This is a genomic window from Martelella radicis, assembly GCF_014196625.1.
Lineage (GTDB): Bacteria > Pseudomonadota > Alphaproteobacteria > Rhizobiales > Rhizobiaceae > Martelella > Martelella radicis.
On the sequence record NZ_JACIDZ010000005.1, the window covers coordinates 230,687 to 277,987 of the forward strand.

General features: G+C 62.0%; 38 protein-coding genes (1 of these 38 running past the window's edge). 14 read left to right on the forward strand and 24 right to left on the reverse strand.

What is annotated here, in order from left to right; all coding sequences use genetic code 11:
• Window positions 1–978 carry the 5' portion of an NAD-dependent succinate-semialdehyde dehydrogenase gene (locus tag GGR30_RS09810; protein WP_183485580.1) on the reverse strand. The gene continues 459 nt to the left of window position 1, outside the view, so only the first 978 of its 1,437 coding nucleotides appear in the window; its start codon is at window positions 976–978; its stop codon lies off the left edge, out of view.
• 127 nt (window positions 979–1,105) lie between these two features.
• Between GGR30_RS09810 and GGR30_RS09815 the strand changes: the two genes are divergently transcribed.
• Both GGR30_RS09815 and GGR30_RS09820 read left to right on the forward strand, forming a co-directional pair.
• The gene (locus GGR30_RS09815) at window positions 1,106–1,666 is read left to right on the forward strand and encodes a MarR family winged helix-turn-helix transcriptional regulator (RefSeq protein WP_183485583.1); all 561 of its coding nucleotides are present in this window, start codon (window positions 1,106–1,108) and stop codon (window positions 1,664–1,666) included.
• 543 nt (window positions 1,667–2,209) lie between these two features.
• Window positions 2,210–3,091 (forward strand): DMT family transporter, encoded by an 882-nt coding sequence (locus GGR30_RS09820; protein ID WP_183485586.1) that lies wholly within the window; start codon window positions 2,210–2,212, stop codon window positions 3,089–3,091.
• A 70-nt stretch (window positions 3,092–3,161) separates the two neighbouring features.
• Here GGR30_RS09820 and GGR30_RS09825 read toward each other — a convergent pair whose 3' ends face one another.
• From GGR30_RS09825 to GGR30_RS09835, 3 genes are all read right to left on the reverse strand, one after another.
• Entirely contained in the window at window positions 3,162–4,106 is a 945-nt protein-coding gene (locus tag GGR30_RS09825) for a 4-hydroxyproline epimerase (RefSeq protein ID WP_183485589.1), read from the reverse strand.
• A gap of 28 nt (window positions 4,107–4,134) precedes the next feature.
• Window positions 4,135–5,067, reverse strand: a complete 933-nt coding sequence (locus tag GGR30_RS09830; RefSeq protein ID WP_183485593.1) for a dihydrodipicolinate synthase family protein — start codon at window positions 5,065–5,067, stop codon at window positions 4,135–4,137.
• A gap of 233 nt (window positions 5,068–5,300) precedes the next feature.
• Window positions 5,301–6,332 (reverse strand): substrate-binding domain-containing protein, encoded by a 1,032-nt coding sequence (locus GGR30_RS09835; protein ID WP_183485717.1) that lies wholly within the window; start codon window positions 6,330–6,332, stop codon window positions 5,301–5,303.
• 162 nt (window positions 6,333–6,494) lie between these two features.
• Between GGR30_RS09835 and GGR30_RS09840 the strand changes: the two genes are divergently transcribed.
• The 5 genes from GGR30_RS09840 to GGR30_RS09860 all read left to right on the forward strand — a co-directional run bounded on the left by GGR30_RS09840 (window position 6,495) and on the right by GGR30_RS09860 (window position 12,693).
• Window positions 6,495–7,739 carry an ABC transporter substrate-binding protein gene (locus tag GGR30_RS09840; protein WP_183485597.1) on the forward strand — a complete coding sequence of 415 codons (1,245 nt, stop codon included), beginning with the start codon at window positions 6,495–6,497 and terminating at the stop codon, window positions 7,737–7,739.
• 87 nt (window positions 7,740–7,826) lie between these two features.
• Entirely contained in the window at window positions 7,827–8,747 is a 921-nt protein-coding gene (locus GGR30_RS09845; RefSeq protein ID WP_183485600.1) for a carbohydrate ABC transporter permease, read from the forward strand.
• Window positions 8,748–8,764: 17 nt separating this feature from the next.
• Window positions 8,765–9,616, forward strand: a complete 852-nt coding sequence (locus GGR30_RS09850) for a carbohydrate ABC transporter permease (protein WP_183485721.1) — start codon at window positions 8,765–8,767, stop codon at window positions 9,614–9,616.
• 23 nt (window positions 9,617–9,639) lie between these two features.
• On the forward strand, window positions 9,640–11,583 hold the full coding sequence (locus tag GGR30_RS09855; protein WP_246413719.1) for a glycoside hydrolase family 127 protein: 1,944 nt from the start codon (window positions 9,640–9,642) through the stop codon (window positions 11,581–11,583).
• A 9-nt stretch (window positions 11,584–11,592) separates the two neighbouring features.
• Window positions 11,593–12,693: an ABC transporter ATP-binding protein gene (locus GGR30_RS09860; RefSeq protein ID WP_183485603.1), complete on the forward strand. Its 1,101-nt coding sequence runs from the start codon at window positions 11,593–11,595 to the stop codon at window positions 12,691–12,693.
• A gap of 56 nt (window positions 12,694–12,749) precedes the next feature.
• Here GGR30_RS09860 and GGR30_RS09865 read toward each other — a convergent pair whose 3' ends face one another.
• Together GGR30_RS09865 and GGR30_RS09870 are read right to left on the reverse strand one after the other, a co-directional pair.
• Window positions 12,750–14,279 (reverse strand): aldehyde dehydrogenase (NADP(+)), encoded by a 1,530-nt coding sequence (locus GGR30_RS09865; protein WP_183485606.1) that lies wholly within the window; start codon window positions 14,277–14,279, stop codon window positions 12,750–12,752.
• 116 nt (window positions 14,280–14,395) lie between these two features.
• Window positions 14,396–15,583: a M24 family metallopeptidase gene (locus GGR30_RS09870; RefSeq protein ID WP_183485609.1), complete on the reverse strand. Its 1,188-nt coding sequence runs from the start codon at window positions 15,581–15,583 to the stop codon at window positions 14,396–14,398.
• Window positions 15,584–15,713: 130 nt separating this feature from the next.
• On the opposite strand from GGR30_RS09870, the gene GGR30_RS09875 reads away from it, so the two are divergent.
• From GGR30_RS09875 to GGR30_RS09895, 5 genes are all read left to right on the forward strand, one after another.
• Window positions 15,714–17,456 (forward strand): ABC transporter substrate-binding protein, encoded by a 1,743-nt coding sequence (locus GGR30_RS09875; RefSeq protein WP_246413721.1) that lies wholly within the window; start codon window positions 15,714–15,716, stop codon window positions 17,454–17,456.
• A 93-nt stretch (window positions 17,457–17,549) separates the two neighbouring features.
• Window positions 17,550–19,415, forward strand: coding sequence for a dipeptide ABC transporter ATP-binding protein (locus GGR30_RS09880; RefSeq protein WP_183485612.1), 1,866 nt, complete (start codon window positions 17,550–17,552; stop codon window positions 19,413–19,415).
• A complete protein-coding gene (locus GGR30_RS09885) occupies window positions 19,412–20,386 on the forward strand; it encodes an ABC transporter permease (protein WP_183485616.1) in 975 nt (324 codons plus the stop codon). The genes GGR30_RS09880 and GGR30_RS09885 overlap by 4 nt, the downstream gene beginning before the upstream one ends.
• Window positions 20,383–21,342, forward strand: coding sequence for an ABC transporter permease (locus GGR30_RS09890; protein WP_183485620.1), 960 nt, complete (start codon window positions 20,383–20,385; stop codon window positions 21,340–21,342). Before GGR30_RS09885 ends, GGR30_RS09890 begins: the two co-directional genes overlap by 4 nt.
• A 16-nt stretch (window positions 21,343–21,358) precedes the next feature.
• A complete protein-coding gene (locus GGR30_RS09895) occupies window positions 21,359–23,155 on the forward strand; it encodes an aminopeptidase P family protein (protein WP_183485623.1) in 1,797 nt (598 codons plus the stop codon).
• Window positions 23,156–23,160: 5 nt separating this feature from the next.
• Here GGR30_RS09895 and GGR30_RS09900 read toward each other — a convergent pair whose 3' ends face one another.
• A complete protein-coding gene (locus tag GGR30_RS09900; protein WP_183485626.1) occupies window positions 23,161–24,420 on the reverse strand; it encodes an NAD(P)/FAD-dependent oxidoreductase in 1,260 nt (419 codons plus the stop codon).
• A 161-nt stretch (window positions 24,421–24,581) separates the two neighbouring features.
• Entirely contained in the window at window positions 24,582–25,298 is a 717-nt protein-coding gene (locus GGR30_RS09905) for a GntR family transcriptional regulator (RefSeq protein ID WP_183485629.1), read from the reverse strand.
• A gap of 123 nt (window positions 25,299–25,421) precedes the next feature.
• Here GGR30_RS09905 and GGR30_RS09910 point away from each other — a divergent pair, with 123 nt between their 5' ends.
• Window positions 25,422–26,657 carry a Gfo/Idh/MocA family protein gene (locus GGR30_RS09910; RefSeq protein WP_343066486.1) on the forward strand — a complete coding sequence of 412 codons (1,236 nt, stop codon included), beginning with the start codon at window positions 25,422–25,424 and terminating at the stop codon, window positions 26,655–26,657.
• Between the two features lie 551 nt (window positions 26,658–27,208).
• On the opposite strand, the gene cysG is transcribed toward GGR30_RS09910, so the two are convergent.
• The 9 genes from cysG to GGR30_RS09955 form a co-directional block, all read right to left on the reverse strand.
• Entirely contained in the window at window positions 27,209–28,690 is a 1,482-nt protein-coding gene (cysG, locus tag GGR30_RS09915) for a siroheme synthase CysG (protein WP_246413723.1), read from the reverse strand.
• A gap of 12 nt (window positions 28,691–28,702) precedes the next feature.
• The gene (gene nirD, locus GGR30_RS09920) at window positions 28,703–29,038 is read right to left on the reverse strand and encodes a nitrite reductase small subunit NirD (RefSeq protein ID WP_183485632.1); all 336 of its coding nucleotides are present in this window, start codon (window positions 29,036–29,038) and stop codon (window positions 28,703–28,705) included.
• 10 nt (window positions 29,039–29,048) lie between these two features.
• Window positions 29,049–31,496 (reverse strand): nitrite reductase large subunit NirB, encoded by a 2,448-nt coding sequence (nirB, locus tag GGR30_RS09925; protein ID WP_183485635.1) that lies wholly within the window; start codon window positions 31,494–31,496, stop codon window positions 29,049–29,051.
• 5 nt (window positions 31,497–31,501) lie between these two features.
• Window positions 31,502–33,268: an ABC transporter ATP-binding protein gene (locus GGR30_RS09930; protein ID WP_183485638.1), complete on the reverse strand. Its 1,767-nt coding sequence runs from the start codon at window positions 33,266–33,268 to the stop codon at window positions 31,502–31,504.
• A gap of 7 nt (window positions 33,269–33,275) precedes the next feature.
• The gene (locus tag GGR30_RS09935) at window positions 33,276–34,352 is read right to left on the reverse strand and encodes an ABC transporter permease (protein ID WP_183485641.1); all 1,077 of its coding nucleotides are present in this window, start codon (window positions 34,350–34,352) and stop codon (window positions 33,276–33,278) included.
• Window positions 34,353–34,385: 33 nt separating this feature from the next.
• Window positions 34,386–35,759: a CmpA/NrtA family ABC transporter substrate-binding protein gene (locus tag GGR30_RS09940; RefSeq protein WP_183485644.1), complete on the reverse strand. Its 1,374-nt coding sequence runs from the start codon at window positions 35,757–35,759 to the stop codon at window positions 34,386–34,388.
• 257 nt (window positions 35,760–36,016) lie between these two features.
• Window positions 36,017–37,237 (reverse strand): CmpA/NrtA family ABC transporter substrate-binding protein, encoded by a 1,221-nt coding sequence (locus tag GGR30_RS09945; RefSeq protein ID WP_183485648.1) that lies wholly within the window; start codon window positions 37,235–37,237, stop codon window positions 36,017–36,019.
• 2 nt (window positions 37,238–37,239) lie between these two features.
• Window positions 37,240–37,830: an ANTAR domain-containing response regulator gene (locus tag GGR30_RS09950; protein WP_183485651.1), complete on the reverse strand. Its 591-nt coding sequence runs from the start codon at window positions 37,828–37,830 to the stop codon at window positions 37,240–37,242.
• Window positions 37,831–37,860: 30 nt separating this feature from the next.
• Entirely contained in the window at window positions 37,861–41,856 is a 3,996-nt protein-coding gene (locus GGR30_RS09955; RefSeq protein ID WP_183485654.1) for a bifunctional nitrate reductase/sulfite reductase flavoprotein subunit alpha, read from the reverse strand.
• Between the two features lie 284 nt (window positions 41,857–42,140).
• On the opposite strand from GGR30_RS09955, the gene GGR30_RS23660 reads away from it, so the two are divergent.
• Window positions 42,141–42,668 (forward strand): DUF488 family protein, N3 subclade, encoded by a 528-nt coding sequence (locus tag GGR30_RS23660; RefSeq protein WP_183485657.1) that lies wholly within the window; start codon window positions 42,141–42,143, stop codon window positions 42,666–42,668.
• Between the two features lie 3 nt (window positions 42,669–42,671).
• Here GGR30_RS23660 and GGR30_RS09965 read toward each other — a convergent pair whose 3' ends face one another.
• The 7 genes from GGR30_RS09965 to narI are packed head-to-tail and all read right to left on the reverse strand — an operon-like array spanning window position 42,672 to window position 47,244.
• The gene (locus GGR30_RS09965; protein ID WP_183485660.1) at window positions 42,672–42,962 is read right to left on the reverse strand and encodes a DUF6522 family protein; all 291 of its coding nucleotides are present in this window, start codon (window positions 42,960–42,962) and stop codon (window positions 42,672–42,674) included.
• Window positions 42,959–43,462 carry a group III truncated hemoglobin gene (locus tag GGR30_RS09970; RefSeq protein WP_183485663.1) on the reverse strand — a complete coding sequence of 168 codons (504 nt, stop codon included), beginning with the start codon at window positions 43,460–43,462 and terminating at the stop codon, window positions 42,959–42,961. Before GGR30_RS09970 ends, GGR30_RS09965 begins: the two co-directional genes overlap by 4 nt.
• Before the next feature lie 29 nt (window positions 43,463–43,491).
• Complete coding sequence (gene mog / locus GGR30_RS09975; RefSeq protein ID WP_183485666.1) at window positions 43,492–44,013, reverse strand: molybdopterin adenylyltransferase; 522 nt, start codon at window positions 44,011–44,013, stop codon at window positions 43,492–43,494.
• Between the two features lies 1 nt (window position 44,014).
• A complete protein-coding gene (gene moaA, locus GGR30_RS09980) occupies window positions 44,015–45,043 on the reverse strand; it encodes a GTP 3',8-cyclase MoaA (RefSeq protein WP_183485669.1) in 1,029 nt (342 codons plus the stop codon).
• On the reverse strand, window positions 45,033–45,596 hold the full coding sequence (locus GGR30_RS09985; RefSeq protein WP_183485673.1) for a DUF2478 domain-containing protein: 564 nt from the start codon (window positions 45,594–45,596) through the stop codon (window positions 45,033–45,035). The genes moaA and GGR30_RS09985 overlap by 11 nt, the downstream gene beginning before the upstream one ends.
• A gap of 16 nt (window positions 45,597–45,612) precedes the next feature.
• Window positions 45,613–46,518 (reverse strand): peptidylprolyl isomerase, encoded by a 906-nt coding sequence (locus GGR30_RS09990; RefSeq protein WP_183485677.1) that lies wholly within the window; start codon window positions 46,516–46,518, stop codon window positions 45,613–45,615.
• A 6-nt stretch (window positions 46,519–46,524) separates the two neighbouring features.
• A complete protein-coding gene (narI, locus tag GGR30_RS09995; protein WP_183485680.1) occupies window positions 46,525–47,244 on the reverse strand; it encodes a respiratory nitrate reductase subunit gamma in 720 nt (239 codons plus the stop codon).
• Window positions 47,245–47,301 lie beyond the last annotated feature (57 nt).

Here is a 47,301-nt window from a genome sequence, read left to right on the forward strand (position 1 = left end):
GTTGGCCAGCGGTCCCATCTGCACGCCATCCGCGAAGCCCTCGCCCACCTTGAGCGCCTCCGCGCCCTTGACGAAGCCATCGACAAAGCGCTCGTAATGGCGCTCATGCACCATGAAGCGCGACGGAGAGGCGCAGACCTGACCGGCGTTGCGGAACTTCAGCCCGACGGCGAGCGCCAATGCGGCATCGACATTCGCATCCTCGGCTACGATGAAGGGCGAATGACCGCCAAGCTCGAGCGTGCAGCGCTTGACATGCCGCGCCGCCAGTTCGCCCAGATGCTTGCCGACCGGGATCGAGCCGGTAAAGGTGATCATGCGCACCGGCGCGGCGGGGATGAGATATTCCGAAATATCGGCAGGCACGCCGTAGACAAGGTTCACGACGCCCGCAGGCACCCCGGCATCGGCAAAGCAGCGCACCAGCTCGACGCAGGAGAACGGCGTTTCCTCGGGGCATTTGACAATGATCGGGCAGCCCGCGCCAAGCGCGCCGGCAATCTTGCGCACCGCCTGGCTGACCGGGAAATTCCACGGCGAAAACCCGGCGACGACGCCGAGCGGAACCCGGTGCGAAATCTGGCTGACATTGGGCGCCCTGGAGGGAATGACCCGTCCGTAGATGCGCCGTCCCTCCTCGGCCGCCCAGTCGATGTGATCCGCCGATCCCATGACCTCGCCCTTGGCTTCCGGAAAGGGCTTGCCCTGCTCGCTCGTCATCAGCCGGCCGATCGCCTCGGCGCGCGAACGCAAGAGATCGGCAGCCTTGCGCAGGATCGCGGAGCGCTCATAGGCAGAGACACGCGACCAGGTCACAAAGGCAGCGGCTGCGGCATCCAGCGCGCGATCCAGATCGGCGCGATCCGCCATGGCCACGGCGCCGATGACCGCGCCGGTCGCCGGGTTCAGAACGTCCGCCGTGCCGGCCCCTCCACCGCACCACTCCCCTGCGATCAACATTTGCGCACAATCGACCATCCGGATTCTCCTCAGCATTCAGATTGAATTCTGTATCAACTATATAGATCACTCTGTCAACCATTTTAGTTTCTATTGATATCATTTTGATGCGACTGTATGCTCACCGCATTTGCAGGAGACCTCGATGCTGGACCAGAACGACGACACGACTGCGCACCTTGATGGCATAGGGCCTGAGGACGGCGACATCCGCCACCTTTTTTCCTATAACCTTCAGAGACTTGCCGGCATGTCGTCGCGCATCGCCTCGCTCGCGTTGGAACGCGATTTCGGCGTAACGGTGCAAGAATGGCGCACGCTGGCAGTGCTCGATTTTCTCGATGCCGCGCCCCTGCACCTTCTGGCGCAGCGTGCCGGCGTCCAGAAAAGCCAGATGAGCCGGCTTATCAACGACCTCGAGGAGCGCGACATGGTGGCGCGCGAGCAGCATCCCCGCGACAAGCGCAGCGTCGTGTTGCAGCTCACTCCGGAGGCCAAGGACCTTGTGAAACGGATTTTGAAGAAATCACGCGAACGAAACGAACACATGCTGCGGGAGTTGTCGCAGGACGAGCGTCAATCTCTGATGCGCCTAATCGGCAAGATCACGACGGCAACGGCCGAAACGCTGGACCACTACAAGCAGGAAAGCGACGACTCCCTGCCTCGCAGCTACGCATCGGCCAGCCTCTACCTTCCGGAATAGAACAGCCGGCAATGGCAACTGAGCGTCCGATGCTGGCTCACCCCATGCTGCGCACAGCGTGAGCCACCCCTTCATTCCGTCCGTCTCCGTGTCGTGAGGGACCCTACGAGAAGCTGGAGGACGTTCAAGGGCTCAGGTCATGACGTCCTGGATGACGTGGCGGGGGTCTTTTCGGCTTGGGTTACAACAAGGAAGCCCCTTCGGCTTTTCTGCGTGAGCGGAGATCGCCAAGACGACAAAAGCCCCGCTGGTTTTCACCGAGCGGGGCTTTTGTATATCGGACAACTAAAGTTGGTTGCGGGGCAGGATCTGGACACTGTTTTGCTCGGAGACGCTGAAGGGCTTGTTCAACAATGTATCATTCGGCGTGATGCTCGAACCTCGCATACTCCATATCTTTCAAAGACTTACCGCGCCGATCGGCGTTGAACGCCCATGCTGAATGACAATGGCGAACCGCTGGCCGCCTTCGCGTACTTGCTTTGCAGATAACTGACCGGGCAATCTGGCCTTTCGCATGCGTAACATCAGGGGGAGATCGACATGCAGGCTGCACCGTCCGGCACACAGGGAAGTTACACAGGTGGCATCATCCTGATGAGCACAGGTGTAGCCTTCCTGAGTGCCAATGATGCGGTGGCCAAGGCATTGACCTCTCACTACTCGCCGCTTCAGATCCTGTTCTTGCGTAACGTGATCGCCTTGCCTTTCACTGTGCTGATTGCCCTCGTCATGGGCGGGCGGCCAGCGCTGAAGACATACCGGCCGATGGCGCATCTGTTGCGCGGCGTGCTGTGGGTCAGCGCCACAATGCTATTCTTCACCAGTTTCATATATCTCGGTCTTGCAGAGGCCACCGCGCTGATCTTCGTGGCCCCTGTCTTCATTACAGTCATTTCGGCGTTGTTTCTCGGGGAGAAGGTCCATACACGGCGATGGCTTGCCGTCCTTTTCGGTTTTATCGGCGTTCTCGTGGTCATCCGCCCGGGCGGCGCGACCTTTCAGGCCGCATCGCTGCTGCCCGTCGCCACGGCGCTCGTCTATGCATTGCTGATGCTGAGTGCCCGTTGGGTCGATGCGCGCGAAACTGTGTGGACGCTGCTGGTCTACCTGACGGGCACGGCAGCGCTGATCAGCACCTTCATCGTACCTCTTGTCTGGGTGCCGGTGCGCATCGAAGACTTCTGGCTTTTTGCAGCCATCGCCGTGCTTGGCACGGGTGGCATGACGATGATGACCCAGGCCTTTCGGCTGGCCCCGGCCGTGATTGTCGCCCCTTTGGACTATACCGGTCTCATCTGGGCCACGCTGCTTGGCTGGCTAATCTGGCGGGAAAGCCCGGACGCCATGACCGTCTTCGGCGCAGCGATCATCATCGCCAGCGGCGTGTTCACGATCTTCCGTCAAAAAGGAAAAGCGTCGTGAACGCCAGGTGGCACGCCGGCCCGAGTTGCCGACAAGGGCGACGACTATCCGCTGGCAGACGCCGCCGAGATCACCGAGGAGAGCTGACAACGATGCCGTTGCGGAAGGGGTCCTTGGCATGGAACATCAGTTCGGCCACGGACATGACATAGGCCTGGCCCGTGATCGATGGGATCACGCCACCGTGCTTGCCCGCCATGTAGGATAAGCGATAGGTGGAGCCGATGATGCTCTCCTGCAGGATTTCCTGCCCTTCGGCCAGTTGTCCGGAGGCTGCAAGGCATGCGAGCCGTGCTGAGCTGCCTGTCCCGCAGGGAGAACGGTCATAGGCATCGTCAGGGCAGAGCACGAAGTTTCGACTGTGCGCCGCCTCGTCGGCGGCCGGACCGTAGAAGATGATGTGGTCCACCGGCTCCCCGTTCTCGCCGCCGATCTTGCGCGCATTGAGCGTGGTTCGCGTGGCGACCGCCAGATCGGTCAGCGCACGGATATTGTCCGGCATCACCGGGAGGGGAGCCGGATCAACGAGAAAGAACCAGTTGCCGCCATAGGCAATGTCACCGGTTATCGTGCCAAAGCCTGGCACGTCCACCGCCAAGCCCGCAGCCACCCGCCGGCTTTCGATATTGGTGACGGTGACCGTGCTTTCGTCCTGCACATCAACGGTGACGACGCCGGCAGGCGTCTCGATACGGTGCAAACCCGTACCGATACGGCCCATGTGATAAAGCGTGACGGCCAGACCGATCGTGCCGTGACCGCACATGCCAAGGACTGCCCCGACATCGAAATAGATGACTCCGGTGACGCAGGACGGGTCGACCGGAGGCACCAGAAGCGCTCCGACCATGGCGACCTGCCCGCGCGGCTCAAGCACCACGGCGCGATAGTCGTCGTAAAAACGGGTCGCAAGGCGCTCGGCGCGCTCGGAAAGCGGGCCGGAGCCGAGATCGGGAAAGCCATCGAGGATGACCCGCGTCGGCTCGCCTGCGGTATGGCTGTCGATCACATGCATTCTCTGCTCCCCGCCCCGGCTTCGCGCTTCAGGCTGCCCAGTTCGCGTACCAGGCCTTGAACTGCTTGTACTGATCTTCGGCAAAAGCCTTTTGCGACGCCGTCAGGGCGTCGGTTTCGTTGAAATGCAGGCTATATTCCGCGTCACCATTCAGCACCATGAGATATTTGTAGAACAGCACGAGATCGGCGCCCTCATCGAACTTCGAAAGCACCATCAGCGCCTCCTCGAGTTCGCGCGCCTTGACGCGGGCTTCACTGTCGCCATCGGCAGCGGCCCTGCAGAGCGAGACGAGATGCAGGACTTCCTTGGGAAGGGCGTTACCGATGCCGGTAATCGCACCGGTGGCGCCGCATTTCACGAACCCATGGAAGACCTGGGTATCGACGCCAACCATCAATGTCAGGTCATCATCACCTGAGGTGATATTTTCCGCAGCATAGGATAGATCGGCCGCGCCGCCAAATTCCTTGAAGCCGATCAGGTTGGGATGGTCGGCACGCAGATCGAAGAACAGGTCCGCACGGGTTGCAAAGCCGTAATAGGGGCTGTTGTAGATCACTGCGGGAAGGCCGTTGGCGGCTTCGAGAATGGCCGAGAAATGCGCCTTCTGGGCCGAGACCGAGTTGCCGCGCGAGAGAACACGCGGAATGACCATCAGCCCCGCCGCGCCGACGCGGGCGGCATGGGCCGTGATCGCCACAGCCGACTTCGTATTGATCGCGCCGGTTCCCACGATGACCGGAACGCCTGCCTCGACCAGCGCCTCGACGCCCTTCATCCGCTCCTCGTCGGTCAGCAGCGGCCAGTCGCCCATTGACCCGCAATAGACAACGGCGGACATGCCCGCATCGACAAGCTCCCGGCCCTTCCGCGCAAGCGCTACGAAATCCGGCTTCCGGTCATCCGTGCAGGGTGTCATCAATGCCGGAATACAGCCGGTGAAAATCGTATCGCTCATCTGGGGTCCTTTCCTGGGCACGCGGAATTGGTGTCTGTGGGCAATCATAGGCATTGGGGCTCAAGGCCAAACTGATCAATTTGCAACCTCACTATCATCAGTTATACAGTTTGTCGACAAATAAAGTAGTCCTTGTTGATCCCCATCTCTCGGCATGGCGCTCCAGAGGCCCAGTTCGAAGCGAAATCCGGGAACGGCAGCGCGTGCCGGCCGGGGCACACTGCCCAATCCATTCATGGCACTGGCGACGTGTCCACGCTCGCCCGAGAGACCACGCTTTCGCGCCGAACAAGCGAGCACGGCAGGCGAATGACGCCTTTTTCGACGGGCTCGCCGCGGGTGAGCTGCAGCATGGCAAGCCCTGCCCGGTGGCCGATTTCCTTCAGTTCCATGTCAATGGTGGTCAGTGGCGGGCGGGTCTGGCGGGAGACGACCTCCCAGTTGTCGAAGCCGATCACCGAAACATCGGCGGGCACGGAGATGCTGTGGTCACGCAAGCCGTCGAGAACGCCGCGGGCAATTTCGTCGCTGCCGCAGAAAATACCGTCAGGAAGTTTTTTGCGCGCGGACAGTACGCGGCCGATCGCCTCATGCCCCCATTCCTCCGACCATGCGCCAAACATAACCGGTGACGATGGACCACACCGATTGCGATAAACTTCCGCTCGGTTTCTGGCGGCAAGCCAGCTTTCAGGCCCGGTAATATGCAGAATGTCACGGCAGCCGGCCTCCTGAAGATGCGCTATCGCAAGCATCGCGCCATGCGCGTCGTCGGGGACGAAGCTGGTGCTCAGGAACGGTCCCGCCGCAAAGGCATAGATAACCGGGACGTTCAGCACGGTGAGGTCGATGGGCGGTTCGACATCGAGACGCGTCGCGGTGAAGATGATGCCGTCGACCTGCTTGTCGAGAAGCGCCTGCAGATGCAGTTCGGCGAGGCGCCTGTCGCCGCTTGTGGCGCAGAGAAAGGCTGAAACGCCGTGGTCGACCAGGACCTCCGAAACCCCGGAACTGATCGGAAGCGTCAGCCGGCCATAGGTATCGTCGGTGATGATGCCGATGGTGAGGCTCCTGCGGCTAAGCAGGCTGCGGGCAAGCGCGTTCGGCCGGAAGCCGATTCCCCGCGCAATCCGGAGCACGCGCTCGCGGGTTTCGACGTTGACGCGGCCGACGCCGTTCAACGCGTTGGAGGCTGTTGAAAGGCTCACCTCGGCGGCCTTGGCGACGTCCCTGAGTGTGCATCTGCGGTGCTGTATCGGCTTGATCAATGCTATTCCCTGCCCTTTGATAAAACCTTTTATCAAATGAAAACAATGATGCAAAAACCTTTTTGCATCTTAATGAACACAAATTGTCGACAACATTTTTCTTCTGCCATACCGTTATCAAACGTCAAGCCAAATGACGAACCGAAGAAGGGGAATGACATGCTGAAGAACAAACTCATGCTTGCTGCATTGACGCTGGCAGCATCCGCCTCGATGGCCCAGGCCGAAGACGTGAACCTGTGGGTGCGCACCTCCTCGGCAGCCGTGCTTCAGGCGCTGGCCGAGAAATACAACGCCGCCCATGACGACACCGTCAACGTCACCGCCGTCATCGCCGAGCAGATGGTGCCGAAGCTTGGCGCGGCCATTGCCGGCGGCGCGCCGCCCGAAGGCGCGGTGCTCGACCTGATCTACCTTCCGACATTTGCCGCCAACGACACTCTGGAAGACATCACCGGTTTTGTCGACGGCCTGCCCTATGCCGATGCGCTGAGCCCGTCCCATATCCGTCTCGCCACCTATGACGGCAAGATCTACGGCGTTCCCGCCCTGCCCGACGCCTCGATCATCGCCTACAATACCGACCTGTTCGAGCAGGCCGGCCTCGATCCGGACACAGCGCCTGCATCGCTCGACGAAATCGTCGATGCCGCTCAAAAGATCAGCGCGCTCGGTGACGATACCTACGGCTTCTATTTCGTTGCCAATTCCGGCAGCTGGCTGATCTATGATTTCCTGCCGCACATCTGGGCGGCCGATGCCGATATCCTGACCGATGACGGCCGCGAAGCCACGATCGACACACCGGCCATGCGCGAAACGCTCGAAGACTACCGCACGATGTGGCAGGCGGGCGCCATTCACCCGACATCGCGTTCCGGCAATGGCAACAACGCCGTGGAAGCCTTCGCCTCGGGCAAGGTCGGTGTGCTGATGACCGGTTCCTATATCGTCAACCTGCTCGACAGCACCTACCCGGACGTCAATTTCGCCGTAGCCCCGATCCCCGGCCCCACGGGCGGCCAGTCGAGCTTTGCCGGCGGCGATACGCTTGCGATGATCAAGGGCATTGCCCCTGAGAAGAAGGCCGTGATCGAGGATTTCGTCAAATACTACATGGAGCCCGAGCAGCAGGTCTTCATCACGCAGGAATCCGGCATGCCGTCGCGCACCGACCTGGCGGAAGAGGCCTATGCCAATTTCGATCCGCGCAACCTCATCGCCTATGACATCCTGTCGAAGGCGCGCACGCCCTACACCTACGCCTCAGACGAGCTGTTCGTCAGCCGCACCGGCCCGTTCCTGAACCTGATCCAGAGCGCGGTCTTCGGCGATGACGTGGATGGCGCGATCGAGACTGCCCAGGACGATTTCACCAAGATCCTCGACCGGACCAATCCGTAACGCGCAGCCACGGGCGGACAAGCGCCGCCCGTGGCCCGAAAATACTGCCAACCCCACTGAAATCATCAACCTCAGGGACTTCACGTCTTGTTATTCAAGCGCGCGTCAAAAAAGCATCCGCAGACCGGTGATGGCGAGCCGCATGGCTGGCTGGGGCTCGCCTTCATTGCGCCGAGCATGGTGTTCATCATCGGCCTGTTCATCATACCGCTGGTGATGACGGTGTGGATGAGCTTCTTCCGCTGGCCGCTGCTCGGCCGCCGCAAGTTCATCGGCCTCGACAATTATGCCGAGCTTCTCGGCGATACCCAGCTCTGGCAGTCCTTCGGCTTCACCCTGCTTTATACGGTGCTGGTCACCACCGCGATCATGGCCGTTGCTCTGCCGCTGGCGCTGTTGGTCGACCGCCCGCTGCGCAGCGTCGGTTTCTTTCGCACCGTGTTCTTCATGCCGGTCGTCATCGGCTTCGGCGCGGCCTCGACACTGTGGCTCTGGCTGCTCAATCCCGACAGCGGCGTGTTCGCACGGCTTCTGACCGGGCTTGGCCTTTTCGATCACGCACCGCGCCCGCTTGAAAGCTTCTGGCCGGCGCTCGCGGTCATCATTCTCATGGTGGTCTGGAAAACCGCCGGCTTCACCATGGTCATCCTGCTGACCGGCCTGCAGAGCATTCCCAATGACGTGATCGAGGCCGCGCGGATCGATGGCGCCAGCCCCTTTAGCCGGTTTCGCCGGATCATCCTGCCGCTGATGCGCAATTCGGTGCTCTTGGCGCTGATCCTCAACGTCACCTCGTCGATGCTCGCCTTCGACCAGTTCTTCATCATCACCCAGGGCGGGCCGAACAACAGCACCATCTCGGCGGTGTTCACCATCTATCTCGCGTCGTTCTCGTCCTATCGGCTTGGCTACGGTTCTGCCCTTTCCTTCGCCCTCTTGGTCGTGCTCGTCGCCATCAGCTCGATCCAGCTTTCATTCATGCGCCAGCGGCCGGAGGACGGACGATGAACGTCAAAGACCTGTTCATGGAAGCCGACGAAGGCTACGGCGCCGTTGCCGGCCGTCTCCTCCTGCTGCTGGCGATGATCGTTCTGGCGGTGTTCTTCCTGATGCCGATCGTCTGGTCCTTCGCCAATTCGTTTAAACCCGCGGCCGAGGCGCTGGCCCATCCGGTGGCTCTGTTTTCAAAGGCGTTTTCGCTGGAAAACTACCGCCGCCTCGAACATGTCGGCGCCGGCTGGTATGTCTATGCCACCAATTCCGTGCTGATCGCGCTCGGCACCATCGCCTTCACCGTCGCCGTGGCGGTGCCTGCCGGATACGGCTTCTCCAAATTCCGCTTTCCCGGCCAGACGGCGATCTTCGTTCTCGTCATGGCGACGATGATGATCCCGTTCCAGTCGATCCTGACGCCGCTGTTCCTGATCCTCAAATTCCTGCATCTGCAGAACAGCCTGCTCGGCCTGGTGCTGATCTACACCACGTTTCAGCTGCCGTTCTCGATCTTCATGATGCGCAACGCCTTCGACGCGATCCCGAAGGCACTGGTCGAGGCCGCGCGCATCGACGGCGCGTCGCAATGGACGCTGGTGCGGCGCATCCTGATGCCGCTGGCGCTGCCCGGTGTGGCCACCGTCGTCATGTTCGCCTTCCTCAATTCCTGGAACGAATTCCTGGCGGCGCTGATCTTTCTGTCGGACCAGAACAAGTTCACCCTGCCGATCATGCTGGTGAACGTCTCCTCCGGCATTTACGGCATCATCGACTGGGGCGCGCTCCAGGCCGGCATCTCGCTCACCATGATCCCCTGCATCCTGATGTTCCTCGCGCTGCAGCGCTACTATGTGCGCGGCCTGACCGCCGGGGCCGTCAAATGACACAGTCTTCCCAAGGAGTATCCATGTCATCGTCCGCGTCGAAAATGACGACCGGTGAACGCCTTCACCGCCACGAACGCTATGTCCCCGTCGACCACACCCGCGTCGCCTTCAATGCCGGGTTCTGGAAAAGCTGGCAGGAAACGGTCCGCGACGTCACCATTCCCACCCAGCACAAGCGACTGGAAGAGGAAGGCTTTCTCGAGGTTCTCGATTTCGACAACCCGCCCGGCCCGCTCGCCCGACCGATCCAGCCGAGCGGATTGTCGATGCAGCATTTCTTCGATTCCGATTTCGGCAAGTGGATCGAGGCGGCAAGCTACACTTTGAAAAACCATCCGAACCCGGATATCGAGGCAAAGATCGACGCCATCGTCGAAAAGCTCGAACACGGGCAGATGGAAGACGGCTATCTCAACAGCTGGTTCATCCGCCGCGAGCCGGAAAAGCGCTGGACCAATCTGCGCGACCTGCATGAGATGTATTCGATGGGCCATCTCATCGAAGGCGCCGTCGCCTATTTTGAAGCCACCGGCAAGCGCCGCTTTCTCGACGTGATGATCCGCGCTGTCGATCATATCATCGACACGTTCGGCCCCGAACCCGGCAAGCTCAGGGGCTATGACGCGCATGAGGAAATCGAGCTGGCGCTGGTCAAGCTCTATCGGGTGACCGGTGATCCTCGCCATTTGAAGCTCTCCACCTATTTCGTCGACGAGCGCGGACAGATGCCCTCCTATTTTGACGATGAGGCCCGCCGGCGCGGCGAGGACCCGGCCGATTATGTCTACGAGACCTATGCCTATAGCCAGGCCCACAAGCCGGTGCGCGAGCAAAACGAGGTCGTCGGCCATGCCGTGCGCGCCATGTATCTGCTCTCGGCGATGACCGATCTGGCCTTTGAAAACGACGATCCGAGCCTGAAGGATGCCGCCGACCGGCTGTTTGCCAATCTCACCGGCCGCCAGCTTTATGTCACCGGCGGCCTCGGCCCGTCGGCGGCAAACGAAGGCTTCACCCGCGCCTTCGACCTGCCCAACGAAACCGCCTATGCCGAAACCTGCGCGGCGGTTGCGCTCGGCTTCTGGTGTTCGCGCCTGGCCGAAACCGACCTCGACGGCAAATATACCGATCAGCTTGAAACCGTGCTGTTCAACGGCGCGCTTTCCGGCATCGCCCGCGATGGCGAGCATTATTTCTACGAGAATGTTCTGGAAAGTCACGGCCAGAACCGGCGCTGGAAATGGCACTACTGCCCCTGCTGCCCGACCAATATCGCCCGCTTCATCACCTCGCTCGGACAGTATTTCTACACCACCAAGGGCAATGAAATTGCGGTGCATCTTTATGGCGCCAATGCCGCCGAATTCGATCTTGACGGAACATTCGTGCGGCTCAGGCAGGAGACGGCCTATCCCTGGGAGGGCGATATCCGTATGACGCTCGGCCTGTTCCAGCCGACGGACCTCACCTTGAAACTGCGCATCCCCGGCTGGTGCCGACGGGTGCGGGCGACACTCAACGGACGCGACGTACCGCTTGTTGCCGTGAAAGGCTACGTCACGGTGAGCGACACCTTCGAAGATGGCGACGAACTGCGCCTCAGCTTCGACATGCCGGTGGAACGGCTCTATGCCCATCCGGCCGTTGGCGAGGATGCCGGGCGCGTCGCCTTCCGCCGCGGCCCGGTGGTCTACTGCGTCGAGGAAACCGATATCGGCATCGAGCCGCAGCGCCTGCGCATTGCCCCCGATGCCAGCCTGGAAGCCCGCTATGACGCCGATCTTCTTGGCGGGGCCGTGGTGCTGGAGGGCGAAGGCTTCGAAGCCGCCACGGACGGTTTTGACGGCGGGCTTTACCGAACTTCGCCGCCTGCCCTGAAACCCCGGCCGTTCCGCGCCATTCCCTATCACCTTTGGGCCAATCGCGAAGCCGGCGCGATGCAGGTCTGGCTGACGGAAAAGTAGGAGACGGACATGGCACGACTGACACTGAAGAATGTGGTCAAATCCTACGGCATCTACGAGGCCGTCAGGGGCATCAATCTCGATATCGAGGACAATGAATTCGTCGTTTTCGTCGGCCCATCGGGCTGCGGAAAATCGACGACGCTCAGAATGATCGCCGGGCTGGAACATATTTCCGGCGGCGAGATTATCATCGGCGACGATGTCGTCAATCGTCTGGCGCCGGGCAAGCGCGATATCGCCATGGTGTTCCAGAACTACGCGCTCTACCCGCATATGAGCGTGCGCGAAAATATCGCCTTCTGCCTCGAACAGCAGCGCCTGCCGAAGGCCGAGATCGAAAAACGCATCACCGAGGCGACCAATACGCTGCGGATTTCGGAACTGCTGGAGCGCCGCCCCGGCGAACTTTCCGGCGGCCAGCGCCAGCGCGTCGCCATGGGCCGCGCCATCGTGCGCGATCCGAAAGTCTTCCTGTTCGACGAGCCGCTCTCCAATCTCGACGCCAAGCTCAGGGTCAGCATGCGCACGGAGATCAAGCGGCTGCACCAGTTGCTGCCGACGACGACGGTCTATGTCACCCACGATCAGGTCGAGGCAATGACCATGGCCGACCGCGTGGTGGTGATGAACCAGGGTCTCGTCGAACAAATGGGCGAACCGCAGGAGCTTTACTCAAGGCCGGTCAGCAAGTTTGTCGCCGGCTTCATCGGTTCGCCGTCGATGAACTTCCTGCCCGTCACGCTTGAGGCGGAAGGCGAGGCGCTTTTCCTGCTTTTTGCGGATGGCACCCGCATGGAAATCCCGGCCGAAAAGGCAGCGCAGTTCCGTCCTCATGCCGGTCGCGGCGCCACCTTCGGCATCCGTCCGGAGGCGATCACGCTCAGGCAGGAGCGCGACGGCTTCGTCCCCTTCGATGCGGCAATCGATCTGGTCGAGCCACTGGGCGCGACCACCATGGCCTATTTCAGCATTGCCGGTGAGGAAATCTGCGCCAGCGTCGAGCCCGAGGAAAACCTGCGGGCCGGCACCACCGTGCCGTTATCCTTCAACCTCAACCGGATGCACCTGTTCGACCTGGAAACCGAACAGTCGCTGGCCGTTCACTGAACCGGGCCGCCACCATGTGACGGGCCGGGCGGCAACGCGACGCGGCTCCCTGGCCCTCAGCCTTGCCCGCGCAGGGCCTTCGGAAGCAGGTCTGCCGGCATATCCTGATAGGAAACCGGACGCAGGAAGCGATCAATCGCGAGTGTCCCGACTGAGGTTGAACGGGCGTCGGAGGTTGCCGGGTACGGCCCGCCATGAACCATGGCCGGAGACACCTCGACACCGGTGCCAAACCCGTTGACCAGCAGGCGGCCGGCCAGCATTTCCAGTTTCGGCATCAGTTTTCCAGCTGCCGGGTAGTCGCCCGCAGCAATATGGAGCGCGATGGTCAATTGCCCTTCGAGACCGTCGATCACGGTCTCCAGTTCCTCCGGATCGCGGCATCTGACGATCAGGCCAGCACTGCCAAAGACTTCGTCATGCAGGCTCTTGTCGTTGAGGAAGGAAGCAGCCGTTGTTTCGAAAAGGGCGGCCTGTCCGTGAAAATCGTCGCCCTGCTGTCCTTCGGCCAACCGGGTCACGGCGCCGTTGCCAACAAGCCGGGCCACGCCGTCACGATAAGCCTTGCTGATGCCGGGGGTCAGCATGGTCTGGGCCGGAACATCTTTCAGAGCCTCGACGGCACCGGCCTTGAAGGCTTCGAGACCCTCGCTTTCAACGGCGAGGATCAGGCCGGGATTGGTGCAGAACTGACCGGCGCCCAGCGTCAGGGACGCCGCGAAAGCCGTGCCGATCTCGCGGCCACGCGCCTTCAACGCTTCGGGGAACAGAAGGACCGGGTTGATTGCGCTCATTTCGGCATAAACCGGGATCGGTACGTCGCGTTTCGCCGCAATATCGATCAGCGCGAGGCCGCCCCGGCGCGAACCGGTGAAGCCGACGGCGCGGATAAGGGGGTGGGCAACCAGAGCACCGCCGATGTCATAGCCGGTATCATGCAGCATCGAGAACGTACCCTCCGGCATGCCGCAATCGATGACGGCCTGCTGCACGGCACGGGCCACCAGTTCCGATGTGCCAAGATGGGCCGGATGGGCCTTGACCACGACCGGACATCCGGCCGCAAGTGCGGAGGCGGTATCACCGCCGGCCACAGAAAACGCCAAAGGAAAATTCGACGCGCCGAAGACAGCAACCGGGCCAAGCCCGAGCTTGCGCAGCCTGAGATCGGGCTTGGGCGGCGTGCGCGTCGCATCGGCGGGATCGAAACGCAGATCCTGAAACGCGCCTTCCCGCACAACGCCGGCAAACAAACGCAGCTGGTTAACGGTGCGCATGCGTTCGCCCTCCAGACGCGCGCGCGGCAGGCCGCTTTCGGCCATCGCCCGCTCGATCAGCAGGTCTCCGATGGACAGGATATTTTCGGCCGCCTTTTCCAGAAATGCGGCTCGGTCTTCCAGCGCTGTCTCGCGGTAGACCGGAAACGCCTGCCATGCCAGATTCACCGCCTCCTCGAGATCGGCTGCGCTCGCACCGCCAAAGACACCATCCAATGCCTTCCCGGTGGCGGCTTCCAGTGCCGTCAGCGTGCCATTCTCGCCCCTGCGTGTCTTATTGCCGATCAGCAATTCGCCGGTGATTGTCATTGGTGAATCCTCAGTCTGGTGTTCAGTTCGATCGTGTTTCAAGCGCAGCAGGACATAGCTGCCGTCTTCGATGATGTCGGCAGGAGGCCGGTCTCTCGGCGGTGCGTGCGAAAGCGTCACGCAAAGGGTTCAGTCGGGCTTTTGCCGGGCTGCGTGAACCAGATCGGCCCACTGTCGCCCATGTGAATGATGTCTTCGAGACGCACGCCGAAGGCATCAGGCACCACAATCATCGGCTCGTTGGAAAAGCACATGCCGGGGACAAGCGGCGTGGTGTTGCCGCGCACGATAAACGGCGCTTCGTGGATATCCATGCCGAGCCCGTGGCCTGCCCTGTGCGGCAGGCCGGGCAGCTTATAGTCGGGTCCAAGGCCATGGGCGGCGATTATGCGGCGGGCGGCATCGTCGAGGGTTTCCGCCGTAACGCCCGGTTTTGCAGCATCGAACACCGCCTGCTGTGCCTCCCGCTCGATCGCCCATATCCGCGCGAACTCAGCCGAGGGCTCGCTTTTGACGTAGGTGCGCGTCATGTCCGACTGATAGCCGCCGACAATCGTGCCGGTATCGACCAGGATGATATCGCCCTCGGCATAGGTCTGGTCGTAATCGACGCCATGCGGCAGCGACGTCGCTGCACCGAAAGAGCAGATCGCAAACGTGCTGCCCGAACCGCAGAGCGCACGATGGGTCTCCTCGATAAAGCGCACGACCTCCGAAGCGCGGATCCCTGGTTCGATCAGCGCATGAACCCGGCGATGCACCTCCAGCGTCGCGTCCATCGCATACTGCATCAGCGCGATCTCGGCCGGCGATTTCACCGCCCTGAGCGCCGAGATCATCGGCCCGCCATCGGTGAGCCGCTCCGGCGCGATCTGCCGTGCCAGGGCCGAATAGACGAAAAAGGGTAGCGCATCATCAAGCGCCAGTGTCTGTTGGCGGCCGAGAAGCCTTGCCACGAGCGCTGCGGCATTTTCATGCTCTTCCCATGCGGCGATATCGCCTTCGATCCGTTCGAGCGTTTCGATTTTCGAGACCTCGAAGGCCGGGGCGATATAGGTCAGGCGATCGGCAGTAATCAGGGCGCCGACCAGGCGTTCGCTGGGATGCCAGACGAGCCCGGTAAAATAGGTGAGGCTTGTGGTCGGCCCCACAAGCACGGCATCCGTGCCAGCCGCCTCCATGGCCGCGCGCAGACGTGAGATGCGGCCCTTGCGCTCTTCTTCGCCGATCGGTGCTGGACGATTGCTGGCGGTTGTCACAGCGATTTCTCCACTTTCATTCGGGCACGAGCCGGGATTGCTCATTCATCAAATCGGCCCTACCATATTTGTCGTCAGTTTGTCGACATTATCATTGACAAGCATTGCTCAATCGCAAAAATTGCTTGGGAACCGATGGGCATGACCATGCCGTGACAAAAAAGGGAACACTGCCATGACTGCATTCAACGGAAGAAAACTGCTGAGGCTCGCCATCTCAGTGCTTGCCGCCTCCACAGCCACGGCGGCACTTGCAGCATCACCTCAGACCGGCGGAACGCTGAAGATCGTCGGAACCGCCGATATCGATCATTTCGATCCGACCTCGGCGGCTCTCGTCACTTCGAACAACTTCCTGCGTGCTGTCAGCCGTCAGCTGATCAGCTATGAGGCTTCGACCGATGACGATGCCAGGCTTCAGCCGAAAGGCGATCTGGTGACGGAGGTGCCCCAGCCGACCAATGACGGCCTGACCTACACCTTCACCCTGCGCGATGGTGTTGCCTGGGATGCGCCGGACGGCCCGCGCCCGATGGTCGCCGCCGATTTCGAACGCGGCATGAAGCGCATGTGCAACCCCTCTCTCGGCTCGGCGGCTCTGACCTACTATGTCGACCTGATCGAGGGCATGCGCAGTTTCTGCGATGGTTTCGCCGAGATCGAACCGACCGCTGCGGCAATGAAGGACTATATCGAAAACAACGATATCGCTGGCATCGAAACGCCGGATGACAAGACCATCGTCATCAACCTCACCGAAACGGCGGGCGACTTCATCTACATGCTGTCACTGCCGACCTCAGCACCGGCGCCGGTCGAAGTGCTCGACTATATGCCCGATGGCCCGGACTACCGCGACAACTTCATTGCCTCCGGCCCCTATACCGTCGAAAGCTATGTGCCCGACAGCACGATCAAGCTGGTGCGCAACCCGGCATGGACCACTGAATCCGACCCGCTGCGCGGTGGCTATGTCGATAATATCGACATCACCTTCGGCATTCAGCCGGATGCGGCCATCCAGCAGCTTCAGGCCGGCGACGCCGACATGACCTACGACATCATCATTCCGCCGGCGATTTTGCAGATGCTGACGGCGACAGGTGATGACATGCTCCTCACCATGTCGGTTGGTCGCACAGCCTTCCTCTGGTTCAACACGATGACGGACAATAATGACGGCGCGCTGCGCGACCTGCGTATTCGCCAGGCGGTGCAATATGCCATCGACAAGGCCGCCATCGTGCAGCAGATGGGCGGGCCGATGGTCGCCGCCCCCCAGAACGGCATTTTCGGTCCCGGCGTTCTCGGCTTCCATGAATTCGACCTCTATCCCAGCGAGGGGTCGGCCGGCGATCCCGAGAAGGCCAAGGCGCTGCTTGCCGAAGCCGGATATCCCGATGGCATCACGCTGAAAATGCCGTTCCGCAACCAGAATGCCGAACCGGCGATTGCACAGACCATTCAGGCCAGCCTGAAAAAGGCCGGCATCGAGTTGGAACTGACGCCGGTTGCGCCGTCGGACTATTATTCGAAGTTCATGACCAACCAGGAAAACACCAAGGCGGGGCTGTGGGATATCGCGCCGGTGGGCTGGTCGCCGGACTGGGTTGGCGGGGCCGCCCGCTCTGTGTTCCAGCCGCAGTTCACCTATAACGGCACGCATCAAACCTATAACTATGTCGACTACAACAATCCGGAGGCCAACGAGATCGCCAAGCAGGCCATCAACGCGACAACGCCGGAGCAGGCTTCCAAGCTTTGGGGCCAGGTCGACGAACTGGTGATGAAGGACTCGCCGGTCGCACCCTACACGACCGAAAACGTGATCCTCTACCACGGTGAAGCGGTCGAGAATTTCCAGCCCTATGCGCTTGGCGCCCAGGGCGACTGGACCAATGTCTGGCTGAGCCGCTGATGATCGCAGCGGCTGCCCATTGCAGCTGCCACATGCAGACCAAGGCGGGCGGGGCCTCCCCGCCTGCCACCGTTCTGTCCTGGAGGCAATTTTTTGACATCCATTCTCGACATACGTGATCTGACTGTCGAAATTCCGACCGAGGACGGCATCGTCCATGCGGTCAACAAGGTTTCCTTCCGTGTCGAAAAGGGAACGCTTTTCGGGATCGCAGGCGAATCCGGCTCCGGTAAGAGCGTCCTGACGCAGGCCATCATGGGCTTTCTGCCCAACGCCGAGATCTCGGGGCAGGCCGTGTTCGAAGACGAGAACCTTCTTGCCGTGTCACACCGGCGCCTGCGTGCCTTGCGGGGCTCTCGCATCGGCATGATCTTTCAGGACCCGCTCTCAAGCCTGCACCCCTACTACACGATCGGCGCCCAGATCGCCGAAATGGTCCACGCCCATGAGCGGGTTTCGCGCAAGGCGGCCAGGGCGCGGGTGGTCGACATGCTGTCGCGCGTCGGCATTCGTGATGCGGAGCAGCGTTTCGATGATTATCCCCATCAGTTCTCCGGCGGCATGCGACAGCGCGTGATGATCGCCATGGCGCTGATCCTCAATCCGCCGCTCATCATCGCCGACGAACCCACGACCGCACTTGATGTCACCGTTCAGGCACAGATCATTGCGCTGCTGGACGAGATGCGCCGTGAGCGCGGTACGACCGTGATCATGATCACCCACGACCTGTCGCTGCTTTCCTCTATCGCCGACAAGGTCATGGTCATGTATGCGGGAAACCGTATGGAGATCGGGCCTTCGGCAACCCTTTTTTCTGCGCCGGTGCATCCTTATACCGCCGGCCTTTTGAATTCCTCGCCGGCGAAATACACGCCCGGCTCCATGATCGAGCCGATCACCGGCCGCCCGCCAAGCCTCCTGTCACCGCCGAAGGGCTGCGTGTTCCGCCAGCGCTGTGCCAAGGCCATGGACATCTGTATCCGCGTCCCGCCGCTCAGGTTGTTCGATGACGGGACAGAGGCTCTATGCTGGAAAGAAGGGGAGGATCGCACTGAACCCGCCACATCCTCCCTATCACGCGAGACCGCCACGGCGGGCCCCATTGCCCGCGACCGCACAAAAATGATCGAAGCCGTCAATGTGCATTTGAGCTATGAGACCGGCGGCGGGATGCGCGGTGTGCCCAAGACGCTTGATGTTCTCAAAGGGATCGACCTGACGCTCTTCAAGGGCGAGACGCTTGGCCTTGTGGGCGAATCGGGTTGCGGGAAATCCACGCTTGCGCGGGTTCTGGCAGGGCTGGTTCCCGCCAGTTCCGGCGACGTTGTCGTCGAGGGGCAGATGCTCGATAGCCTGACGCATGACGACTGGCGCGCCATGCGAAAACGCATCCAGCTTGTATTCCAGGACCCCTTCGGCTCGCTCAATCCGCGCCGACGGGTCAGCTCCATCATTGGCGACCCATTCCGCATTCACAAGGTCTGTTCCGGCGCCGAACGCAAACACCGCGTTCAGGCGCTGATGGAACGCGTCGGCCTGAACCCGGAACATTACAACCGCTACCCTTCCGAGTTCTCCGGCGGCCAGCGACAGCGCATCGGCATTGCCCGCGCGCTCGCGCTTCATCCCGATATCATCATCTTCGACGAGCCGGTTTCCGCGCTTGATGTCTCGATCCAGGCGCAGATCCTCAATCTGATGCGCAGCCTGCAGCAGGAAATGGACCTGACCTTCCTGTTCATCTCGCATGACCTGTCCGTGGTCCGCCATGTCTGCGACAGGATTGCCGTCATGAACAAGGGGCGCATTGTCGAACTTGGCGCAGCCGAAGACATCTATGCCGCACCGCGCGATCCCTATACCCGCGAACTGATGGCCGCTTCCCTGCATGAGATTTCAGCCGAGGCATTGCCCGCGCGCCGGCTCATCGACAGCATAGGAGGAGAAGTCGCATGAGCGCAGTCTCGCATCACGACACCGAAGACGACGACGCTGGCAGCGTCGTGCAGCGCGGCCCGCTGGAGCTGACACTGCGGCGGCTTGCCCGCGACCGCGCCAGCCTGATCGCTGCCTGTTTCATCATTGTTCTGATCGTCTTCGCGCTGGCCGCCCCTCTGGTGGCCGAGATCACCGGCCATACGGCCATCGAGCAATACCGCAAGATCGGCATGAGCCCGATGGGGCTTCCCGTCGGACCGAACCATGATTTCTGGCTGGGCGCAGACCACCTTGGTCGCGACGTCCTGGTGCGCCTCGCTTACGGCGCGCGCATCTCGCTGATTGTCGGCGTCGTCGCCTCGCTGGCTGCCGCGCTGATCGGCATTACTATCGGCACGACAGCCGGCTTTGCCGGGGGCAAGGTGGACATGGTCCTAAGCCGGATCATGGATCTGGTGATGAGCGTGCCGTTTCTTCTGTGTGCGTTGGCGCTGGTCTCGGTTTTCGGCCCCAGCCTGTCGCTGAGCATCGGCGTGATCGTGTTCTTCTCGTGGACGACGATGGGCCGCGTGATCCGTGCCGAGGTCTCATCACTGCGCCGCCGTGAATTCGTCGCCGCCAGCCGGTTACTCGGGGCCGGACCGTTCTCCATCGTGCTGCGCGACATCCTGCCCAACCTCTCGGTCCCGATCATCGTCTACACGACCATGATGATCCCCACGGCCATCGTCTTTGAAGCAACGCTTTCCTTTCTCGGGCTCGGCATCGTGCCGCCGACGCCGAGCTGGGGCGGCATGCTGGCCGATGCCTCGGCCAACTCGATCTATCTCGTCGCCTGGTGGCTGGTGGTATTCCCGGGGCTGGCGCTGCTTTTGACCACACTTGCCTTCAACATTCTGGGTGATGGCCTGCGCGATGCGCTTGATCCGAAAGCCCGGCCGGTCCGCAAATCGCTTCTGAAGCGGCTGAAGAAGGAGGCGCGCTCATGAGCCGCTATCTCGTCCAGCGCATCGGCTTTGCCGTTCTAATCCTGTTTTCGCTGAGCATCTTCGTGTTCGTCCTGTTCTTCGTTGCCCCGGGTGATCCCGCCCGTATGATTGCCGGCGACAAGGCGACCGAAACTCAGTTGGAACAGATCCGCTCAAATCTTGGCCTCGATCAGCCGATCTACGTGCAGTATGGCCGGTTCATCAGCAAGGCGGCCACAGGCGATCTCGGCTTTTCCTACCGCAACCAGCAGCCGGTGACCGAACTGATCGTGCGCCGCCTGCCCGCCACGATTTCGCTGGTCCTTGGCGGCGTAGTCTTCTGGCTGGCGCTCGGCATTCCCATCGGCATCATGTCAGCGCGATTTCCCGGCGGCCTGCGCGACCGGCTCGGGCAGGGCTTCATCCTGCTTGGCCTGTCGTTTCCGACCTTCGTGCTCGGCATGCTGTCGCTTTATGTCTTCTATTTCCTGCCGCGCAAGGCCGGCTTCATGCTGTTTCCGCCCGGTGGCTACAAGCCGTTTCTGGCCGATCCGGTGGACTGGGCCTGGCATCTTTTCCTGCCGTGGACGACGCTTGCGCTGGTCACCGCCGCCATCTACGCCCGCCTGACGCGCGGCAAGCTGATCGAGGTGCTCGGCGAAGATTATATCCGCACCGCCCGCGCCAAGGGTATTTCGGAGGCAAAAGTGATCTACAAGCACGGCCTGCGCGCCACGCTGACACCACTGATCACCCAGCTCGGCGCCGATATCGAGCTTCTTCTGGGCGGGGTCATCGTCATCGAGCAGATTTACGGGCTTCAGGGCGTCGGCGCGCTCGCCGTGCAGTCTGTCCGCAATCTCGACCGGCCGGTGATCATCGGCATCGTCTTGATGGGCGGTTTCTTCATCGTGATCACCAATATCATCGTCGACCTGCTTTATGCCGTCCTCGATCCACGCGTGCGCGGAGCCTGACGGCCAGGAAAATATCATGACAGCCACCCCTGAAATCGCTACGCGCCTCGCCGCACTCCGCTGTTCTTTGAAATCCGAGGGGCTGAATGGGCTGATCGTGCCGCGCGCAGACGCCCATCAAAGCGAGGTCGCGGCCCCGCATGACGACCGGCTGGCCTTCATCACCGGCTTTACCGGCTCCGCCGGGCTGGCACTGGTTCTCGAGGAGAGCGCCCTGATCTTCGTTGACGGGCGCTATGAAATCCAGGTGCGCCACGAGGTCAGTTCCGCGCTTTACGCGGTCCACCATCTCCACAACGATCCCATCGACGGCTGGCTTGCTGTCCATGGCCGGAAAGGCTGGCGGATCGGCTTCGATCCGATGCTGATCGATACGGCTCTTTTTGACCGGCTTGCGACATCGGCCCAAAAGGCCGGGTTCACGCTTATCCCTGTTACAGAAGATCCATTCGACGCGATCTGGCCCGACCGGCCCGAAAAGCCGCTCGGCCTCGTCAGACCCATGCCCCCTTCCCTTTCCGGCGAAACCGTTGCGGCGAAGAGGGCGCGCATGGGCAGAAAGCTTGCCGAGGCCGGAGCCGACATGATGGCGGAGACACTGCCGGACAATATCGCCTGGCTGCTCAATCTGCGCGGCAGCGATATCGCCATGAACCCGGTGCCCCAGTCGTTCATGATCTTGCAGGAAAATGGCGCGGTCGACTGGTTCGTCGACAGCCGCAAACTGCCCAACGACCTCTCAGCATGCGAACTTGAGGGCATTCGCCTCAAGGCCGCCGAGGATTTCATTGCCTGCGTGGCGGCGCTATCCAAAGACAAGAGAGTGCTGATCGACCAGTCCTTTGCACCGGTGGCCCTTCGTCTCGCGGTGGAGAATGCCGGCGGCACGGTTCGCCTCGCCGACAACCCGCTGACCATCGCCAAGGCGCGCAAGACGCCGGCGGAACTTGCCGGATATCGCGACTGCCATGTTGAAGACGGCATAGCGCTCACCGAGTTTCTCGCATGGCTGGAGCGCGAAGCCCCACCTCGCGTGTCTGCCGGCAATCCGATCCGAGAGATCGAGGCGGAAGAGAAGCTTCTCTCCTTGCGCGCGCGCCGAAAGGGCTTTCTGGAGGCAAGTTTCCGCTCGATATCAGCCTCCGGCGCCAATGCAGCGATGTGCCACTATAACGCCGCGCCGCAAAGTGACGCTCCAATCACGCCCGACGGCCCCTATTTGATCGATTCCGGCGGCCAGTATGAAAACGGCACCACGGATGTCACGAGAACCCTCTTCCTGTCAGTGCCAGACGAAACTGTACGCAGGACCTACACGGCTGTTCTGAAAGGCTTTATCGCGCTGATTTCAGCCACGTTTCCCGAAGGCACATGCGGCCATCAGCTCGATGCGCTTGCCCGCCTGCCGCTCTGGCAGATGGGCCTCGATTACGATCACGGCACGGGCCACGGCGTGGGGCATAATCTCCTGGTGCATGAATACCCGCATCGCTTCGCCAAGAAGGCCAACAATTACGGGCTCGAACCCGGCAACATCATGACCATCGAACCGGGATATTATGAAGCAGGCGCCTACGGCTTGCGGATTGAAAACCAGGTGGAAGTGATCGCGACGCTCCCCGGCTTCTGCCGGTTCCGCTCGCTCACGCTTGTCCCGATCGACCTCAAGCCGGTGGACGTCGCCGCTCTATCCGCGCAGGAAATCGCCTTCATCAATGACTATCACGACACAGTGCGCAGGGCGCTTGCAGGCCATATCAGCGAAGACGCCCGCGACTTTCTGATGCGATCGACAGAGACGCTCGAGCTATAAAATCGTCACAACTCTGCAAACCGGTCGAAGCGCAGGTTCTCAAGATTGGCAGACGGTTTCTTCTGCATGGCCAGTTCCGCGATCAGCCGCCCCGTGGCTGCTGACTGGGTCAATCCCAGATGTCCGTGGCCGAAGGCATAGAGCACGTTCGGGGCCGCTTTCGAACGGTCGATCACCGGCAGGCTGTCGGGCATGGAGGGGCGAAACCCCATCCACTGCTCGCCGCCACGCGTCTCAAGTTCGGGCATGAACCGTTTTGCAAGTTTCATCAACATGTCGGAGCGTTTGAAATTGGCGGGCAGATCAAGTCCGCCGAACTCCACCGCACCGCCGACCCGGATCCCGTCTTTCAGTGGCGTCACGACAAAGGAATGATCGTTGAAGTAAAGCTGGCGCTTCAGCGGGAAGGCGGTCGGCGGCAGGGTGGTGTTGTAGCCGCGCTCGGTGTCGAGCGGGATCGCCTCGCCAAGGCTTTTTGCCAGCCGTTTGGACCAAGCGCCGCAGGCAACCACGACGGTGCGGGCCTCAACCACCTCGCCATTGGAAAGATGTATGCGCGCGCCGGTCTCGATCGGCTCCAGGCCTGAAACATCTGCGATGCTGATCGTGGCTCCGTCCTGCTGCAGGCTTTCACCAAGGGCGCGTGTAAAACTGGCAGGATCGGAGATCTGCAGACCATCATCGCTATAGATCGCGTGTTCGAACCGGGGCGCGAGGCCGGGCTGAAGCGTTTCGATCTCGCTGCGCCCGACGCGATGAAAATCAAAGCCCGCTTCGCGCTTCTTGTCCCAGTCGGGCGCGGCGGCGCGAAAGCTTTTCTCGCTGTCATAAAGGTCGAGCGTGCCGGTATTGACGACAAAGGGCGCCAGGCGCTCATCCTTGCGAATATGTTCGAATTCCCTGACCGCCAGCCGCATCAGTTCTGACTGGACCTCTAGCCCGCGCTCGAAATTGGCCTTGAAGCTTGCACGCCAGAAGTGCCAGAACCATGGAACAAGCCGTGCGGCATAGGCAGGACGGATCGTCAACGGTCCCAGCGGATCGAGCAGCCATACAGGCGCTTTCCACGTTATTCCCGGCGAGGGGATCGGCACGATCTCGGGGAAAGCAAGAATTCCGGCATTGCCCGCACTGCTTCCTGCGGCAATTTCACGACGTTCCAGTATCGTGACCCTGCGGCCAGCTTCCAGCAGATAACGTGCGGCCATGCATCCGACAATGCCGCCGCCAATGACAACGGCATCTGCGCCAGTTTTGTCTTTCATCGCGTTCCCCGTTTTTGAAAGGGCTGACCGCTGCATGTCCCCGAGACATGGTCTTGTTAGCCCGCCTGCCCTTTCGTTCGTCGGCGAAACCTTCCGGCTTGGAAACAGCAGATTTTTGTTTGGTTGGTATAACTCTTCCTGCCTCGGCCACAGCCTGCCGTTCACTCCAGTGACAGCGCGCGTGCTTGCTCGGCTTCCCGGGCCAGGTATTCCTGGATCTGGCGCACGATCTGTCCGGCATGGTCGATTGCCAGGCGGTCGGCCTGTTCGCGATCGCCGGCTTCGATCACCGCGATGATATCCTCGTGTTCATTGACATATTGGCGCGGAAGACGGTCTTCAAAGGTGGAATAATAGAGCCTGAGAATGCGGCGTCCTTCATCCAGCAATCGCGAGAAGAAACCGGTGTAATAGGGATTACCTGCCAGTTCGGCGATGGCGACGTGAAATTCGCGATTGGCCTCGATCATGGCAAAGGCGTCCTGGGCTTCCACCGCTGCCACGAACTCGCCCTGGCGCGCGCGAATGCTTGTCATCATCTCTGGCGCATGCGGCCCGCGCGCCGCCGCTCCCCTGGTGCTGATCCGGTACATCAGCGTCAACGCTTCGAAATAATGCGGCATATCCGCGAAGTTGATGGCGGAAACAATGGTGTTGCGGTTGGGCAGCGTGGTCACCAGCGTGTCGCTGGCAAGCCTGAGCAAAGCCTCACGCACCGGGGTGCGCGACATGCCGAAACGTTCCGACAGTCTGACTTCATCCAGCGGACTGCCCGGCGTCAGCTCCATCGCCAGAATTTCCCGCCGCAGCGTCTCGTAGACCTTCTGCGTTCCCGATCCGCGCGTCTTTGCCTTTGTCGTCTCTTCCGCTGCTGCCATTGCTGCCTCTTTCATGGTTGCTGTGTTTGCGCATATGCGGATGCGTTATACCATCCAATCACCCGGACCGAGCGGAGCAAATCAGCAACCTGTCGATCTTGAGCATATGTCGCCGCGCATGCATTGTCGACACTTTGTGTTCAAAAATACGACGGTTCGAGGCTTGGATATAGCATTCCGGTTGTCGCCGAGAAATGGCATGCCTCAGGACTGGCCTGGACGGTTCTGCCGAGGTTGAATGCTGCGGCAATTGAAATTATGGCTGATCCACGGCGTTTGACTTTTTTGCGGCGCAGGACAACCGGTAGAGGAATGGACACGATGGCAGCAAATGTAGCCTTGATCGGCATTGGCATGGGAGCGAGCGCTCATGTAACGGCGGTGGCGGCCAGCGAAAACCTCGTTCTGCATGGCGTTCTGTCGCGCAACCAGCAGCGCGCGAAAGCATTTTGCGAAGCCTATGCCGAGCGTCACGACGCGCCGGCCCCCATTGCCTATGCTGGGCTGGAGGCGCTTGTGGCGGATGAGGCGATCGATTTCGTCATCGTCTGCACACCGCCGGATGCGCGCGCTGACATCATCAACGCCCTGTGCGAAGCGAAAAAGCCGATCCTCATGGAAAAGCCGGTCGAACGCACGCTCGAACAGGCGACGACGATCGTCGAACGCTGTGAGAAGGCAGGGGTCCCACTCGGCATCGTGTTGCAACATCGCATGCGCGATGCGTCGATGCAGCTCGCAGACCTGATTGAGAGCGGCGGTTTCGGGCCGATCGGCGTCGTTGAAATCAACGTTTCCTGGTGGCGGCCACAAGACTATTACGACGAACCGGGCCGGGGAACATATGCCCGCGACGGTGGCGGCGTGCTGATTTCACAGGCCATCCACCCCCTTGATCTGGCGCTTTCCCTTTGCGGCCCGGTCACCCGCGTCCAGGCCATGGCCCGAACATCCAACTTGCACCAGATGGAGGCCGAAGACTTCGTCAGTGCCGGACTGGACTTTGCCAATGGCGCCTGTGGTTCGCTGGTGGCGAGCACGGCGAGCTTTCCGGGTATGCCCGAGAGCCTCGTAATCCATTGTGAAAATGCGTCCGTGCGCCTTCAGTCCGGTCAGATAGAGGTTCACTGGCGCAATGGCGACCATGAACTTCTGGGTGAAACATCGACATCAGGCGGCGGCGCCGACCCGATGGACTTCCCGCATGCCTGGCATCAAAGGATTATCGAGGATTTCGCCGACGCGCTTGCCACCGGACGCGACCCGGCTGTCACAGGCCGCAAAGCGCTTGAAGTTCACAGACTGATTGAAGCTCTGATCCGCTCATCAAAAGAACAACAGGCCGTCAGCCTAAGCTGAACGGCCTGCGGATTTTTGTGTGACGCTCGGCGCAGGCACGGATTGACGCAGTTTGAAGAGATCGGACCTCCAACTGGCAAAGGCGGGCAGACAGTGTCGATCTGCGTATTCCGCGCCTGCGCATTGGCTCCCATTTCCGGTCTTTTCTCGAGCTTGCTCGGCTCGCCTTTGAGCCCGATGCCAACGAGCAGCCGCTCCACCCCTTCGAACACGATCTCCAAGTTACGCATTGACCATATCGGCCTGCCAAAAAAGCGAAAAACCCCCGCGTTCTTGCGAGGGCTTTTGCATATCGGATAAGTCAGTTTTGGTTGCGGGGGCAGGATTTGGACGCTGTTTTGTTAACAGGAAACCCCGAAAAACAGTAAGCTCTCTAGCACTGTCGGAGGGAAACTTTTGGTGAGCTCTTGAGGGGGCTAGCTTCGGAGCCGGAGCGGTAGCAGAGCTCTCGCACTGGCGCAGCATATTGCCACCCGAGCTCTTGCCAAAGATCGAGAGCCGACGCCCCTATCAACCCGGATATCATTTCGAACCTTAACTGGCAGCACGCGCTAGCGTGACAATGCGGGTAAGGCCTGCACACCGTGCATCGGCTTGTGAAAGACAGACTGCGTCTCATCGATCGCCTCCGTCCCTGCCATCTTCCGCGCGAAAACCCGGCCGATGCCAAACAGAACCGGGTTATCGTAGCCGATCTCTTTCATGCCCTCGCCCAGCCCCGCGAGCGTGCCGTGCCAGCGCTTTTCATCCGCACGGCTGATGTTGGCGGCGATCAGGACCGGGGTTTCGGGCGAGAGTCCCTCCGCAATCAATCGGGCGCTGATCTCGCCCGCGGTGCGGCCGCCCATGTAGAACATTGTCGTGGTTGTCGGGTCGGCGATGGCGCGCCAGTCGATATCCTCCGGTAACGCGCCCTTTTTCGAATGGCCGGTGATGAAACGCACCGACTGGGCGCAATCGCGATGGGTGAGCGAGGTGGTGGTGCCGGCGGCAAGTGCGCTTGCGGCGGTGATGCCGGGGATGACGGAAACCGGGATGCCTGCCTGCTGAAGCGCCGTTATTTCCTCGCCGGACCGCCCGAACACCGAAGGATCGCCCGATTTCAGCCGCACGACGCGCTTTCCGGCCCGCGCCAGATCGAGCATCATCCGGTTGATATCCTCCTGCCGGCAACTCGTCCGCCCGCCGCGTTTTCCCACCAGCATGCGCTTCGCCTCGCGTCGGGCCAGTTCGAGAATTTCCGGCGAGATCAGGTCGTCGAACAGGATGACATCGGCCGATTGCAGCGCCCGCATGGCCTTCAGCGTCAGGAGCTCGGGATCGCCCGGCCCGGCGCCGACAAGCGTGACGCTGCCGGTCTGCGGCGCGGTCGCGATCTGTGTCGCCCGCGTCATGAGCCGTTCCGCCGCCTCCTCTTCGGGGCGACCGGCAAAGCTCAGATCGACAAAATGCTCCCAGAAGGCCCGGCGCGCGCCGCCCGGCTTCAGCCGCGCGCCAATGGCATCGCGCAGGGAGGCGGCAAGGCCTGCCCATTCGGCAAGCGCCTTCGGCAGCAGCGTTTCGATCCGCCGCCGGATCGCCTGGCCGAGAACGGGCGCTGCGCCATCGGTGGAAATGCCGACAACGACCGGCGAGCGGTTGACGATCGAGCCGAACTGGAAGCTGCAGAAGGCCGGCTTGTCGATGACGTTGAAGGGCACGCCCTCGGCTCTCGCGCGGGCGGCGAAGGCTTCAGCCGCGGCATCGTCGTCGCAATCCGCCAGCCCCAGGCTGAGATCGCGCCATTCAGCCACCTGCCAGTTCACGGCTTGAAGGCGAACCCGGCCATCTTCCTGCAGCGCCAGCAATTCGTCGCAGGCCTTCTCGCCGCCGAGACAGACCGTTACGTCGGCGCCGGCAGCGGCCAGAAGCTCGGCCTTCCAGGCCGCCGCTTCGCTGGCTCCGGCGACCAGCGCCGGTCGGCCTTTCAGCCGAAAGAACAGCGGCAGGACGGCGAGGTCCTCCATGCGGGCGGGGGCGCTTGCGTCAGCCATCGATCCGCCTCCCTATTCGGCCGCGAGTGGCAAAGCGGAGAGCGCGATGAACAGCCGTCCGTCTTCCAACCGCACCGGATAGGTCTGCACTTCACCCTCGTCCGCGCCGAGCGCCGCGCCGCTTTCCAGGGAAATCACGAAATTGTGGAGCGGGCAGGTGACGGCCCTGCCATGCACCAGGCCTTGCGACAACGGCCCGCCCTTGTGCGGGCAGCGGTCATCCATGGCAAAGACCTCGTCCTCCGCGGTGCGGAATACCGCGATCCGCCCGAAAGCCGTGTTGATGCAGCGCGCGCCGCGCCGGGGAATGTCCTGAATATGACCGATGGCGATGAAATCACTGCTCATGATGGGCTCCTCATTCCGCCGGCTCGGGATGTCCGACCACGGCCATCGGCTTGAATTCGTGCTTGTCCTTGCCGGAGACGCGCTCCGACCACGGGTCGACCTGGGCATATTTCTGGCTTTCGACGAAGCGGTCGAAATAGGCCGTGCGTTTTTCGGCATCGTCCATGATCTGGGCACGGACTTCGTCATAGCCGATGCGTTTTGCCCATTTGTAGATGCGCTCCAGATAGCGTGCCTGCTCGCGATACATCTGGGTGAGCGCCACGATATGCTCCAGCGCCTCGTCCTCGGTCTTCACCATGCCGAGCACCTCGGTGCCCCGGATTTCGAGCCCGGCCGCACCCGCGAAATGGATTTCGAAGCCACTGTCGACGCAGATCACGCCGATATCCTTGCAGGTTGCCTCGGCGCAGTTGCGCGGACAGCCGGAAACGGCGAGCTTGAGTTTTGCGGGCGTCCACGAGCCCCACATGAATTTCTCGAGCCTTACGCCAAGCCCGGTCGAATCCTGCGTGCCGAAGCGGCACCAATCACTGCCGACGCAGGTCTTCACCGTGCGCAGCCCCTTGGCATAGGCCTGGCCGGAGACGAAACCCGCCTTGCCGAGATCGGCCCAGACTGCCGGCAGGTCTTCCTTCTTCACGCCCAGCATGTCGATGCGCTGGCCGCCGGTGCACTTGACGGTCGGGATCTCGTATTTGTCGACGACATCGGCAATCGCGCGCAACTCCTTCGACGAGGTGACGCCGCCCCACATGCGCGGCACCACCGAATAGGTGCCGTCCTTCTGGATATTGGCGTGGACGCGCTCGTTGATGAAACGCGACTGATAGTCGTCGGCATATGCGCCGGGCCAGTCGCAGACGAGATAGTAGTTGAGCGCCGGCCGGCATTTGGCGCAGCCGCATGAGGTCTTCCATTCAAGCTCCTGCATCACGGCGGGAATGGTCTTCAGCCCCTTGGCGCGGATCAGACGGCGGACATCGTCATGGCCAAGATCGGTGCAACCGCAGACCGGCTGGACGGCGGCGGGGTTATAGGCGTCACCCAGCGTCAGCGCCATCAGCTGTTCGACGAGCCCGGTGCAGGTGCCGCACGACGCCGAGGCTTTCGTGTGGGCGCGGACATCATCGAGCGCGGTCAGGCCCTTGTCCTTGATCGCGGTTACGATCTTGCCCTTGCAGATGCCGTTGCAGCCGCAGATTTCCGCGTCATCGGGAAGCGCTGCCACGGCGGCAGCCGGATCGGCAGCAGCACCGCCCTGATAGGCCTGGCCGTAGATCAGCGTCTCGCGCATTTCGGAAACGTCCGTCCCGCGCTTCAGCATGTCGAAATACCAGGCGCCATCGGCGGTGTCGCCATAAAGCACGGCGCCGATCACGCGGTTATCCTGCAGGATCACGCGCTTGTAGACGCCGCGCGTGGCATCGCGCAGCACCACCTCCTCACGGTCCGGCCCCTCGGCGAAATCGCCGGCCGAAAACAGCTTGATGCCGGTGACCTTCAGCTTGGTGTTGACATGCGAGCCCCTGTATTCCGCCGCACCGCCGGCAAGCCGGTCGGCAAGCACGACGGCACTCTCATAAAGCGGCGCGACCAGACCGTAGCAGGTGCCGCGATGCTCGGCGCATTCGCCGAGCGCGAAGATCGAAGGATCGGAGGTCGCCATGCCGTCATCGACGACGATGCCGCGATTGACCTCAAGCCCGGCATCCTTTGCAAGCCCCGCCGCCGGGCGGATGCCGACCGCCATCACCACCATGTCGGCGGAGATGATGCGGCCGTCCTCCAGTTCGACGCCCTCGACCCTACCCTCTCCAAGGATCCGTTTGGTATTGGCCTTGGTGATGATCTCGATGCCGCGATCGTCGAGCGCCTTTTTCAAGAGATAGGCCGCCGCCGGGTCGAGCTGGCGCTCCATGATCGTGTCCATCAGGTGCAGCACGGTGACGCTCATGCCGCGCTGCTTCAGCCCGTAGGCCGCCTCAAGCCCCAGTAGCCCACCGCCGATGACAACCGCATGGCCCTGCCCCGCGGCAATCTTCAGCATCTTCTCAACATCGTCGAGGTCGCGATAGGCGAGAACGCCGGGCAGATCATGCCCGGACACCGGGATGATGAAGGGCGAGGACCCGGTGGCGATCACCAGCCGGTCATAGGAGGCCGTGACACCGTTTTCGGCGGTGACGGTCTTCGCCTCCCGATCGATCTTCGCGACCTTCGCACCGCGATGCAGCGTCACGCCGTTCGCCTCATACCAGTCATCGCCATGGATGATGATGTCTTCATAGGTCTTTTCGCCCGAAAGCACCGGCGACAGCATGATGCGGTCGTAATTCACCCGCGGCTCGGCGTTGAAGATGGTGACATCATAGAGACCGGGGGCGCGCTCGAACAGGTCTTCGAGCATGCGGCCGGGGGCCATGCCGTTTCCGATGATGACGAGTTTCTGGGCCATGATTTCTACTCCGCTGCGACGCGTTTGTTGCAGGTCTGCCGGCTGATGCGCTGATCGCGCTTCTGCCTGATGGCGGCGAGCTGTTCCTCGGCGGGCGAGGCGCCGCCTTCATAAGCTTCGAGAAACTCCAGCAATTCCTCGCGGTAGGCGTAATAATCCGGGTGGTCGAGCAGCGCTTTTCGCGAACGGGGGCGCGGCAGGTCGACCTCCATGATGTTGCCGATGCGGGCATTCGGCCCGTTCGACATCATCACCACCCGGTCGGCCAGGAGAATGGCCTCGTCGACGTCATGGGTGACGCAGATGGCCGTGACCTTGGTGCGCGACCAGACCTCCATCAGCACCTCCTGCAGCTCCCAGCGCGTCAGGCTGTCGAGCATGCCGAAGGGTTCGTCGAGCAGGAGAAGCTTCGGCGACAGCGCGAAGGCGCGGGCAATGCCGACGCGCTGGCGCATGCCGTTCGACATGTCGGCCGCCGGCCGGTGCATGGCATCGCCAAGGCCGACGCGCTCGAGATAGTATTCGACGATATCGCGGCGTTCGGCGGGGCTTGCCTTCGGATAGACCCGGTCAACGCCGAGCGCGACATTCTCGCGCGCCGTCAGCCATGGCATCAGCGAGGGGGCCTGAAACACCACGGCGCGGTCCGGCCCTGCGCCGGAAATCTCGCGACCGTCGAGAATGATGCCGCCCGCATTGATCGGGTTCAGCCCCGCCGCCATGGAGAGCACCGTCGATTTGCCGCAGCCGGAGTGGCCGATCACGGAAATGAACTCGCCCTTCTTCATCTTCAGGTCGAAGCCGTCGACGACGGTCAGCGGGCCCTTCGGCGTCGGATAGATCTTGGTGACGTTGGAAAATTCGACATAGCCGCTTTCGATGGCCGACTGGGCCTTTTCGCGATAGGCGGCCGGCAGAGGCTTCGAGGTCGACCTGATGGAAATCGGGACGACATTGGGAAGCGCTTCGACACGGCTCGTTTCCGGTTTGGCGCTGACGCCGACATCCATCAGATATTCGGTGATCGACGCGCGCAGGCGGATGAAATCGGGGTCGGAATTCATCGCCGCACGCTCGCGCGGACGAGCGATATTCACATCGAAGGACGGGCCGAAGGTGGCGTTGGGACCGGGAGTCAGCGGCACGATCCGATCCGCCAGCAGAATGGCCTCGTCGACATCATTGGTGACGAGGATGATGGTCTTCTTCTCTTTCTGCGAGATATCGGCAAGCTCGTCCTGCAGCTTGGCGCGGGTCAGCGCATCGAGCGCCGACAGCGGCTCGTCGAGCAGCAGCACGTCCGGCTGCATGGCAAGCGCACGGGCGACCGAGACGCGCTGGCGCATGCCGCCCGACAGTTCCGACGGTTTGCGGTCGCGGGCATGTTTCAGGCCAACCATCGCCACATACCAGTCGACGAGCGCGGCCCGTTCCTTTGCCAATTTTCCCTGATGCACCGCGTCGACGGCAAGCCGCACATTGGCCTCCACCGAAAGCCAGGGCATCAGCGCATAGTTCTGGAACACGATGCCGCGCTTCGGCGAAGGGCCTTCGACCGGTGCGCCACGAAACAGGATTTCGCCGCTGTCCGGCCTTTCGAGACCGGCGAGCATCGACATCAGCGTCGTCTTGCCGGCGCCGGAAAAGCCGAGGATAGCGATGAATTCGCCTTCCTGTACATCGAGCGAGATATCGGAGAGCACCGGGTTACGCTTGACGCCTTCGCCAAAGCCTTTTTCGACGTTTCTGAGCTGAAGAATGGGTTTCATCATGCCCTCCTTACCGGTTCGCCGAATAGGTGAAGGCGGTCTGCAGCGCGAACATCACCCGGTCGAGGAAGAAGCCGATCAGGCCGATGGTGATCACCGCAACCATGATGCGGGCGAGCGAATCCGAGGAACCGTTCTGGAACTCGTCCCAGACGAACTTGCCGAGGCCGGGGTTCTGCGCCAGCATTTCCGCGGCAATCAGCACCATCCAGCCCACGCCGAGAGAAAGCCGCATACCGGTGAAGATCAGCGGCAGCGAGGACGGCAGCACCAGCTTGCGGATCGTCGTCCAGGTGGAAAGCTGCAAGACCTTGCCGACATTGACGAGATCGCGATCGATCGAGGCGACGCCGAGGGCCGTGTTGATGATCGTCGGCCAGATGGAACAGAGCGTCACCGTAACGGCGGAAATCACCATGGATTTCGGCAGGAGGTCGCTCGGGTTCTGGTAAAGGGCTGCCACCACCATAGTCACGATCGGCAGCCAGGCGAGCGGCGAGACCGGCTTGAACAGTTGGATCAGCGGATTGATCGCACCCTCGAAGGTCTTCGACAACCCGCAGGCGATGCCGACCGGAACGGCGATCGCCGTGCCGATGAAGAAGCCGAGCGCAACCGTCATCAGCGAGGTCCAGATCTGGTCGAAATAGGTCGGCTTGCCGGTATAGGGCCGAACCTTGACGCGGTCGGCATAGCCCTCGGCAATCAGCATCTGGTTGCGCTCGTCCTGGCGGGCGTAGAATTCCTCGGCCTTCTGCCGCTCGGCGAAATGATCGTCCGTCAGCACCTCGGCCTGATGGAACACCGCCGCCGGGCCGGGGATGGCGCCGAGCGAGGTCTCGACCTTCGGCGCGAAATAGGCCCAGGCCGCGAGGAAGGCGAGGATACCGACAAGCGGAACCAGCAGCATCTGCTTCAGATCCGCCCATTGCTCCGAGGGCGTGTCGCCGGCGGCAAGCTTCAGCAGCGGCACCACGAAGCCGAGGCCGAAGGGGCCGAGCACCTTGCCGGCCCGGTTGATCCGGGCGATGCGCCGTTCACGCCGCACCGCAATCTCGGGATCGATCATGTCTGTCGCGATCGTCATGATGTCTCTGCTTTCCCTTGGTTTCAGCGGTGCTCAGCGGCCGGCGATCTTGTTGCCGTCGACGATCTCGTCGCCCTTCAGGCCGATCGGGAAGCTGTCGAGATAGGCGTTCGGATGGCGACCGTCATAGGTCACGCCGTCGATGAACTCGTTTGTCGCGGGCTTGTAGCCGTCGGTATCGAAGGGGAAGTCGGCCTCCGTGGCATGGCCCTCATCGACCAGCTGGCGGGCCGCTTCCAGATAGAGTTCCGGCAGATAGACCGAGCGGGCGACCTCGTCATACCAGCCGTCTTCCCTGGGCTCGGCGATCTGGCCCCAGCGGCGCATCTGGGTCAGATACCAGACGGCGTCGGAATAATAGGGATAGGTGGCATAGTGGCGGAAGAAGACGTTGAAGTCTGCGGCCGGACGCTTGTCGCCCTTCTCATACTCGAACGTGCCGGTCATCGAATTGGCGATCACCTCGGCATCCGCGCCGACATATTCCGGCCGCGACAGGATCTCGACCGCTTCCTCGCGATTGGCGTTGTTGTCTTCATCGAGCCACATGGCGGCGCGGATCAGCGCCTTGGTGAGACCCAGCGTCGTCTGCGGATATTTTTGCGTGAATTCCTCCGTCAGGCCGAAGACCTTTTCCGGATTGTTCTTCCAGATGTCGTAATCGGTGACGACCGGCACGCCGATGCCCTTGAACACGGCCGCCTGGTTCCACGGCTCGCCGACGCAGTAGCCATCGATGGTTCCCGCTTCCATCGTCGCCGGCATCTGCGGCGGCGGGGTGACGGAGAGCAACGCATCGGCCTGGATCTGGCCGGAAATATCGCCCGGCGAGTAATAGCCCGGATTGATGCCGCCGGCCGCCAGCCAGTAGCGCAGTTCGTAATTATGGGTGGAGACGGGGAAGACCATGCCCATCTTGAACGGCTTGCCCTCGGCCTTGTAGGCCTCGACCAACGGCTTCAGCGCATCGGCGCTGATCGGGTGCTCCGGCTTGCCATCGGGGCCAGCAGGAATGTTTTCCTTCATCTGATCCCAGACCGCATTGGAGACCGTGATCGCATTGCCGTTGAGGTCCATCGAGAACGGCGTGACGATATGCGCCTCGGTGCCATAGCCGATGGTTGCCGCCAGCGGCTGGCCGGCCAGCATATGCGCGCCGTCGAGCTCCCCGGTGATCACCCGGTCGAGCAGCACCTTCCAGTTCGCCTGTGCCTCCAGCGTCACGTAGAGGCCCTCGTCCTCGAAGAAGTGCATCTCCTTGGCGATTGCCAGCGGCGCCATGTCCGTCAGCTTGATGAAGCCGATGGTCAGTTCGTCCTTTTCCGGAAACAGCATCTCGGCATGGGCATTCGCGCCCGCAAACGCGACGGAACAGAGCATGGTGGCAGAGCAAAGGAAATGGCGCATGGCGTCCTCCAGATGGGTCGGGAATGTCGGAAAAACGAAAAAAGCCGCCTAACGGTCCTCGGGCCAGTTCTGGCTCGAATGCGTTGGCGGCGTTGCCTGACACCCTCCATTGGGCGTCGCTTTCTTGAGACTTATGGAAACACAGAACGCTCTTTCACACAAGCGGCGCTGCCAGTTTTTTGCATAAAAAATATCTGAATCTCAATACTGCACAAAATGCAGGCAGATGCATCAATCAATTGCAGTGCAACACCGACTCAAAGGCCGGATTTCTGCTGTGCAATATAAGCGCCCACCTGATCGGGATCGAAAGTCCGCCCATCAAAAAAGCCATCCGGACCGAGGATCAGTCCGCCGGCGCTAGCCCCCACGGGCGTCGGCACCTTGAGCGCGCCTTCCACCTTCAGGCTGGCCCCCGGCAGCGGTGTATGCAGCGGCTGCAACGCCTTGCGATAAATGTCCGGCCGATAGCTCATTTTCGCGATCTCGGCATTTTCGGCGGAATGATCGCAAAGCCCCCAGCGCACGAGTTGGCTGTAGAACCAGAGCGCGTGGCTCTGCCAGGGAAAGGTCGCGGCCTTGGCGGAGGTCAGGAAGAAATCCTCGACCGCGCGGTCCGCCGTTTCGCTGATCGCGACCGTGCCGGAAAGCAGCGGCTGCAGCACCGTGGAATCGACATTGAGGTGATGCGGTTCGGAGAGGATTGCGGCCAGTTCGCCATGGTTCTCAGGTCTGGCCGACCATTCCGACGCCCGGTAGAGGCTGCGCAGCAGCGCCGCCACGGTCTCTTCGTTTTCGGCGACAAACTCGGCCGGCAGCGCCAGCACCTTTTCCGGGCTGGAGCGCCAGATCTTCGCCTTGACGGTGACGATCCGCGCCGCGCCGCGCCGCGCCGCGATCGTGTTCCACGGCTCGCCGGCGCAATAGCCATCGATCCGCCCGGCCTCGATCGCGTCCGGCATGAAGGGCGGCGGCAGCACCACGATTTCGATATCGCGGTCGGGATCGATGCCATTGGCTGCGAGCCAGTAGCGCAGTTCGAGATTGTGCCCGGAGAACACGTAGACAACGCCGAAGCGCAGCGGCGGCAGACCCTGTGTCTTTCTGGCCGCAATCGCCCGCTTCAGCGCGGCGCCCGCCCTGGCGGGATCGAGGTCGCTTTCATCGCCCTCCGCCTCCATCGCCGCGCCAAGGGCCGCCGACACCGTCACCGCATTGCCGCCGAGCCCGAGCGCGATCGGCGCCACAAGTTTAGGCGACAGCGGAAACAGGCCGAGATTGGCGGCGATCGGCATCGGCGCCAGCACATGGGCGGCCTGCAGGCTGCCGACGGCCAGCCGATCGCGGATCGCGCTCCACGAGGTTTCGCGCGTCAGGCGGACATCCAGCCCCTCCTCGACGAAAAACCCTTTCGCCTCGGCCGCCAGAACGATGGCGCTGTCGAGAAGCGGCACAAATCCGATTGAAAGGTCCTGCATCTTCATCTCTCCAGCATCTCGAACGTCATGATCAGGCTCTGCGCCACATCGACAATCTTGCGGTTCTGATCCATCGCCGTGCGCCGCAGCAGCGCATAGGCCTTTTCCTCATCCATGCCGCGCGATTTCATCAGCAACGCCTTGGCGCGGTCGACCGCCTTGCGGTTTTCGAGCTGGCTCTTCGCCGCCTCCAGCTCCTGCGCCATGCGCGAAAACGCGTTGAAACGGGAAATCGCCATATCGAGGATCGGCTTCACCCGCTCCTGCTTCAGCCCGTCGACGACGTAAGCCGAAACCCCGGCCTCGACGGCCGCGTGGATCATGTCGGCATCGGACCGGTCGACGAACATGGCGATCGGCTTCTTCACCGATCGCGACAGAAGGAACAGGCTTTCCAGCATATCGCGGTTGGGGTTTTCGATGTCGATCACGATCACGTCCGGCGCCTGACGCTCGATGATGCGGGCGACGCCGACGAGTTCCTCCACGACGGTGACGTTCCGGTGGCCGGCCTTGAGCAGGCCCTCCTTGATGATGGCTGCGCGGATCGCGTTTTCATCGATGACCAGGATCGCCAGATCGCTGTTATTCATGAGCAGGCCAGAACCTTCCGCATCAAACGTTCAATAGACGTCACGCACATAGCGTTTTTCCTTTGCGAGCATGTCAACGTAGCGCTCGGCCGCCTCGCGCGATAGACCGCCATGCGTCTCGGCAACGACCTTGAGCGCGGCATCAACATCTTTCGCCATCCGGCTGGCGTCGCCGCAGACATAGAAATAGGCGCCATCCTGCAGCCACCCCCAGAGCTCGCGTCCGTGCTCGACCATCCGGTTCTGGACATAGATCTTTTCCGCTTGGTCTCGCGAAAAGGCCGCATCGAACCGCCCGAGAAAGCCGCTTTTCTGCCAGCGCTCCATTTCATCGCGGTAATAAAACCCGCTTTTCCGATTCTGCTCTCCAAAGAACAGCCAGTTCGGGCCATTCGCGCCTTCCGCTTCGCGATCCTGCAGAAAAGCGCGAAACGGTGCAATGCCCGTGCCTGGACCAACCATGATCGCAGGCGCGGCAGGGTCGGCGGGCGGACGGAAATGCGCCTGTTTCTTCACCGAGACGCTGACAGGAGCGGCACCTGCCCTGTCTGCGAGAAAGGACGAGGCAACGCCTTTGCGGGCGCGACCGTGGCGGGCATGACGCAACACCGAGACAGTGAGATGGATTTCGTCCGGCGTGACCTTCGGGCTCGAGGCGATGGAATAAAGCCGCGGCGTGAGCTTTCTCAGATGCGCACAGAATTCCTGTCCGTCGGCCGGCTTCGGCGCCATGGCCAGGATATCGGCGATCTGCCGTCCCCAGAGCCAGTCATTGACGGTTTTCCGGTCGGCTTCGCCGACCAGCCTCTGCAACGTTTCATGCCCAGTGAACTGAGCCCACCACGTAAGGAATTCGTGCGTCGGTCGAGCGATTTCGAAGTGATCGCGCAAAGCCTCGCCAATGCCGATGTCATGCCCGTTGAGACCGGAGATCGGCTGGTCAACCGGCACCTGCAGATAGGACAGGATCTCGTCGACCAGTTCCGGACAGTTGCTGGGCATGATGGAGAGCGCATCACCCGCCTCGTAAGGCATTGGCCCGTCCGTGCGGAATCCGAACTGGCGCACCTCCTTGGCGCTGCCCTCTCCGCTCAGCAACCGGTTGACGGCAAGCCGTGCGGAGATGGCTTCCCGGGACTTTGCTGCCTTCGACAGCCCCGCTGTGCTCGACCGGGGCGGCTCATGGGCTTCTGCCCCGGACAGCACTGACAAAGCCGCGGCGACCGCGTCTCCCTCCTCGCCGGCATCAAGCGTACGACAGTCAGACAGGCGTTGCGCGCCAAGACTTTCAAGCCGTGCGTCGAGCTTCCGGCCGAAGCCGCAAAACTGGTCGTAGGAACTGTCGCCAAGCGCGATCACCGCATAGGAGAGCCCCTCGATCTGCCCCGCCTTTGACAGCGCCGACCAGAAGCCCGCCGCATGATCGGGGGGGTCGCCATCACCAAAGGTGCTGACGATGAAGATCGCGGTATTCTCTGTCTCAAGGTCATCCATGCCGACATTTTCGAGCGAGCGCGGGGCGGCGCTCACCCCCTTCTCGCCGAGCGCTTCGCAAACGTCGGAAGCCAGCATTTCCGCGGTGCCGGTTTGAGAGGCGTAGAAGACGCCGACTGTCTGGCCCGCCTTTGTCTCACTCGAATTGGCTTCGGTAGCAAAAACACCGGCCAGCAGGCCTTCCACCATGGCCCTAGCTTCGGCCGGGACCGGAGCCTCCGCCGGAAGCGCCGGCGCAGCGCGTCCCTCCCACTGCCCGGTATTCAAACCAAGAAGAAAACCATCGAGCCATTGACGCGCTGTCTCATCCAGTTTCGGCAGGGTCTCGGCATCAACGCCCAGCGTGACGCCGGCTGCTGCGAGTGCCGGGCTCAGCCGCTCGATTGCCGCGGTTTCCGGAAGAGCAGAATCGGCCGGCACCGCCGCGACGCGTGCGGGCGAAACCGCCGTCACCTTGAATTCCGGCTGGAGCGATATCGGATCGACGGCATTGCCGGTGACGGCATTGACCGCCAGTTGCTCGCCGAACAGATCATTCCAGTGGAAGGGCGCGAACACAACGCCGGGCGATACCCTGTCAGTAACCAGCGCCGGCAAAACAGCCTCGCCGTGGCGTGAACTCAGCGCGACCCGGTCATTCTCGCCGATCTCAAGCGCCGCCGCATCGGCCGGGTTGATCTCGACGAACGGCGCGGAATTGAGCCTGTTCAGCCGGGCAACCTTGCCGGTCTTGGTCATGGTGTGCCACTGGTGCTGAAGCCTGCCGGTATTGAGAATGAAGGGATAGTCATCATCCGGAATTTCACCCGGCCCGGCATGGGCGCGCGGCCAGAATTTCGCCCGGCCGCTTTCGGTGGCGAATTTCAATCCTCTATCCGGCGCGCGGTAGCGGATCGGGTTACGGCTGGCATCACCGGCATCTGGTGCCGGCCACTGGATGCTGCGCTCGCGCAGGCGCTCATGCGTGATGCCGGAAATGTCGTAACCAGTCGCAGGATTGGAAAACTGCCGGATTTCGTCAAAAACCTCTGCCGCGCTGTGATAGGTGAAGGCGTCCTCATAGCCCATGGCGCAGGCGACCTTCGCGATGATCCGCCAGTCCGGCAGCGCTTCGCCCGGCGGCTTCGCGGCGGCCGCCGTCAGCGCCATGTTGCGTTCCGAATTGACCATCACGCCATCGGCTTCGAACGACACCGCCGCCGGCAGGAGGACATCGGCATAGGGCGTGGTCTCGGTTTCGGCATAGGCATCCTGAACCGCCACGAATTCGGCGCTCTCTAGCGCGGCCGTTACCGTACTGCGATTGGCGACGCTTGCGACCGGATTGGTGCAGATGATCCAGGCCGCCTTGATGTCGCCCGCCGCCATCGCCCTGAACATGTCAATGGTGCCGGTTCCTTCCTTGGCACGGATGGTGCCGGGCGCGATGCCCCAGCGCGCCTCGCAAAAGCGGCGGTCGGCCTCCACCAGCGCCGAGCGCTGCCCCGGAAGGCCCGGCCCCATATACCCCATCTCGCGCCCGCCCATGGCATTCGGCTGCCCGGTCAGCGAGAACGGCCCGCTGCCGGGCCGACAGATCTTCCCCATTGCAAGATGCAGATTACAGATCGCATTGGTGTTGAACGTGCCCTGGACTGACTGATTGAGCCCCATGGTCCACAGCGTCATGAATTCGCCTGCGGACAGCACGAGCGCGGCGGCGGCCTTGATGCTCTCAACGGAGAGGCCGGTGATCGCTGCCACGCGTTCCGGCGCATAGTCGGCGAGAAAGGCTCGCATATCGGCCCAGCCGTCGGTATGAGCCTCGATAAAGGCTTGATCGATGCCGCCGGCCTCGACAATCAGGTGCAGGATGCCGTTGAGGAGCGCAAGATCGGTCCCGGGTTTCGGCGCGAGATACAAATCGGCCTTCTCGGCCGTGGCGGTGCGGCGCGGATCAACGACGATCAGCTTCGCACCCTGCTTGACCCGGTCCATCATCCTTAGAAACAGGATCGGATGGCAGTCGGCCATGTTCGAGCCGATCACCAGAAACAGATCGGCCTTCTCGATGTCGTCATAGGATCCCGGCGGCGCGTCCGCGCCCAGAGAGAGCTTGTAGCCGGAACCCGCGCTTGCCATGCAAAGACGTGAATTGGACTCGATATGGCGGGTGCGCAAAAATCCCTTGGCGAGCTTGTTGGCGAGATACTGCGCCTCCATCGACATCTGGCCGGAGACATATAGCGCGACCGCGTCCGGCCCGTGTTCATCGGCAATGGAGCGCAGCCTTCCGGCCGTGTCGGCGATCGCCGCATCGACGGATACGGCTTCCGGCGCAATGCCCTCGCCCCGGACAAGCGCAGTCTCGAGACGACCGGGCGCGGCGATAGCCTCATGCGCGGTCTTGCCCTTGGTGCAGAGCCGCCCGCGATTGGCCGGATGATCCTTGTCGCCGGAGAGCCTGACAATCCGCCCGTCCTCGACATCGAGCACCACGCCACAGCCGACGCCGCAATAGGGACAGACGCTCTTGACCGTTTCTACGCCCATCGCCACCCCCTGCCTTGCAGAGCGCCGACGTTTGACGGGAACCGGAGATGACGTGCAGAATGGATCACTTGCCGGACTGGCATCGGCTTTCCTCGCTGTCTAGGATGAAAACAAAAAAGCCGCGGCATCATTCGAAGCGCTTCCTTCGAGGAAACGGTTCTCAGATCCGCAGCTTTGCGATGGAATGCCCGCCATTGGACATCGATGCATCAACGATAGTCCGACACGCGGCGACTTTCAAGCCCGACTGAAGCATCGGGACATCACACGGAGGAAACAGCGCGATGCCGGTAAAGATCAAACGAGTCTATGACGAACCCGACGCCTCCGATGGTCTGCGCATTCTCGTTGACCGCCTCTGGCCGCGCGGCGTTGCGAAGGACAAGGCCCGTGTCGATCTCTGGGCAAGGGAGGTCGCGCCCTCAAGCGACCTGCGAAAATGGTTCGCGCACCGGGAAGACCGGTGGGAGGCGTTTCAAAGGCGCTATCGCGCTGAACTTGCGGAAAACGCCACGCTTGACGAACTTTGCGCTGAAAGCGGGCGGGGCGCCGTGACATTGCTCTATGCCGCGCGCGACGAGTGCATCAATCATGCGCGGGTCCTCGCGGCCATCATCGCGGAAAAGAGCGGCCGCCACGCCGAGGTGGATCAGACGGACGAAGGCGCGCTAGAAGTGTCGTCTCCGCCCTGCTTTCTGCACGAACTGGACCCTTCCTGGCTGGGAACGGAAAGCCGCGACGCCAGCGGCGAAACCGCTGATCGCGAAGCCGACCAACGGCCCTCGCGCCCGAAAACCGACCGCGCGAAATAGCGCTCAGAGCGAACGCCCGCCGGAGGTGACGATGGTGAACTCTTCGTCCTCGATCAGGCCATCCTCGCGCACGGTCAGGCGCCAGCGGCGATTGCCGATGCGGAATGACAGGCGCCAGTGTCCCTCGTCATCGCCATCTCCCTGCTCCACCGAAGACCGCACCAGCCCGCGCGCTGTCATCGCGTGCAGATCGTCGACACTGAGACCAAAGCGATGGGCGAGCCTCTCCGCGCTGATTTCAAACTGCCCATCTGCAGTGCGCGCGATGAACGCCCCGGTTTCCTGAGCAGTCATGCTCCCTCCCCGTTTGTCACCTGACCCGCGGGACGGACAAGATCGCCATGCCCGATCGGGCACAATCCCGTCGTATCCTCGCCGCGATGAAAGCCGATCGCCAGACGGAAGGAATGGGCAATCCGCATGGCCCTGTCGAGAAACAGCGAAGCCACTTCCTTCGGGCAGATCGCGTCAACGGTTTCGGCAAAGAGCTGCAGCCATCGCTCGAAATGCCGCCTTTCAAGGTCGGGGATCGCAAGATGCGGCGGCAGCGGGCGGCCCTGATAGCGCGCCGTGCGCAACAGCGTCGCCGACCAGAAGTCGCACATCCGCCCGAGATGGCGCGGCCAGTCATCGGCGGCGATCCGGCTGTTGAAGACCGGCCCGAGGAGATGATCCTCGCGGATACGGTCATAAAAGCCGTGCACCACGGCGGCGATCATTGCTTCGTCCAGAACCTCCGGAAGAGGCTTGCCGTCGATGATCACGGTACGCTCCGGCGCGGATCGACCTTTCATATCTGATTCTCCTTCACGAATGCCCGGTTTCAGCCCGGCGGGCGATGTGCCTTGATCCGTGCCGGGTTCGTCTCGATGCGGCCTGCGCCGATCAGGTCGAGGCAATAGGGCACCGCCGGGAAGACCGCATTCAAGCAAAGCCTTATCGACGCCGGGCGGCCTGGCAGATTGACGATCAGGCTCTTTCCCCGCACGCCGGCAGTCTGGCGCGAGAGAATAGCCGTCGGAGCCTGTTCCAGGCTGATGCGCCGCATCAGTTCACCAAAGCCCGGCAATTCCTTCTCCATCATCGCCTGCATGGCTTCCGGCGTCTCATCGCGCGGCGCCGGCCCCGTGCCGCCGGTGGTCAGGATGAGGTCCGCCTTCACATTGTCGCACAGGTCCGTCAGCGTTTCACGCACTGAGTCCGTCCCGTCCGGTATGACGACGCGGTTCAGGACATAGTCTGACGTGATGGTCTCGGCCAGCCAGGTCTCGATCATCGCGCCGCTTTGATCTTCGTATTCACCCCGGCTGGCGCGATCCGAAATGGTCAGTGCAACAATCAGCATTTCATCCTCCAAGCACGGACATTGTCCGTGCGATGCCGGCAACGTGGGTATTCGTAATCGAAAAGGCATGCCCCTCGGGCTTCATCGCCACCGCGCGCGAAATCAGTGCATCGACCGGCCCATCATCTTCGCTTGCCCGCAGGGCATCCCTGAGGCCAATCCGGCCTTCATTGCCCATGCAGGTATAAAGATCGCCGGTAGCGCTGACCCGCAGGCGATTGCAGGCGGCACAGAAATCACAGGAGAGCGGCGTGATAAAGCCCAACAGGCCGCCCGTTTCGGCGACCCGCACATAGCGCGCCGGGCCACCGCTGCTGACGGCAAGCGGCTGAAATGTCCAGCGCTTCGAAAGCGTATAACGAAGCTTGGAGAGGGACAGAAAACTCTCGCGACGATCATGCCGACCCTCGCCGAGCGGCATTTCCTCGATCAGGGTCAGGTCCATGTCGCGGCCATGAGCAAAGCAGATCAGGTCATCAACTTCCTCTTCAAAGGTGCCACGCATGGCAACCGCGTTGATTTTGACCTTCAGGCCCGCCGCCTGCGCTGCCTCCAGACCGGCAAAGACCCGTTCGATCCGCCCCCAGCGGGTGATTGCCTGGTAGCGCCCGGGATCGAGCGTGTCGAGCGAGACATTGACCCGGCGCACCCCATGGGCGAAAAGCGCCTCCGCATAGCGATCGAGCAGCGTGCCATTCGTCGTCAGCGTCAACTCGTCGAGTTCGCCTGTTTCAAGATGGGCGCCCAGCATGGCAAACAGCGCCATGATGTTCTTGCGCACCAGCGGCTCTCCGCCGGTGATCCTGATCTTGCGCACCCCGCGCGCCATAAAGATGCGGGACAGCCGATAGAGCTCCTCAAGGTCGAGAATCTCACGGCGCGGCTGAAATGTCATGTTCTCGGACATGCAATAGGTGCAGCGCAGGTCGCAACGGTCGGTGACCGACAGCCTGAGATAGTTTGCCGTCCGGCCGAACCCGTCGACAAGCGGGCGCGGCACGGCCTCTCTTATCGTGCGTTCATGCCGCATCGCGCACCCGCCTTGCCTCGCCAATCGCCTTGCAACTCCACGTCAGGACGGCCTCGGCATCCGCCTGCAGGGGCTCGGACAACCCGTCTGAAAAAGCCAGCCAACCATCGAGATAGGGCTGCTTCACCGAGGTCAGGATCGGCACGCCTGCCACGAAGGCAGCCTCGAAAACCGAGCGCAACCCACCGCCCTGCTCTTCCCCCTTGCCGAAACGGTTCAGAATGAGGAGGTCTGGTTGTGTCCTGATCCGCGCTTCGGCGAAAACGGCGGCCTCGGAAAGCGCGTTGAAGTCCAGCCTGCAGCCGCGCGCATGGGCACCGAGCGCCTGCATGATCTGCCAGCGTTTGCCCGTGGCGATGTCTTCCAGATCGACCGCGCCGCAGCACTGGCCTTCGTCCTTTTCGGCATGCTGAACGAAACCTTCGACCCGGTATCCCCTAGCAAGCAGCCGACGCGCCACCGCTTCCAGGGTCCGATCAGCGGCATCATCCTGTATGAACGGGATGAAGCCCAGCGGCTTGCATTCGCCTCTCGCGCCTTCCGCATTCGCCATCACAAACCTCTTTGCCTTACTGCACCAGCGGCCCGTCGGCGCCGGCGATCTCGATACCCTCGATTTCGGCTTCCGCCGCCAGAACCGCAATGAACTGCGCAACCGCCTTAGACCAAGCCGCAGCCTCCAACCAGGCGGCGATGCGCGGCTTAGCCGCATCGAACGGCAATTGCGCGCCCTCGATCCGGCGATCCATGCGGATGATGTGGAAACCGTAGCGGGTTTCAACCGGCGAGGTGACCATCTCGCCCTCCGGCAGCCGCATCAGCACCGCCTCGAATTCCGGCACCGTGCTGCCCGGCGAAAGCTGGCCGAGATTGCCGCCCTGGTCCGCCGACGGGCAGGCCGAGCGCGCCTTCGCCAGTTCACCGAAACGAACGGCACCAGCCGAAAGGTCCGCAATCATCTGCTCGGCCTCGGCGCGCGCCTGCCGCCGGGCGGCCTCATCGGCCGGATCTGCGGCGAGCAGGATATGGCGTGCCTCGAAGATCGGCTCCGAGCGGAAACGGGTCCGGTTGTTGTCGTAGAACCGGCGACATTCCGCATCACCGGCCGACGGCACATCGACCGATGCTTCGATCAGCGCCCGGATCGCCGCATCCTCGGCAGTTTCCTTTCTACCGTCGGCGGTTGTCTCCGGTGTACCGATCACCTGCTGCTCGGCTGCCTTCTGCAGCAGCAGCTCACGGATGACGAGCGCTTCGGCCGCCGCCTTCAGCGCCGCGCCGGGATTGTCGGCCGGGTGATTCTGGGCCTCGGCGAGGATGGTGCTTTCGGCAATCGCAATGCCATTGACGGAGATTTGAGAAAACACCGGCCGCGCCTTCGGCGGTATTTTCGTGTCGACGGCCTGGTAGCCGCTGCCGGGCTCGGGTCCGGCGCCGGCCGTTTTCGGCTGTTGCGGTGTGAAAAGATTGACCATTTCGCGTTACTCCGCCGGTTTGCCGTTGATGCGCGACCCGTCGCCCTTCTGCCGGGCGACCTGATAGCCGGGCCGCCAGATGTAGCGCACCGGAACGCTCAACATGTGCACCAGCCGGGTGAAGGGGAAGACGAGCAATATGGTCAGGCCCAGGAAAATATGCGCCTTGAAGATCCACGCGGCATCGGCGACGTAGGACGAAGCCGCGAAATTGAAGGTGAAGATGCCCTGCGCCCAGCCCATGAATTTCACCATTTCATGGCCATCGAGATGGTGCAGCGAAACCGGGATCGTGCCGAGGCCGAGCAGAAGCTGCAGCCAGAGCAGGATGATGATCATCGTGTCGCTGAAGGTGGAAGCGGCGCGCACCCGCGCATCGAACAGCCGGCGATGGACCAGCAGCGTCGCGCCGACGATGCCCATCACCCCGGCAATGCCCCCGGCGACGACGGCCAGAAACTGCTTGGCCCCGTGGCTGATGCCGAGCGCATCGAAAATCCAGATCGGCGTCAACAGGCCGACAACGTGGCCGGCGAAAATGACCAGCACGCCGACGTGAAACAGCACCGATCCCCAGATGAGTTGCTTGCGCCGCAGCAACTGGGATGAGCCCGAGCGCCAGGAATAGGGCTCGCGATCATAGCGGATGACGGTCCCGAGGATCAGCACCGTGAGCGCGATATAGGGGTAGATGCCGAAAACGAGGGTGTTGAGATAGGCTGACATGGTCTGTCTCCTAGTTCGAAACGGAGCCGGCGATATCGCCGGGTTGGCGGTCTGCCG

Coding starts and splice junctions, on each gene's coding strand:
- GGR30_RS09815 (WP_183485583.1), top strand. CDS start 1,106: ATGCTGGACCAGAACGACGACACGACTGCGCACCTTGATGGCATAGGG.
- GGR30_RS09820 (WP_183485586.1), top strand. CDS start 2,210: ATGCAGGCTGCACCGTCCGGCACACAGGGAAGTTACACAGGTGGCATC.
- GGR30_RS09825 (WP_183485589.1), bottom strand. CDS start 4,106: ATGCATGTGATCGACAGCCATACCGCAGGCGAGCCGACGCGGGTCATC.
- GGR30_RS09830 (WP_183485593.1), bottom strand. CDS start 5,067: ATGAGCGATACGATTTTCACCGGCTGTATTCCGGCATTGATGACACCC.
- GGR30_RS09840 (WP_183485597.1), top strand. CDS start 6,495: ATGCTGAAGAACAAACTCATGCTTGCTGCATTGACGCTGGCAGCATCC.
- GGR30_RS09850 (WP_183485721.1), top strand. CDS start 8,765: ATGGAAGCCGACGAAGGCTACGGCGCCGTTGCCGGCCGTCTCCTCCTG.
- GGR30_RS09855 (WP_246413719.1), top strand. CDS start 9,640: ATGTCATCGTCCGCGTCGAAAATGACGACCGGTGAACGCCTTCACCGC.
- GGR30_RS09860 (WP_183485603.1), top strand. CDS start 11,593: ATGGCACGACTGACACTGAAGAATGTGGTCAAATCCTACGGCATCTAC.
- GGR30_RS09865 (WP_183485606.1), bottom strand. CDS start 14,279: ATGACAATCACCGGCGAATTGCTGATCGGCAATAAGACACGCAGGGGC.
- GGR30_RS09870 (WP_183485609.1), bottom strand. CDS start 15,583: ATGAGCAATCCCGGCTCGTGCCCGAATGAAAGTGGAGAAATCGCTGTG.
- GGR30_RS09875 (WP_246413721.1), top strand. CDS start 15,714: ATGACTGCATTCAACGGAAGAAAACTGCTGAGGCTCGCCATCTCAGTG.
- GGR30_RS09885 (WP_183485616.1), top strand. CDS start 19,412: ATGAGCGCAGTCTCGCATCACGACACCGAAGACGACGACGCTGGCAGC.
- GGR30_RS09890 (WP_183485620.1), top strand. CDS start 20,383: ATGAGCCGCTATCTCGTCCAGCGCATCGGCTTTGCCGTTCTAATCCTG.
- GGR30_RS09895 (WP_183485623.1), top strand. CDS start 21,359: ATGACAGCCACCCCTGAAATCGCTACGCGCCTCGCCGCACTCCGCTGT.
- GGR30_RS09900 (WP_183485626.1), bottom strand. CDS start 24,420: ATGAAAGACAAAACTGGCGCAGATGCCGTTGTCATTGGCGGCGGCATT.
- GGR30_RS09905 (WP_183485629.1), bottom strand. CDS start 25,298: ATGGCAGCAGCGGAAGAGACGACAAAGGCAAAGACGCGCGGATCGGGA.
- cysG (WP_246413723.1), bottom strand. CDS start 28,690: ATGGCTGACGCAAGCGCCCCCGCCCGCATGGAGGACCTCGCCGTCCTG.
- nirD (WP_183485632.1), bottom strand. CDS start 29,038: ATGAGCAGTGATTTCATCGCCATCGGTCATATTCAGGACATTCCCCGG.
- nirB (WP_183485635.1), bottom strand. CDS start 31,496: ATGGCCCAGAAACTCGTCATCATCGGAAACGGCATGGCCCCCGGCCGC.
- GGR30_RS09930 (WP_183485638.1), bottom strand. CDS start 33,268: ATGATGAAACCCATTCTTCAGCTCAGAAACGTCGAAAAAGGCTTTGGC.
- GGR30_RS09935 (WP_183485641.1), bottom strand. CDS start 34,352: ATGACGATCGCGACAGACATGATCGATCCCGAGATTGCGGTGCGGCGT.
- GGR30_RS09940 (WP_183485644.1), bottom strand. CDS start 35,759: ATGCGCCATTTCCTTTGCTCTGCCACCATGCTCTGTTCCGTCGCGTTT.
- GGR30_RS09945 (WP_183485648.1), bottom strand. CDS start 37,237: ATGCAGGACCTTTCAATCGGATTTGTGCCGCTTCTCGACAGCGCCATC.
- GGR30_RS09950 (WP_183485651.1), bottom strand. CDS start 37,830: ATGAATAACAGCGATCTGGCGATCCTGGTCATCGATGAAAACGCGATC.
- GGR30_RS09955 (WP_183485654.1), bottom strand. CDS start 41,856: ATGGGCGTAGAAACGGTCAAGAGCGTCTGTCCCTATTGCGGCGTCGGC.
- GGR30_RS23660 (WP_183485657.1), top strand. CDS start 42,141: ATGCCGGTAAAGATCAAACGAGTCTATGACGAACCCGACGCCTCCGAT.
- GGR30_RS09965 (WP_183485660.1), bottom strand. CDS start 42,962: ATGACTGCTCAGGAAACCGGGGCGTTCATCGCGCGCACTGCAGATGGG.
- GGR30_RS09970 (WP_183485663.1), bottom strand. CDS start 43,462: ATGAAAGGTCGATCCGCGCCGGAGCGTACCGTGATCATCGACGGCAAG.
- mog (WP_183485666.1), bottom strand. CDS start 44,013: ATGCTGATTGTTGCACTGACCATTTCGGATCGCGCCAGCCGGGGTGAA.
- moaA (WP_183485669.1), bottom strand. CDS start 45,043: ATGCGGCATGAACGCACGATAAGAGAGGCCGTGCCGCGCCCGCTTGTC.
- GGR30_RS09985 (WP_183485673.1), bottom strand. CDS start 45,596: ATGGCGAATGCGGAAGGCGCGAGAGGCGAATGCAAGCCGCTGGGCTTC.
- GGR30_RS09990 (WP_183485677.1), bottom strand. CDS start 46,518: ATGGTCAATCTTTTCACACCGCAACAGCCGAAAACGGCCGGCGCCGGA.
- narI (WP_183485680.1), bottom strand. CDS start 47,244: ATGTCAGCCTATCTCAACACCCTCGTTTTCGGCATCTACCCCTATATC.